This is a genomic window from Streptomyces sp. NPDC017890, from assembly GCF_044328675.1.
GTDB lineage: Bacteria > Actinomycetota > Actinomycetes > Streptomycetales > Streptomycetaceae > Streptomyces.
Window position 1 is genome coordinate 55019 of record NZ_JBIRHU010000020.1, and the last position, 56016, is coordinate 111034.

At 73.0% G+C, this 56016-nt stretch carries 52 protein-coding genes and 1 pseudogene (2 of these 53 only partly in view); 19 read left to right on the forward strand and 34 right to left on the reverse strand.

Annotation, left to right across the window (positions count from 1 at the left end; all coding sequences use genetic code 11):
- Both ACH4F2_RS25480 and argH read right to left on the reverse strand, forming a co-directional pair.
- Positions 1 to 55, reverse strand: partial view of an aldo/keto reductase gene (locus tag ACH4F2_RS25480; RefSeq protein ID WP_398135058.1) — the start only. 917 nt of this gene lie to the left of the window's left edge; 55 of the gene's 972 nt are visible here — the first part of the coding sequence; it begins with the start codon at positions 53 to 55; its stop codon lies off the left edge, out of view.
- Between the two features lie 98 nt (positions 56 to 153).
- Positions 154 to 1581 (reverse strand): argininosuccinate lyase, encoded by a 1428-nt coding sequence (argH, locus tag ACH4F2_RS25485; RefSeq protein WP_398135059.1) that lies wholly within the window; start codon positions 1579 to 1581, stop codon positions 154 to 156.
- Between the two features lie 286 nt (positions 1582 to 1867).
- Between argH and ACH4F2_RS25490 the strand changes: the two genes are divergently transcribed.
- The 5 genes and pseudogenes from ACH4F2_RS25490 to ACH4F2_RS25510 all read left to right on the forward strand — a co-directional run bounded on the left by ACH4F2_RS25490 (position 1868) and on the right by ACH4F2_RS25510 (position 5920).
- Positions 1868 to 2455, forward strand: coding sequence for a pyridoxamine 5'-phosphate oxidase family protein (locus tag ACH4F2_RS25490; RefSeq protein WP_398135060.1), 588 nt, complete (start codon positions 1868 to 1870; stop codon positions 2453 to 2455).
- 3 nt (positions 2456 to 2458) lie between these two features.
- Positions 2459 to 3181, forward strand: a complete 723-nt coding sequence (locus tag ACH4F2_RS25495) for a L,D-transpeptidase (protein WP_398135061.1) — start codon at positions 2459 to 2461, stop codon at positions 3179 to 3181.
- 89 nt (positions 3182 to 3270) lie between these two features.
- Positions 3271 to 4653 carry a ferric reductase-like transmembrane domain-containing protein gene (locus ACH4F2_RS25500; RefSeq protein ID WP_398135062.1) on the forward strand — a complete coding sequence of 461 codons (1383 nt, stop codon included), beginning with the start codon at positions 3271 to 3273 and terminating at the stop codon, positions 4651 to 4653.
- A 27-nt stretch (positions 4654 to 4680) separates the two neighbouring features.
- Positions 4681 to 5118 (forward strand): annotated as a pseudogene (locus ACH4F2_RS25505) (FMN-binding protein); the annotation flags it as partial.
- A 64-nt stretch (positions 5119 to 5182) separates the two neighbouring features.
- Positions 5183 to 5920, forward strand: a complete 738-nt coding sequence (locus ACH4F2_RS25510; protein WP_398135063.1) for an FAD:protein FMN transferase — start codon at positions 5183 to 5185, stop codon at positions 5918 to 5920.
- Positions 5921 to 6211: 291 nt separating this feature from the next.
- Here ACH4F2_RS25510 and ACH4F2_RS25515 read toward each other — a convergent pair whose 3' ends face one another.
- From ACH4F2_RS25515 to ACH4F2_RS25550, 8 genes are read right to left on the reverse strand one after another with little or no spacing between them, the layout of a single operon-like run.
- Positions 6212 to 6751 (reverse strand): arginine repressor, encoded by a 540-nt coding sequence (locus ACH4F2_RS25515; RefSeq protein ID WP_053128183.1) that lies wholly within the window; start codon positions 6749 to 6751, stop codon positions 6212 to 6214.
- Positions 6752 to 6758: 7 nt separating this feature from the next.
- On the reverse strand, positions 6759 to 7964 hold the full coding sequence (locus tag ACH4F2_RS25520) for an acetylornithine transaminase (RefSeq protein ID WP_398135064.1): 1206 nt from the start codon (positions 7962 to 7964) through the stop codon (positions 6759 to 6761).
- A 17-nt stretch (positions 7965 to 7981) separates the two neighbouring features.
- Complete coding sequence (gene argB / locus ACH4F2_RS25525) at positions 7982 to 8890, reverse strand: acetylglutamate kinase (protein ID WP_398135065.1); 909 nt, start codon at positions 8888 to 8890, stop codon at positions 7982 to 7984.
- A complete protein-coding gene (argJ, locus tag ACH4F2_RS25530; protein WP_398135066.1) occupies positions 8887 to 10038 on the reverse strand; it encodes a bifunctional glutamate N-acetyltransferase/amino-acid acetyltransferase ArgJ in 1152 nt (383 codons plus the stop codon). The genes argB and argJ overlap by 4 nt, the downstream gene beginning before the upstream one ends.
- Positions 10035 to 11063, reverse strand: a complete 1029-nt coding sequence (gene argC / locus ACH4F2_RS25535; protein WP_398135067.1) for an N-acetyl-gamma-glutamyl-phosphate reductase — start codon at positions 11061 to 11063, stop codon at positions 10035 to 10037. The genes argJ and argC overlap by 4 nt, the downstream gene beginning before the upstream one ends.
- A 47-nt stretch (positions 11064 to 11110) precedes the next feature.
- Positions 11111 to 11494, reverse strand: coding sequence for a GtrA family protein (locus ACH4F2_RS25540; RefSeq protein ID WP_398135068.1), 384 nt, complete (start codon positions 11492 to 11494; stop codon positions 11111 to 11113).
- 11 nt (positions 11495 to 11505) lie between these two features.
- Positions 11506 to 12456 (reverse strand): glycosyltransferase family 2 protein, encoded by a 951-nt coding sequence (locus ACH4F2_RS25545; RefSeq protein WP_398135069.1) that lies wholly within the window; start codon positions 12454 to 12456, stop codon positions 11506 to 11508.
- 22 nt (positions 12457 to 12478) lie between these two features.
- A complete protein-coding gene (locus tag ACH4F2_RS25550) occupies positions 12479 to 15499 on the reverse strand; it encodes a YfhO family protein (protein ID WP_398135070.1) in 3021 nt (1006 codons plus the stop codon).
- A gap of 406 nt (positions 15500 to 15905) precedes the next feature.
- Between ACH4F2_RS25550 and ACH4F2_RS25555 the strand changes: the two genes are divergently transcribed.
- On the forward strand, positions 15906 to 16052 hold the full coding sequence (locus ACH4F2_RS25555) for a hypothetical protein (RefSeq protein ID WP_398135071.1): 147 nt from the start codon (positions 15906 to 15908) through the stop codon (positions 16050 to 16052).
- Between the two features lie 87 nt (positions 16053 to 16139).
- On the opposite strand, the gene ACH4F2_RS25560 is transcribed toward ACH4F2_RS25555, so the two are convergent.
- A complete protein-coding gene (locus ACH4F2_RS25560; protein WP_398135072.1) occupies positions 16140 to 18614 on the reverse strand; it encodes an alpha-L-arabinofuranosidase C-terminal domain-containing protein in 2475 nt (824 codons plus the stop codon).
- Between the two features lie 139 nt (positions 18615 to 18753).
- On the opposite strand from ACH4F2_RS25560, the gene ACH4F2_RS25565 reads away from it, so the two are divergent.
- The gene (locus ACH4F2_RS25565) at positions 18754 to 19236 is read left to right on the forward strand and encodes a DUF6314 family protein (protein ID WP_398135073.1); all 483 of its coding nucleotides are present in this window, start codon (positions 18754 to 18756) and stop codon (positions 19234 to 19236) included.
- Between the two features lie 182 nt (positions 19237 to 19418).
- Here the strand turns inward: ACH4F2_RS25565 and ACH4F2_RS25570 are convergent, their stop codons facing one another.
- Positions 19419 to 19859, reverse strand: coding sequence for a GNAT family N-acetyltransferase (locus ACH4F2_RS25570; RefSeq protein ID WP_398135074.1), 441 nt, complete (start codon positions 19857 to 19859; stop codon positions 19419 to 19421).
- A 40-nt stretch (positions 19860 to 19899) separates the two neighbouring features.
- Entirely contained in the window at positions 19900 to 21357 is a 1458-nt protein-coding gene (locus ACH4F2_RS25575; RefSeq protein ID WP_398135075.1) for a PLP-dependent aminotransferase family protein, read from the reverse strand.
- Between ACH4F2_RS25575 and ACH4F2_RS25580 the strand changes: the two genes are divergently transcribed.
- Positions 21356 to 22282 (forward strand): DMT family transporter, encoded by a 927-nt coding sequence (locus tag ACH4F2_RS25580; protein WP_398135076.1) that lies wholly within the window; start codon positions 21356 to 21358, stop codon positions 22280 to 22282. The genes ACH4F2_RS25575 and ACH4F2_RS25580 overlap by 2 nt on opposite strands.
- A gap of 49 nt (positions 22283 to 22331) precedes the next feature.
- Complete coding sequence (locus ACH4F2_RS25585; protein WP_398135077.1) at positions 22332 to 22526, forward strand: DUF1918 domain-containing protein; 195 nt, start codon at positions 22332 to 22334, stop codon at positions 22524 to 22526.
- 12 nt (positions 22527 to 22538) lie between these two features.
- On the opposite strand, the gene ACH4F2_RS25590 is transcribed toward ACH4F2_RS25585, so the two are convergent.
- Positions 22539 to 23816 carry a glycoside hydrolase family 10 protein gene (locus tag ACH4F2_RS25590; protein WP_398135078.1) on the reverse strand — a complete coding sequence of 426 codons (1278 nt, stop codon included), beginning with the start codon at positions 23814 to 23816 and terminating at the stop codon, positions 22539 to 22541.
- Between the two features lie 176 nt (positions 23817 to 23992).
- Here ACH4F2_RS25590 and ACH4F2_RS25595 point away from each other — a divergent pair, with 176 nt between their 5' ends.
- The gene (locus ACH4F2_RS25595; protein ID WP_398135079.1) at positions 23993 to 24865 is read left to right on the forward strand and encodes a 3-hydroxybutyryl-CoA dehydrogenase; all 873 of its coding nucleotides are present in this window, start codon (positions 23993 to 23995) and stop codon (positions 24863 to 24865) included.
- 182 nt (positions 24866 to 25047) lie between these two features.
- Entirely contained in the window at positions 25048 to 25305 is a 258-nt protein-coding gene (locus tag ACH4F2_RS25600) for a hypothetical protein (protein WP_398135080.1), read from the forward strand.
- Here the strand turns inward: ACH4F2_RS25600 and ACH4F2_RS25605 are convergent.
- The 9 genes from ACH4F2_RS25605 to infC all read right to left on the reverse strand — a co-directional run bounded on the left by ACH4F2_RS25605 (position 25302) and on the right by infC (position 35261).
- On the reverse strand, positions 25302 to 25862 hold the full coding sequence (locus ACH4F2_RS25605; RefSeq protein ID WP_398135081.1) for an NUDIX hydrolase: 561 nt from the start codon (positions 25860 to 25862) through the stop codon (positions 25302 to 25304). The two genes, ACH4F2_RS25600 and ACH4F2_RS25605, sit on opposite strands and share 4 nt — an antisense overlap.
- A gap of 118 nt (positions 25863 to 25980) precedes the next feature.
- A complete protein-coding gene (locus ACH4F2_RS25610; protein WP_398135082.1) occupies positions 25981 to 27321 on the reverse strand; it encodes a transcriptional regulator in 1341 nt (446 codons plus the stop codon).
- A gap of 445 nt (positions 27322 to 27766) precedes the next feature.
- Positions 27767 to 30280, reverse strand: coding sequence for a phenylalanine--tRNA ligase subunit beta (gene pheT, locus ACH4F2_RS25615; protein WP_398135083.1), 2514 nt, complete (start codon positions 30278 to 30280; stop codon positions 27767 to 27769).
- Positions 30280 to 31401 (reverse strand): phenylalanine--tRNA ligase subunit alpha, encoded by a 1122-nt coding sequence (gene pheS / locus ACH4F2_RS25620; RefSeq protein WP_398135084.1) that lies wholly within the window; start codon positions 31399 to 31401, stop codon positions 30280 to 30282. The genes pheT and pheS overlap by 1 nt, the downstream gene beginning before the upstream one ends.
- 177 nt (positions 31402 to 31578) lie before the next feature.
- A complete protein-coding gene (locus ACH4F2_RS25625) occupies positions 31579 to 32718 on the reverse strand; it encodes an ATP-binding protein (protein WP_398135085.1) in 1140 nt (379 codons plus the stop codon).
- A 50-nt stretch (positions 32719 to 32768) separates the two neighbouring features.
- Positions 32769 to 33617 carry a TrmH family RNA methyltransferase gene (locus ACH4F2_RS25630; protein WP_398135086.1) on the reverse strand — a complete coding sequence of 283 codons (849 nt, stop codon included), beginning with the start codon at positions 33615 to 33617 and terminating at the stop codon, positions 32769 to 32771.
- Positions 33618 to 33824: 207 nt separating this feature from the next.
- Positions 33825 to 34208 (reverse strand): 50S ribosomal protein L20, encoded by a 384-nt coding sequence (gene rplT / locus ACH4F2_RS25635; protein WP_003977226.1) that lies wholly within the window; start codon positions 34206 to 34208, stop codon positions 33825 to 33827.
- Between the two features lie 97 nt (positions 34209 to 34305).
- Complete coding sequence (gene rpmI / locus ACH4F2_RS25640; protein WP_003977225.1) at positions 34306 to 34500, reverse strand: 50S ribosomal protein L35; 195 nt, start codon at positions 34498 to 34500, stop codon at positions 34306 to 34308.
- Positions 34501 to 34607: 107 nt separating this feature from the next.
- Complete coding sequence (gene infC / locus ACH4F2_RS25645; protein ID WP_398135161.1) at positions 34608 to 35261, reverse strand: translation initiation factor IF-3; 654 nt, start codon at positions 35259 to 35261, stop codon at positions 34608 to 34610.
- A gap of 399 nt (positions 35262 to 35660) precedes the next feature.
- Between infC and ACH4F2_RS25650 the strand changes: the two genes are divergently transcribed.
- On the forward strand, positions 35661 to 36017 hold the full coding sequence (locus ACH4F2_RS25650; protein ID WP_398135087.1) for a DUF1844 domain-containing protein: 357 nt from the start codon (positions 35661 to 35663) through the stop codon (positions 36015 to 36017).
- Positions 36018 to 36026: 9 nt separating this feature from the next.
- Here ACH4F2_RS25650 and ACH4F2_RS25655 read toward each other — a convergent pair whose 3' ends face one another.
- Entirely contained in the window at positions 36027 to 36758 is a 732-nt protein-coding gene (locus ACH4F2_RS25655) for an SseB family protein (RefSeq protein WP_398135088.1), read from the reverse strand.
- A gap of 307 nt (positions 36759 to 37065) precedes the next feature.
- Between ACH4F2_RS25655 and ACH4F2_RS25660 the strand changes: the two genes are divergently transcribed.
- Positions 37066 to 37881: a hypothetical protein gene (locus tag ACH4F2_RS25660; protein WP_398135089.1), complete on the forward strand. Its 816-nt coding sequence runs from the start codon at positions 37066 to 37068 to the stop codon at positions 37879 to 37881.
- On the opposite strand, the gene mycP is transcribed toward ACH4F2_RS25660, so the two are convergent.
- Together mycP and ACH4F2_RS25670 are read right to left on the reverse strand one after the other, a co-directional pair.
- Positions 37866 to 39047, reverse strand: a complete 1182-nt coding sequence (mycP, locus tag ACH4F2_RS25665; RefSeq protein WP_398135090.1) for a type VII secretion-associated serine protease mycosin — start codon at positions 39045 to 39047, stop codon at positions 37866 to 37868. The two genes, ACH4F2_RS25660 and mycP, sit on opposite strands and share 16 nt — an antisense overlap.
- Positions 39044 to 40861, reverse strand: a complete 1818-nt coding sequence (locus ACH4F2_RS25670; RefSeq protein WP_398135091.1) for a hypothetical protein — start codon at positions 40859 to 40861, stop codon at positions 39044 to 39046. Before ACH4F2_RS25670 ends, mycP begins: the two co-directional genes overlap by 4 nt.
- Positions 40862 to 41144: 283 nt before the next feature.
- Here ACH4F2_RS25670 and ACH4F2_RS25675 point away from each other — a divergent pair, with 283 nt between their 5' ends.
- Entirely contained in the window at positions 41145 to 42347 is a 1203-nt protein-coding gene (locus ACH4F2_RS25675; protein WP_398135092.1) for an amino acid deaminase/aldolase, read from the forward strand.
- Between the two features lie 10 nt (positions 42348 to 42357).
- Here the strand turns inward: ACH4F2_RS25675 and ACH4F2_RS25680 are convergent, their stop codons facing one another.
- From ACH4F2_RS25680 to ACH4F2_RS25695, 4 genes are read right to left on the reverse strand one after another with little or no spacing between them, the layout of a single operon-like run.
- Positions 42358 to 43371, reverse strand: a complete 1014-nt coding sequence (locus ACH4F2_RS25680; protein WP_398135162.1) for a DUF2510 domain-containing protein — start codon at positions 43369 to 43371, stop codon at positions 42358 to 42360.
- A 37-nt stretch (positions 43372 to 43408) separates the two neighbouring features.
- Entirely contained in the window at positions 43409 to 44191 is a 783-nt protein-coding gene (locus ACH4F2_RS25685) for a 3-oxoacyl-ACP reductase (protein ID WP_398135093.1), read from the reverse strand.
- Between the two features lie 6 nt (positions 44192 to 44197).
- Positions 44198 to 45598: an aldehyde dehydrogenase family protein gene (locus ACH4F2_RS25690; RefSeq protein WP_398135094.1), complete on the reverse strand. Its 1401-nt coding sequence runs from the start codon at positions 45596 to 45598 to the stop codon at positions 44198 to 44200.
- 8 nt (positions 45599 to 45606) lie between these two features.
- The gene (locus ACH4F2_RS25695) at positions 45607 to 46971 is read right to left on the reverse strand and encodes a glutamine synthetase family protein (RefSeq protein WP_398135095.1); all 1365 of its coding nucleotides are present in this window, start codon (positions 46969 to 46971) and stop codon (positions 45607 to 45609) included.
- Positions 46972 to 47044: 73 nt separating this feature from the next.
- Between ACH4F2_RS25695 and ACH4F2_RS25700 the strand changes: the two genes are divergently transcribed.
- Positions 47045 to 47779 carry a FadR/GntR family transcriptional regulator gene (locus tag ACH4F2_RS25700; protein ID WP_398135096.1) on the forward strand — a complete coding sequence of 245 codons (735 nt, stop codon included), beginning with the start codon at positions 47045 to 47047 and terminating at the stop codon, positions 47777 to 47779.
- An 82-nt stretch (positions 47780 to 47861) separates the two neighbouring features.
- Positions 47862 to 48578, forward strand: a complete 717-nt coding sequence (locus ACH4F2_RS25705) for a gamma-glutamyl-gamma-aminobutyrate hydrolase family protein (protein ID WP_398135097.1) — start codon at positions 47862 to 47864, stop codon at positions 48576 to 48578.
- A 63-nt stretch (positions 48579 to 48641) separates the two neighbouring features.
- Here ACH4F2_RS25705 and ACH4F2_RS25710 read toward each other — a convergent pair whose 3' ends face one another.
- A complete protein-coding gene (locus ACH4F2_RS25710) occupies positions 48642 to 49496 on the reverse strand; it encodes a LysR family transcriptional regulator (RefSeq protein ID WP_398135163.1) in 855 nt (284 codons plus the stop codon).
- Between the two features lie 184 nt (positions 49497 to 49680).
- Here ACH4F2_RS25710 and ACH4F2_RS25715 point away from each other — a divergent pair, with 184 nt between their 5' ends.
- On the forward strand, positions 49681 to 50838 hold the full coding sequence (locus tag ACH4F2_RS25715) for a TDT family transporter (RefSeq protein ID WP_398135098.1): 1158 nt from the start codon (positions 49681 to 49683) through the stop codon (positions 50836 to 50838).
- Here ACH4F2_RS25715 and ACH4F2_RS25720 read toward each other — a convergent pair.
- Complete coding sequence (locus ACH4F2_RS25720) at positions 50765 to 51487, reverse strand: helical backbone metal receptor (RefSeq protein WP_398135099.1); 723 nt, start codon at positions 51485 to 51487, stop codon at positions 50765 to 50767. The genes ACH4F2_RS25715 and ACH4F2_RS25720 overlap by 74 nt on opposite strands.
- 42 nt (positions 51488 to 51529) lie before the next feature.
- Positions 51530 to 52099 (reverse strand): helix-turn-helix domain-containing protein, encoded by a 570-nt coding sequence (locus ACH4F2_RS25725; RefSeq protein ID WP_398135100.1) that lies wholly within the window; start codon positions 52097 to 52099, stop codon positions 51530 to 51532.
- Positions 52100 to 52661: 562 nt separating this feature from the next.
- Here ACH4F2_RS25725 and ACH4F2_RS25730 point away from each other — a divergent pair.
- Entirely contained in the window at positions 52662 to 53372 is a 711-nt protein-coding gene (locus tag ACH4F2_RS25730) for an antibiotic biosynthesis monooxygenase (protein WP_398135101.1), read from the forward strand.
- A 22-nt stretch (positions 53373 to 53394) separates the two neighbouring features.
- Here the strand turns inward: ACH4F2_RS25730 and ACH4F2_RS25735 are convergent, their stop codons facing one another.
- Positions 53395 to 55224 (reverse strand): endonuclease/exonuclease/phosphatase family protein, encoded by a 1830-nt coding sequence (locus ACH4F2_RS25735; RefSeq protein ID WP_398135102.1) that lies wholly within the window; start codon positions 55222 to 55224, stop codon positions 53395 to 53397.
- Positions 55225 to 55561: 337 nt separating this feature from the next.
- On the opposite strand from ACH4F2_RS25735, the gene ACH4F2_RS25740 reads away from it, so the two are divergent.
- On the forward strand, positions 55562 to 56016 hold the 5' portion of the coding sequence (locus ACH4F2_RS25740) for a hypothetical protein (protein WP_398135103.1). It continues 973 nt past the right edge of the window; 455 of the gene's 1428 nt are visible here — the first part of the coding sequence; it begins with the start codon at positions 55562 to 55564; its stop codon lies beyond the right edge, outside the window.

The window sequence follows — 56016 nt, forward strand, 5'->3', positions numbered from 1 at the left end:
CCAGACCGATGTGGCAGGTGGGGGTGGTCGCCGCGGCCAGGCGGGCGAAGGGCATCGCGGGCTCCGTTCGGTCGGGTGCTGAAGCCGGGGTCCGTCCGTCGGACAGTCCCTGGCGACCAACGTAACCGCGATGCCCCGCCGGCACACCGGCTGCTACCTCTTGGCGCCCGCCCACGCGTGCTGGCCGGCCACGTCGGCCTTCACCTCGGCGAGCTGGAGGGCGACCGCGCTGGGCGCCGTGCCGCCCCGGCCGCTGCGGGAGGCCAGGGCGCCGGGGACGTCGAGGACGGTGCGCACCTCGGGGGTGAGGTGGGCGGAGATCTTCGCGAACTGCTCGTCGGTGAGCTCGTCGAGCTCCTTGCCCTCGCCCTCGGCCACCTTCACGCACTCGCCGGCCACCTCGTGCGCGACACGGAACGGCACGCCCTGCCTGACGAGCCACTCGGCGATGTCGGTGGCGAGGGAGAACCCGGCCGGGGCCAGTTCCTCCATGCGCTCGCGGTGCACGGTGAGGGTGGCCATCATGCCGGTGAAGGCCGGGAGCAGGACCTCCAGCTGGTCGATGGAGTCGAAGACCGGCTCCTTGTCCTCCTGGAGGTCTCGGTTGTAGGCGAGCGGAAGGGCCTTGAGGGTGGCCATCAGGCCGGTGAGGTTGCCGATCAGGCGGCCGGACTTGCCGCGCGCCAGCTCGGCGATGTCGGGGTTCTTCTTCTGCGGCATGATCGACGAGCCGGTGGAGAAGGCGTCGTGCAGGGTCACGAAGGAGAACTCCTTCGTGTTCCAGATGATGATCTCCTCGGCGATCCGGGAGACGTTCACGCCGATCATCGCGGTGATGAAGGCGAACTCGGCGACGAAGTCGCGGGAGGCCGTCCCGTCGATGGAGTTGCCGGCGCTGCCGCGCTCGAAGCCGAGGTCGCGGGCGACCGCCTCCGGGTCCAGGCCGAGGGAGGAACCGGCCAGGGCACCCGAGCCGTACGGCGACACGGCAGTGCGCTGGTCCCACTGGCGCAGCCGCTCCGCGTCCCGGGACAGCGCCTGGACGTGGGCGAGGACGTGGTGGGCGAAGAGCACCGGCTGGGCGTGCTGGAGGTGGGTGCGGCCGGGCATCGCCACGTCCGGGTGGGCCTCGGCGAGTCCGATGAGCGCGTCCTGGAGGTCGGCGATCAGGCCGCCGACGGTACGGGCGTGGTCGCGCAGGTACATGCGGAAGAGGGTCGCCACCTGGTCGTTGCGGGAGCGCCCGGCGCGCAGTTTGCCGCCGAGGTCGGGTCCGAGCCGCTCCAGCAGGCCGCGTTCGAGGGCGGTGTGGACGTCCTCGTCGGCGATGGTGCCGGTGAAGGAGCCGTCGGCGACATCGGACTCCAGCCGGTCGAGGCCGGCGATCATCCGGGTCAGCTCGTCCTCGGTGAGCAGCCCGGCCGTGTGCAGCACGCGCGCGTGGGCACGCGACCCGGCGATGTCGTAGGGCGCGAGCCGCCAGTCGAAGTGGACGGACGCGGACAGCTTCGCCAGGGCCTCGGCGGGTCCGTCGGCGAAACGGCCGCCCCAGAGCCGGACGTCACCGCTGTTGCTGCTCACTTGGGTCGCTCCTCAGGGCCGTTGATGTGCCACCGCCTCCGCACGGTATCCTCCGGAGACACGCATGAGTATGCAGAGCTCTGCATGATTGGTCAATTCGACGGGTCGTGAACGCGTGGGCCCCCTTCCCCCGTATCCCCGACCGGGCACAGGCACCGTGGCCGCCCCGTGGGACGCCGGCCGGGACGGCCACGGCCTCGCCCGCGGGAGCGCGGCGGCGTCCGGATGGCGGGACCGCCGGCGATTCGTCGGACAAGCGCTCGACCTGCACCCATAATCGTTAGACATGGGAAAGACTTTCGAACGCATAGACGGCAGACTCCGCGCCTTCATCGAGGCACAGCCCCTCTTCTTCACCGCCACCGCGCCCTTGTCCGGCGACGGCACGGTCAACCTGTCCCCGAAGGGTCTCACCGGCAGCTTCGCCGTGCTCGACGAACTCACCGTGGCCTACCTCGACTTCGCCGGCTCCACCGCCGAGACCGTCGCCCACCTGCGCGAGAACGGGCGGATCACGCTGATGTGGTGCGCCTTCCAGGGGCCGCCGAACATCGTCCGGGTGCACGGCCGCGGCGAACCCGTCTTCCGCGACGACCCCCGCTTCCCGGAGCTGCTCACCCACTTCCCGGACATCGACACCACCCAGCACGGGCTGCGCGCGATCATCGTCGTGACCGCCGAACTGATCCGCGACTCCTGCGGCTACGCCGTCCCCTTCATGGCGTACGAGTCCGACCGGGACCTGCACGGCAAGCGTTTCGCGCGCGAGGACGACGCCTCGCTCAGCGCGTACTTCACCAAGAAGGAGCACATCGCCACCAGCCTGGACGGCCTCCCCGGGCTGCCGCTGCCGCTGCCTCCGTCTAGCGTCTGAGCCATGCGCCCCGGTGTCGTCGCCGTCCTCCTGTCCGCTTCCCTCCTCGCGCTCGGTGCCGCACCCGCGGCCGGACCGGGCCCCCGGCCGCTGCCGGCCCGGATGGCGGACACCGGCGGCGGCACCCAGTTGATCACCGCGGTCGCGCCGAGCACCGGCTCGGCCGAGGGCCGGGTCACCTGGTGGGAGCGCGGGGGCGGCGGCAGGGGCGACGGCCGATGGGTGAGGGCCGGCTCCGCTCCCGCCCGCTTCGGAGCCGGCGGGCTGGCCGACGGGGCGACGCGCGAACAGGGCACGAACACCACACCGACCGGGCTGTACGACCTGCCGTACGCCTTCGGCATCGAGGCGGCGCCGCGCGGGACGTCGTACCGGTACCGCCCGGTGCGCCAGGACTCCTGGTGGTGCCAGGACAACGCCTCCCGCTCCTACAACCGCTGGACGGAGCCCCGCCCCGCCGACTGCCGCGCCGCCGAGGCCGAGCACCTGATCACCTACCCGGCGCAGTACGCGCACGCCCTGGTCGTCGGCTTCAACTACCACCGTCCGGTGCGCGGACGCGGCGCGGGCATCTTCCTGCACGTCAACGGGCGCGGAGCGACGGCAGGTTGCGTGTCGGTACCGGCCCAGGCGATGCGCCGCATCCTGCGCTGGGCCGACCCGGCGGCCCGGCCGCACATCGCGATCGGCACAGTCGGCGGGGCGACGGCGATCACGCGCTACTGAGCGGCGGCAGGAGTACCGGAGAGCGGCTGAACGCCGGGGTGGTGCGGCGCGTATCTGTGGGTCAAGGGCCAAGTCCCCACGGAGGAACCGTGACCACCACGCTCGCCGGCGGCCGTGCCGCCCGCCGTCAGACGATGCGGCGCATCCGTCCGCGCCGCTCCCCCGCCGTCCCCCTGCTGCTCGCCGTGTGGGCGGGCGCGGCGGGCGTGTTGTGGCTGTGGTGGCGCAACACGCCCGCCATCCCCGACGACACCGGCATGATCCTGAACGCGGGCCGGATCACCGGCCTCCTCTCCGGTTACCTGATGGCGCTGGTGGTGCTCCAGATGGCGCGGGTGCCGGCGCTGGAGCGGCGGGTGGGCTCCGACCGGGTCGCCCGCTGGCACGCCATGACCGGCCGCTACACCCTCTGCCTGGTCCTCGCGCACGTCTTCCTGATCATGTGGGGGTACGCCGCCCGGGCCGGCAAGGGCCTCGGCGACATCGTGCAGCAGACGGTCGGCTCCGTGAACCAGTTGCCGGACATGGGCAAGGCCGCCATCGGCACCGGGCTGCTGGTCCTCATCGGCCTGCTGTCCGCCGGCCCGGTCCGCCGCCGCATCCCGTACGACGCCTGGTACCACGTGCACCTGCTCACCTACGTGGCGGTGTTCCTGACCTTCTGGCACCAGCTGACCACCGGCAACGACTTCGCCGTCGAGCCGGTCGCGAAGACCGCCTGGTACGCGCTGTACGGGGCGGTGACCGCGCTCGTGCTCTGGTACCGCGTCCTGACCCCCCTCCGTCTCAACCTGCGGCACCGGATGCGGGTCGAGGCGGTGATCGAGGAGACGCCCGGGATCGTGTCGGTGCTGATCGGCGGGCGCAGGCTGCACCGGATGGGCGCGGAGGCCGGGCAGTTCTTCCGGTGGCGGTTCCTGGCACCCGGCATGCGGTTCAGTTCGCACCCGTACTCGCTGTCGGCGGCCCCGCGCCCGGACATGCTGCGGATCACCGTCAAGGCGATCGGCGACCACAGCGCCCGGCTGCGCGAGCTGGAGCCCGGCACCCGGGTGTGGGCGGAGGGTCCGTACGGCGCCCTGACCGCGCAGCGCCGCAGCCGCGGCAAGGTGCTGCTGGTGGCGGGCGGGGTGGGGATCACGCCGATGCGGGCGCTGTTCGAGACGCTGCCCGGGGCGTCCGGCGACATCACCCTGCTCTACCGGGCCGACAGCACGCGGGACCTGGCGCTGTGGGACGAGCTCGCCGGGATCGCGGAAGAGCGCGGGGCGCGGCTGATGTACGCGGTGAACAGCCCGGACGGGGAGCGTCCCGACATCTCGGCCCAGACCCTGAGCCGCAGGATCCCGGACGTGGACGGCCACGACGTCTTCCTGTGCGGGCCGCCCGGTTTCGCCCAGTCGGTGTACGAGGCACTGCGCGGTGCGGGAGTCCCCGCCCGCCGTATCCATCACGAGTCGTTCGAGATGTGAGCGACGGACATCGGGAGTCCAGGACAGATGAGGAAAAGCCACCCCGTTCGGCGTGCCGTGCTCGCCGGTGCCGCGACCGTGTCCGGGATCGTGCTGCTGCTGTCACTGAAGCCGGCGTCCGACCCGGGCTCCGCATCGGCGGCGGGCGGCGCGGCCCCGCCCGTGGCCGCGCGGTCGCCGCAGGGCGGCCGGGGCGCGGGCGCCGGCACGGTGACGGGTGACGCGGCCGGTACCCGGTACGGGCCCGTGCAGGTCCGGCTCACGGTGAACGGCGGGAAGATCACGGGCGCCGAGGCCGTGCAGGCGCCGAAGGGCGGGCGCAGCGACCGGATCACCGCCGACGCCGTACCCCGGCTCAACCAGGCCGCCGTCGCCGCCGGCAACGCCGACATCGACGCCGTCTCCGGCGCCACCTACACCAGCGCCGGATACAAGCAGTCGTTGCAGTCCGCGCTGGACCGGGCCGGCGGCTGACACCGTGGCCGAATCGGCGCAGGCTCCCGCCGCGGTGCGTCACGTGGAGGAGTCGATGGGGACCGTCTTCTCCTTCGACGTCCGCGGCGGGGAACCCACGTCCGTACGAACGGCACTGGACGAGGCGGTCGCGGGGCTGCGCCGGGGCGACGAAATGTTCAGCACCTACCGGGAGGACAGCGAGGTCTCCCGACTGGCGCGCGGTGAACTCACCGTCGACGCGTGCCCGCCCGAGGTCGCCGAGGTGCTGGAGCTGGCGGCCGAGGCGGAGCGGATGAGCGACGGCTGGTTCAGCACGTCGTACCGGGGCCGTCTCGACCCGACCGGGATCGTCAAGGGCTGGGCCGTGGAGCGCGCCGCCCGGCGGGTCGCGGCAGCCGGTGCGCGTGGCGTCAGCCTCAACGGGGGCGGGGACGTGCAGGTGCTCGGGATGCCGGGGGCGGGGCGGCCGTGGCGGGTGGGCGTGTCGGATCCGCTGCGTCCGGGCGGGCTGGCGGCCGTGGTCTGCGCTGCGGGGGCGGCCGAGTTGGCGGTGGCGACGTCCGGCAGCGCGGAGCGGGGTGCGCACATCGTCGATCCGCGCACGGGGCGCACCGCGGTGACCGACCTGGTGGCGGTGACGGTGGTGGCGTCCCGGCTGACGTGGGCGGACTGCTGGGCGACGGCGGCGTTCGCGATGGGGGCGCGGGAGGGGTTGCGGTGGCTGGAGGCGCTGGACGGGGTGGAGGCGCTGCTGATCACGGCGGGGGACGAGGTGCGGTGCACGGGGGGTCTGGCGGGGTGGCTGGGGTGAGCGGCGCGGCGGCTGAGGTATCGGCGTGTCACTCACCCGCGTGTGCGGGGTGCCTCCCCCACTCCCGGCTTCTCCCCCACTCCCGGCTTCGCTCGAGCAGGGGGATCCCATGAGCGGGGGCCCATGAGCGGGGCGCCCCCCACCGCCCGCCCGTGCCTCCCTGGGGCACCTCCCAGGCCGTTCAGGCACTGGGGGGAGGCACGACTGCCCGCAGCTGCCGGGGGGCGCGGGGAACCGCGCGACCAGCCACCGATCAACCGCACCCGACCGACGGCTCAAGCCGCGCAGCGCTCAGTGCCCGTTCTGGGCCAACCGCAGCAGGTGGTCCGCCAGCGCCTGCCCGCCCGTGGGCTCCCTGCTGATCAGCATCAGGGTGTCGTCACCGGCGATCGTGCCCAGGATGTCGTGCAGTTCCGCCTGGTCGATCGCCGAGGCGAGGAACTGCGCCGCCCCCGGAGGGGTCCGCAGGACCACGAGGTTCGCCGACGCCTCCGCGGAGATCAGCAGCTCCGCGGAGAGCCGCCGCATCCGCTCCTCCTTCGCCGACTCCCCGAGCGGGGCCCGCGGGGTGCGGAAGCCGCCCTCGCTGGGCACCGCGTAGATGAGGTCGCCGTCGGTGTTGCGGATCTTCACCGCGTTCAGCTCGTCCAGATCCCGCGAGAGGGTCGCCTGCGTGACGGTCAGCCCGTCGTCGGCGAGCAGCTTCGCCAGCTGGCTCTGCGAGCGCACCGCCTGCCGGTTGAGGATGTCCACGATCCGCCGGTGGCGTGCGGTGCGGGTCTGCGGTACGGCAGCCCCACCGGTCTGCTCGTGCTCCTGCGCCTGGCTCATCGTCGTCTCATTCTCCGGATCGTCCGTCCCCGTGGGCCTCGTGGGCCTGGTCAAGGATGCCGGGCAGCGCCCCGAGGAACGCGTCCACCACGTCGTCACCGAGGTTCAGCGCGGGCATCAGCCGTACGACATCGGGTGCGGGCGCGTTCACCAGGATTCCGGCGTCCTGAGCCGCCTGCTGCACCTTGGGCGCGAGCGGCTCGGTGAGCACGATACCCAGGAGGAGACCCGCGCCCCGGACGTGGCCGACCAGGGGGTGGCCGAGGGCTTCGACCGCGCCGCGGATCTTCTCGCTCTGCCGCTTGACGTTGTCCAGCAGCCCCTCGCCCGCGATGGTGTCGAGGACGGCGAGTCCGGCGGCGCAGGCGACCGGGTTGCCGCCGAAGGTCGTGCCGTGCTGGCCCGGCTGGAGGAGTTCGGCGGCGCGTCCGAAGGCGACCGTGGCGCCGAGCGGCAGTCCGCCGCCGAGGCCCTTGGCGAGGGTGACGACGTCCGGCAGGACGCCCTCGTGGGCCTGGTACTCGAACCAGTGCCCGGTCCGGCCGATCCCGGTCTGCACCTCGTCCAGCACGAGCAGCGCCCCGGTCGCGGCGGTGATGGCCCGGGCGGCCTTCAGATACCCGGGCGGCGGGACGACGACGCCGTTCTCGCCCTGGATCGGTTCGATGACGACGAGGGCGGTGTCCTCGGTGACCGCGGCGGCCAGTGCCTGCGGGTCGCCGTACGGTACGTGGGTGACGTCGCCGGGCAGCGGCAGGAACGGTTCCCGCTTGCCGGGCTGGCCGGTCAGCGCCAGGGCGCCCATGGTGCGGCCGTGGAAGCCGCCGTGGGTGGCGACCATGTGCGGCCGCCCGGTCAGCCGGCCGATCTTGAAGGCGCCCTCGTTGGCCTCGGCGCCGGAGTTGCAGAAGTAGACCTTGCCGTCGCGGCCGAAGTGCTGGAGGAGCCGTTCGGCGAGGGCGACGGGCGGCTCGGCGACGAAGAGGTTGGAGACGTGGCCGAGGGCGGCGATCTGCCGGCTGACCGCCTCGACCACGGCCGGGTGGGCGTGGCCCAGCGCGTTCACCGCGATGCCGCCGACGAAGTCGAGGTACTCGTTGCCGTCGGCGTCCCAGAGCCGGGCGCCGGCACCGCGTACCAGGGGCAGCCGCGGGGTGCCGTAGTTGTTCATGAGCGCGCCCTGCCACCGCTCGGTCAGCTCTTCGTTGCTCACGGCTTCCCCTGTGTTGCTCACGGCTCCCCCTGTTCGTCCGGCACGACCATCGTGCCGATGCCCTCGTCGGTGAAGATCTCCAGCAGGATCGAGTGCTGGACCCGGCCGTCGATGACGCGGGCGGTGGTGACGCCGCCCCGCACCGCGTGCAGGCAGCCCTCCATCTTCGGCACCATGCCGCTGGACAGCTCGGGCAGCAGTTTCTCCAGCTGGGAGGCGGTGAGGCGGCTGATCACCTCGTCCGAGTCCGGCCAGTCCTCGTAGAGGCCCTCGACGTCGGTGAGGACCATGAGAGTCTCGGCGCCGAGTGCCGCAGCGAGTGCCGCAGCCGCCGTATCAGCATTGACGTTGTAGACATGTCCGTCGTCCTGGGAACGGGCGATCGACGAGACGACCGGGATGCGGCCGTCGGCGAGCAGCGCCTCGATGGCGCCGGTGTCGATCTCGGTGATCTCACCCACCCGCCCGATGTCGACGAACTCGCCGTCGATCTCGGGCTGGTGCCGGGTGGCGGTGATGGTGTGCGCGTCCTCGCCGGTGAGGCCGACCGCGAACGGGCCGTGCTGGTTGAGCAGCCCGACCAGTTCGCGCTGCACCTGCCCGGCCAGCACCATCCGTACGACGTCCATGGCGTCCTCGGTGGTGACGCGCAGGCCGGCCTTGAACTCGCTGACGATGCCGTGCTTGTCGAGGGCGGCGCTGATCTGCGGGCCGCCGCCGTGCACGACGACGGGCTTGAGGCCGGCGTGGCGCAGGAAGACGACGTCCTGGGCGAAGGCGGCCTTGAGGTCCTCGTCGATCATGGCGTTGCCGCCGAACTTGATGACGACCGTCTTGCCGTGGTGCCGGGTCAGCCAGGGCAGCGCCTCGATGAGGATCTGGGCCTTGGGGAGCGCGGTGTGCTTCCGCGTGGGCTGGCTGCTCATGACGAGTACGCGCTGTTCTCGTGGACGTAGTCGGCGGTGAGGTCGTTGGTCCAGATGGTGGCGGTGGCGTCACCGGCGGCGAGGTCGGCGACGATGTGCACCTCCCGGTAGCGCATGTCGACCAGGTCGCGGTCCTCGCCGACGCCGCCGTTCTTGCAGACCCAGACGCCGTTGATGGCGACGTTCAGGCGGTCGGGCTCGAAGGCGGCGGACGTGGTGCCGATCGCGGAGAGGACGCGGCCCCAGTTGGGGTCCTCGCCGTGGATGGCGCACTTGAGGAGGTTGTTGCGGGCGATGGTGCGGCCCACCTGGACGGCCTCGTCCTCGGTCGCGGCGTTCACGACCTCGACCCTGATGTCCTTGCTGGCGCCCTCGGCGTCCCGGATGAGCTGCTGTCCGAGGTCGTCGCAGACGGTGCGGACGGCCTCGGCGAAGTCGTCGTGGGCCGGGGTGACGCCGGAGGCGCCCGAGGCGAGCAGCAGCACCGTGTCGTTGGTGGACATGCAGCCGTCGGAGTCGACCCGGTCGAAGGTGACCCGGGTGGCGGCGCGCAGGGCGCCGTCGAGTGCGTCGGCCTCCAGGTCGGCGTCGGTGGTGAGGACCACGAGCATGGTGGCGAGGCCGGGAGCCAGCATGCCGGCCCCCTTGGCCATGCCGCCGACGGTCCAGCCGTCCTTCGTCACCACGGACGTCTTGTGCACGGTGTCGGTGGTCTTGATGGCGATGGCGGCCTTCTCGCCGCCGTGCTCGGAGAGCTGACCGGCGGCGGTCTCCACGCCCGGGAGCAGCTTGTCCATGGGAAGGAGTACGCCGATGAGCCCGGTCGAGCACACGGCGACCTCTCCGGCACCCGTCCCGAGCACCTCGGCGACCTTCTCGGCGGTGGCGTGGGTGTCCTGGAAGCCCTTGGGGCCGGTGCAGGCGTTGGCGCCGCCGGAGTTGAGGACCACGGCGGACAGCTGCCCGCTCTTCAGCACCTGCTCGGACCACAGGACCGGGGCCGCCTTGACGCGGTTGGAGGTGAAGACGCCCGCGGCGGCGCGGCGGGGTCCGGTGTTGACCACGAGGGCCAGGTCGGGGTTGCCGCTCTCCTTGATTCCGGCGGCGATACCGGCGGCCGTGAATCCCTTTGCTGCCGTCACACTCACGGCGCGACTCCGATCGTCGTCAGTCCGGTGGTCTCGTCGAGACCCAGGGCGAGGTTCATGCTCTGGACGGCACCGCCCGCGGTGCCCTTGGCCAGGTTGTCGATGGCGCTGATGGCGATGATGCGGCCCGCGGCGGCGTCGTGGGCGACCTGCACCTGCACGGCGTTGGAGCCGTAGACGGACGCGGTCGCCGGCCACTGGCCCTCCGGCAGCAGGTGCACGAAGGGTTCGTCGGCGAACGCCTTCTCGTAGGCGGCGCGGACGGATTCGGCGCTCACCCCCGGGCGGGCCTTGGCGGTGCACGTGGCGAGGATGCCGCGAGGCATCGGCGCGAGGGTCGGTGTGAAGGAGACGGAGACGGGCTCGCCGGCGACCGCGCCGAGGTTCTGGATCATCTCGGGGGTGTGCCGGTGGGCGCCGCCGACGCCGTAGGGCGACATGGAGCCCATGACCTCGCTGCCCAGCAGGTGCGGCTTGGCGGCCTTGCCCGCGCCGGAGGTGCCGGAGGCGGCGACGATCACGGCCTCGGGCTCGGCGAGCGAGGCGGCGTAGGCCGGGAAGAGCGCCAGCGACACGGCGGTCGGGTAGCAACCGGGCACCGCGATGCGCTTGGACCCCTCCAGCGCGGTGCGGCAGCCCGGCAGTTCGGGCAGGCCGTAGGGCCAGGTACCGGCGTGCGGGGAGCCGTAGAACTTCTCCCAGTCCGCGGCGTCCTTCAGCCGGAAGTCGGCGCCCATGTCCACGACCAGCACGTCCGGCCCGAGCTGCTCGGCGACGGCGGCGGACTGACCGTGCGGCAGCGCGAGGAAGACGACATCGTGTCCGGCGAGCACCTCGGGCGTCGTCGCCTCCAGGACGCGGCCGGCCAGCGGCAGCAGGTGCGGCTGAAGCGCGCCGAGCCGCTGACCGGCGTTGGAGTTGCCGGTCAGGGCGCCGATCTCGATCTCGGGGTGTGCGAGGAGCAGACGCAGCAGCTCTCCGCCCGCGTACCCACTCGCTCCGGCCACCGCCGCACGTACAGCCATGGAAAACCCTCCTCCTGGATGGCATGACTATACGTACGGGCGCACGTTTATGCAATCCGGGGCGGGTCCGCCTTCGGCAGCATGATCCAGCGGGAGATGACGAAGGTCACGGGGATCGCCGCCGCGGACGCGAGCAGCGGGGCGAACCGGCTCCCCGCGTGCAGCACGTCGACGATCACGTACACACCCGCCGTGGTGATCAGGAAATTGGCGGCGTTCGTCAGCGGGAACAGCAGGAATTTCCGCCAGGTCGGCCGGGTCCGGTAGGTGAAACGCGCATTCAGGAAGAAGGAGCCGATCATGCTGAGGAAGAAGGCGAGCACATGCGCGAGGAGATACGGCATACGCATGAGGAACAACAGGTAAAGAACGTAGTACGTCGCCGTGTTGAGGACGCCGACCACGGCGAAGGTGACGATCTGTCTCGTCATCGGGTTACGCATCAGGGAATGAGATCTTTCTTCCGCTCGACGTTGCTCTCCTTCACCAGGAAGTGCGGGCGCCCCTTCACCTCGTAGTAGATCCGGCCCGTGTACTCCCCGATGACGCCGATCATGACCATCTGCACGCCCGCGAGCGCGGTGACGGCCGTGATGATGGTGACATAACCGGGGGTCTGCACGCCGTTGACGAGGGCGGCGCCCACGATCCACGCCGTGTACACCCCGGCGCACAGCAGCAGCCACATACCCAGGTGGAGGGCGGCGCGCAGCGGCCTGTTGTTGAACGAGAGCAGTCCGTCGAGGCCGTAGTTGAGCAGGGACTTCAGGGTCCAGGAACTGCTGCCGTGCTCGCGCACCGCGTTCTCGTACTCGAAGGTGGTGGTGGGGAAGCCCACCCACGCGAACAGGCCCTTGGAGAAGCGGTTGTACTCGGTCAGCGCCAGTACCGCGTCGACCACGCGCCGCGACAGCAGCCGGAAGTCGCCCACGCCGTCCTTGAGTTCCACGTCGACGAGCCGGTTGACGAGCCGGTAGTACAGGCGGGCGGTGAGGGTGCGGGTGAACCGGTCGCCGCTCCTGCTGCGCCGCGCCAGCACCTGGTCGTGGCCCTGGCCGCTCAGCTCGACCATGCGCCGGATCAGCTCCGGCGGGTGCTGGAGATCGGCGTCCATGACGACCACGGAGTCCCCCGTGGCGTGGCGCAGGCCGGCCAGCAGAGCTGCCTCCTTGCCGAAGTTGCGGCTGAAGGAAACGTACCGCACGCGCGCGTCGGCGGCGGCCAGTTGCTGGAGCAGCGTCAGCGTGCGGTCGCGGCTGCCGTCGTCGACGTACACGAACTCCATGTCGTGGCCGAGCGGCAGGAGTTCTTCGGCGACCTTCTGGACCGCCTCGTGGAAGCGTTCGATGACGTCTTCCTCGTTGTAGCAGGGCGCGACGATCGATATGAGCATGGGATCTCCCCCGGGGACGCGGTCAGAGAGCGCTGGTCGTGCGCTCGCGCGGGCGTGTGGGCGTGCGGTGCGGGGCCGGGCGTGCGGCGGTCCGCCGTCGGCGGCGGACGGCGCCGAGGGTGCCCAGCAGGACCAGGACCAGGAGCGAGGCACCGCCGACGGCGGTGCCCAGGCGCAGGCCCGGTGGACGGAAGGAGCAGGTGAGGCTGGTCGACGACCCGTCCAGGGGCACGGCGATCAGGCCGTAGTACTGCTCGGCGGGGACGGCGGAGGCGTTGCCCGCGGCACACCGCCATCCGGCGATCCTGGGCGCGGCGACGACGGCGGTGCCGGTGCTGCCGGCCGGGAGCCGGGCGTGCAGCGTGCCGTCGGAGACGGTGACCTCGCTCGCGGCGGTGGCCTTGAGGTCCTCGACGGCGGTGTGCAGACGGGCGGTGTCCAGGCAGCCGACCGCGCCGTCGGGGACGGTGCCGGCCCTGGTGGGGGCCAGCTCGATCCGCAGCTGCCCGTCGGACGGGACCCGGCCGAGCCGCTGCATGGCGGCGATCTTGGCCGCGTCGGACGTGAACCGCCCGGTCGGGCCGTAGGCGGTGCCCGCTCCCGTCCCGCCTGCCGGGGCGGCGAGCCGGGCGGTGCCGGAGAAGTGCGGCGCCCACAGGTAGACCTCGCTGCCGGCCGGGCACCGGGCGGTGATCGACGGCTTCGGCGCGGGGCCCGTCCCGGCGGTACGGCGGGCGGCGTCGATGCGCAGCCCGGGGCGGGCCGGGTCGGCGCTGCGCTCCGGCTGCTGCCCGGCGGGGGTGCGCACGGTGAGGCGCGGCACGGTGTAGACGCGGGCGCCGAGCACCGTCTCCTGGTTGCGGTACGGCGACGGCCCGAGGGCGGCGACACCCGCGCGCCCGGGCCCGGCTGAGCCGGACGGCCGGACGGTCACCAGCGCGGGCACGTCCTGGCGGGACACGGTCAGCGGGCTGCGGTCGCGCGGGTTCCAGGACTGGTGCTGGTCCGGCGGGGAGTGCACGCGGGCGCCCACGGAGAAGATCACGTCCGTGACGGCGTTGTCCAGGCTCTGCACGTTCCGGCCGCGGGAGGTATAGCCGCCGCCCAGGGCGGTGAGCATGCGGCTGAGGACGTCGGCGGTGAGGCTGCTGTAGTACTGGGCCCCCTGGCCGCCCACCATCATCGGGTCGTTGCCCACGGTCTGTTCCCGGCCCGGATCGGTGCGGTGGCGGGGCCAGTCCTCGGTCCGCGCGATCGCGTCCGCCTGCCGCTCCTGCCGCCCTCCCCAGGGCGCGTAGTCGTCCAGGTGGTCCAGCCGCAGCCGGGTCGCCACGGCGGAGGTGGCGGTGGCCTCCCCCAGCTGGGCCCCGATGAGCAGCACCACGGCGAGACCGACGAGGACGGGCCGCGGCGTCCGGCCGTCCGGCCGCACACCACCGGCGCCCGGCCACCGCGTGCCGGTGGGCGGACGCGTGCCGATGGCGGTCGGCTGCGCGTCCCCGGCGGCCGGCTGTCCGCCGTCGGCGGTCGGCTGCGCGTCCCCGGTGGCCGGCTGTCCGCCGTCGGCGGTCGGCGGTTCGCCGGCACCCGCCGCGCCGTTGCCGACCGCACGGGCGCCGCGAGGTCCGGCGCCCTCCCCGCGCGCGCCCTCGCCCTCGCCCTCGCCCGCGTCCGCCGTCCGCTCCGCGCGGCCGAGCAGCAGCAGTCCGCCGAGGGCGCCCGCCGCGGCCAGGAGCAGCACCGGCCAGAGGAAGGAACGCACCAGGCCGCTGCCGCTCGCGACGGCGGCGATCAGGGCGAGCAGCACACCCGCCGCGCCCAGCGCGCGCGGCCTCGGCACGCCGTACGAAAGAGCGTGCCAGGCCGCGATCACCAGCAGGGCGCAGAGCACGAAGCCCTGGCGGTAGGGGCTGCCGTTCGGGGTGGCGAAGGCGTGCCAGGCCAGGTGGGTCGGCGTCCACTGCAGGGACAGCGTCACGGCGGCCAGCAGCAGGGGCCATCCGGCGCGCACCCGCATCGGGGCCGCCCGGTGGAAGGGCAGCGCGAGGGCGAGGAGTAACGCCGTGGTGCCCACGAAGAGAGCCGGGCTGCCGAAGCCGTACGTCGTGGGCAGCATGCGGGCGAGGACGTCCTCGGTGGGCACCGGCGAGAACTGCGTGACCCGGCCCGGGTAGGCGTGCTTGGTGCCGAGGTAGATCACCGCCACCAGCGGCGCGGACAGGCCCACGCCGAGGGCGACGGTGGCCGCGGCCCGGCCCGCGGCGGCCAGTGCGCGTCCGCGCGGCAGCCCGCTGAGCCACAGCCGCAGCAGCAGCAACAGACCGGCGCCGAGGGTGGCCATGTAGGCGGTGTAGAAGTTGGCGATCCAGGCGAGCGCCACGATCACCACGCCGAGCAGCGGGCGCCTCCCGGTCAGCGCCCACTCGCCGACCAGGCAGAGCAGGGGCAGCGCGACCAGGCCGTCCAGCCACATCGGGTTGTACGAGGCGTCCGCCAGGGACCACCCGCACAGGGCGTAGGCGGCGCCCAGCAGTCCCGCCGCCCACCAGCGGCCCGGGCGCAGGCGGAGCAGCAGCCAGGCCATGGCGGCGCCGGCGGACATGGTCTTCAGTACGGTGACGGCGTAGACGGCGAGGTCGATCTCGTCCCGCGGGAAGAACGCGACCAGCAGGGCGAAGGGGCTGCTGAGGTACGTGCCGAGGTCGGGCAGGAAGCTGGATCCGTACCCTGACTGCCAGTTGACCAGCAGACCGCCGTCGGCGCGTCCGTGCAGCAGGTCCCACAGGTGGGCGTGGAAGGGCACGTACTGGTTGCCCAGGTCGTTGACGCCGCGGGTGCGGGGCCCGAAGGGGTAGCTGCCGGCGACGGCGTCGGCGGCGCAGAAGGCGGTGGCGGTGAGCAGCGCGGCCAGCAGGGCGGCGGACTGTGCCGGCCGCCGCCACCAGGGTATGGAGGGCGGGCCGCCGTCCGGGGCGCCGCCGCTTCCGTCCGATCTTCGCCGCACGGCTCCCAGAACGGCCCTCGCCAGGCTTGAACGGTCCATTTTCGACAGGCTCCCAGGGAAATTCGGGACGGGACGGCGTCTCGTGGGGGGGGGAGGGGAGGTCACTCCCCACGCGTTGCTGATTCGCCGACCTGGGCGCCGGACTTCCCGATGGTTGTGTTGTCGCCCGGAAGGGGTGCTGCGAATTCGAATGCGCAGCAGTATTCTCCGGCACCCTGTTTCCGCCAGGGAAACTCGAACCGACCCGTAAATGATCCAGGGGTTAATTGAATTGCCGTCAGGTTTCGAAGTGGTGGCCCGTGGCTCGGGGCGGCTCGCGGGGCGTCGCCGTGAACTTTCCGTCCCCGGCGCCCGACTTGGGGCGCTCGCCGCAGGTCACGGTCTTTCCACGGCCGGCGGACGGCCTCTTCCCCGCATCGGGGCGACTGCTCTGACGGTCGTTCAGGTGACTGAGTCCCCCTGCCTCACGCAGGGCATCCTGTGCCACCGCGAGTGGGCCGGCCTGATCGAACAGGTCGGCCGCGGCACCGCCGACCAGCGGCTCCGCATGCGGCGCTTCGCGCGACTGCGGGCCGGGGGGGGTGAGCGCTGAGAGCTGAAGGCTGAAGGCTGAAGGCTGAAGGCTGAAGGCCGGAGCGTGGGCTGCTGCCGCTCGGACAGCAGCCCACGGACCGGTGGCCTACCTCTGCCTGATCCTGAGGAAGGTGACGGAGTTCGCCGGGAAGGTGTACGTGAACTTCCCCGCCACTCCCGAGAAGGTCGACGTGACCGGGGTGACCGGCGTGTCCGTCTCGGTGTTGACCGCGTCCGGGTCGGCGGCCAGCGTGGTGACGCGGGCCTTGGAGGCGACCTTGGCGCCGCCGAGGTCGACGGCCGTACGGGCCGCCGTGTCCTGGGCGTTGACGACCTTGACGATCAGCTCGCCGGTGCGCGCGTCCTCGGTGACGATCTGGCGGAACGGCTCGGCCGGCTTGTCGTCGGTGAAGCTGCCCCACTCCTCGCCGTCGAGGTAGAGGGTCACCTGGCGGCCCCGCACCTTGATGTCGATGTCGTAGGCGCGGTCCGTCTCGATCGAGCCGGCCTTCGACAGGAGCGTCGACTTGCCGCCGTCCGAGGCCTGTTCGACGGCGGACTGGGTGTTGTTCCAGCCGCCCAGGTTCCACCAGTAGTAGTTGCCGGTGTCCTTGACGCCGAAGGCGACGAGGAAGCCCTCCTTGCCGGACTTCTTCGTGGCCTTCACATGCAGGTCGTAGTCCTTCCAGGCCGGGTCTCCCGCCGTGACCAGGGTGTTCTCGGCGGCGGCGTCGGTCTGGACGTACTGGCCGTCCTGGACGGTCCAGTTGCCGGCGCCCGAGTGGGTCCACTGGGACGCGTCACCGGAGAAGTCGTCGGCCAGGAGGGTCTTCCCGTCGGCCGACGTCACCTTCACGTCGTCGTACGCCGCGCCGGTCGCCCAGGTCGACAGGCCGACGGCGCCGGTGATGGGGCCGCTGACGGCGGGCGTACCGGTCGCCGTGGAGGGGACGACGCGGTCACCGGTGTTGTTCATGAAGAGCTTCTGAACCTCGTAGTTGGCCGAGTTCCAGGACGCGCGGTTGTTGAACCAGATCATGTCCGGGCTCCACTGCACGTAGTCCTCGTTGGCGAGCAGCGGGGCGTACGAGGCGAGCTTGACGATGTCCGCGTTGCGTTCCAGGCCGGTCATGAACGCGGCCTCGGACAGCGCGTTCTTCCAGGCGTTGCCCTGGGAGGCGTACTCGCCGAGGAAGACCTTCGGGCCGTTCCGGTCGTACGAGTCGTAGCGGTCGTTGTTCTGCAGGAACCACTGCGGGCTGTTGTAGTAGTGCTCGTCGACCATCGCGACGCCGGCCTCGCGGTTCAGCTGCCAGGCGGTGTCGAAGGTGGCGCCGGAGTCGTCCGGACCGGAGTTGGAGACCACGGTGATGTCCGGATACTCCGCCTCGATCGCGGCGCGGAACTCCTTGAAGCGGTCCATGAACTCCCGGGGGAGGTTCTCCTCGTTGCCGACGCCGATGTGGGTGAGGCCGAAGGGCTTGGGGTGGCCCATCTCGGCTCGCTTGGCGCCCCACTCGCTGGTGCGGGGGCCGTTGGCGAACTCGATGAGATCCAGGGTGTCCTGGATGTGCCGCTTCAGCAGGGCGTCGTCGGTGGTGGCCTTGTTCTGGCCGCAGCCGGTGACCAGGGCGGGGACGACGGGCAGGGGCATGGCGCCGATGTCCTCCGCGAAGCGGAAGTACTCGTAGTAGCCGAGGCCGTAGCTCTGGTTGTATCCCCAGAAGTTCGCGTTGGTGGCGCGCTCCTCGACCGGACCGATGGTGTCCTTCCACTGGTAGCTGCGTTCACGCTGCCAGCCGCTCGCCTCGCTGTAGTCCTCCATGGAGCCGGTGTTGACCAGGCACCCGCCGGGGAAGCGCAGGAAGCCCGGGTCGAGGGCCTCGATCTTCTCGGCGAGGTCCTTGCGCAGGCCGTTGGACTGGTGCTTGTAGGTGTCGCGCGGGAACAGCGACACCATGTCGAGGGCGGCGGGAGCGGTGGTGGCGACGGCCAGCCGGCCGCGGTTGCTGGTGCGGGTCGCCGTGAAGGCGGCGGTGTACTTGCGCCACTCCCCCTTCGCGGCGATTTGGCGGACCTGCGCGAGCGTGCCCGCGGCGTCCCGGAGGGCGACGGTGAGGGTCGTGCCGCTCCCGGCCCGGGCCCACACCGAGAAGTCGTACCGCTTGCCCTTCTCCACCCGGATGCCGGTGTTGTAGCCGACGTTGGCGACGGAGGAACCGGCGCCCAGGGAGAGGTAGTTGCGGTTGCGCTCGTTGAGGCGGCCGTCGTCGTTCACCACCTCGGCGGTGCCTTCGGCCGCCCAGGAGGTGAGCGGGGTGTACGAGGCGTTGTCGGCAGTCGAGTACTCGAAGGACCGGTTCTGCACGAGTTCGGCGTACAGACCGCCGTCGGCCGCCCGGTTGATGTCCTCGTAGAAGACGCCGTACATCGTGTCGTCGATCGCGGCGCCCTCGGCGGCCGGGTCGACGGTGATCGCGTAGTCGGCGACGGCCTCCGCGTGCGCCGGCGACGGCAGCAGGGCCGAAGCCGTCAGCAGGGCGGTGACGCTGAGACCGAGTCTCCAGCGGGTGCGTGACATGGATACTCCGCGGCTCTCACTAGGTTGTTCGAGATATCGGACATTGGTCAGCACTTCGAACGGCAAGATAGGGAGGGGGTGGAGGCGCGTCAATGGGTCGCGCAGCAACCAGGGGGACGGAGGCGGAAAGCGGGTGGAAATGGGCGGGTTGTGGCCGGTGCCCGACGTGCTGGCGTTCCTCGCGGGCCGGTGGCGCACCGAGCGGTCGGTGCGGGACCTGGCGAGCGGCGCGGAGGGCCGCTTCGAGGGGACCACGGTGTTCGACGCGTCGGCCGACGGCGGGCTGCTGAGCCGGGAGTCCGGAGCCTTCACCTGGCAGGGCGTGACCCGCCCCGCCGAGCGGACCCTGCGCTACGAACCCGGGGCCGCGCCGGGCACCGCCGACGTGCGCTTCACGGACGGCCGCCCCTTCCACAGCCTGGATCTGGCCTCCGGACACCATGTGGCCGACCACCCGTGCGCCGCGGACCTCTACCGCGGCGAGTTCACCGTCCGGGGCGAGGACCACTGGCGGACGGTGTGGCGCGTGGGCGGCCCGGCCAAGGACCTGCTGCTCACGACGGACTACCGCCGCGAGACACCGCCCTCCCGGACCTCCGGCCGGGCCTCCCCCGGGCTCTAGACGGGCGCCCCCGGGCCTCTGGGCGGGCGCCCCCCGACCCGCTCAGGCAGGCGACCCCGAGCCGCTGGGGCGGGTGACACCGAGCCGCTGGGGCGGGTGACACCGATCCCCTCAGGCGGGCGACCCCGGCCCCGCCCAGGTCAAGGGGGGTTACCTCCGGGTCGCCCAGGGTGCTGCACGACTCACCGGCCGAAGGCGAGCACCATCCACTGGTCCGGCTGGTCCAGCGCCGTGAAGCCGAGCTTCTCGTAGACGCCGTGCGCGTCGTGCGTGGCGAGCAGGAGGCGCCGCAGCCCGTCCGGCCGCAGGTGCTCGCGCACCGCCGCGACCAGCGCCGTACCGAGCCCCTTGCCGCGCACCGCGGGGTCGACGTACACGTCGCACAGCCACGCGAAGGTGGCCCGGTCGGTGACCACCCGGGCGTACGCCACCTGCTCCCCGGACACCTCGTCGTAGATCCCGAAGTTGAGCGAGCTCTCCACCGCCCGGTCATGCTTGTCCCGGGGCCGTCCGAGCGCCCAGTACGCGTCGGTGGACAGCCAGTGGTGCACGCGTCCGGCGTCGATCCGGTCCGGGTCGGTGGAGAGTTCGTAGCCCTCGGGCAGGCTCGGTGCGTCGGTCATGCCGAGATGCTCGCAGGGCTCGGGGGAGCGCGTCGACCCGTTATCGCGGCCGGTCCGCCCCTTCGCCCGCCACTTCCGTGAAGGCCGTACGCAGGCGTCGTACCCCTTCCGCGATCTCCCCCGTACCCGCGACCGCGGCGAAGCTCAGCCGGAGGTGGGCGGCCGGGGGTTCGGCGCTGAAGTACGGGCGGCCGGGGGTGAGGGCGACGCCCGCGCGCAGGGCCGCCGAGGTGAGCCCCGACTCGTCCGTCCCCTCGGGCAGGCGCGGCCACAGGTGGTAGCCGCCGGAGGGGATGTGGGGCAGGGACACCTCGGGCAGGTGCAGGCGCAGCGCGGACGTCATCGCGTCCCGACGGGCCTTCAACTCCGCCGAGATGAAGCGCAGATGGCGTGGCCAGGCGGGGGAGCCGACGAGTTCCAGCGCCGCCTCCTGGAGGGGCCGGGGCACGAAGAAGGTGTCGACGACCTGAATGGCCCGCAGCCGCTCCAGCACCGGCCCGCGCGCGGCCAGGGCGCTCACCCGGAAGCTGGGCGAGGTCGCCTTGGTCAGCGAGCAGACGTGGACGACGACGCCGTCCGGGTCGTCGGCGGCGAGCGGGGCCGGCAGCGGGCCCGCGTCCTCGTGCACCAGCCGCCGCACGAAGTCGTCCTCGACGACGAAGGCGCCGGCCTCGCGGGCGATGCGCAGCACCTCGCCGCGCCGCTCGGGGGCGAGCACGGCACCGGTCGGGTTCTGGAACAGCGGCTGGCAGACGAAGACGCGGGCGCCGGTCGCCCGGAACGCGTCGGCGAGCAGGGCCGGCCGCACGCCGTCCGCGTCCACGGGGACGGGCACCGGGCGCAGGCCGGCCGCACGCGCGATGGCCAGCATGCCCGGGTACGTCGGGGACTCGACGAGGACGGGGGTGCCGGGCGGGGCGAGGGCGCGCAGGGCGGTGGTCAGCGCGGACTGGCCGCCCGCGGTGATCAGCACCTCCGCCGCCGTGATGGCGCCGCCGATGCTCCGCGCGAACCACTCCCGCAGCTCCGCCAGCCCCTCCATCGGAGGCCGGCCCCACGCACCGGGCCGCCGCCCGGCGCGGGACAGAGCCGCCGCCATCGCCCGCTCCGGCTGCAGCGTCGGGTGCAGATAGCCGCCGTTGAACTCCACGACGCCGGGCGGCGGGGCGGCCAGCGAGACCAGGACTCCGGAGGCGTCCACAGAGCGCGGTACGAGGTCGGTGGCGACGTCGGCGCTGAGCGCGACCTCCTGCCAGGAGGTGTCCCCGCAGGGCGCGGCCGGCTCACGCCGCTGGGCGCGGAAGGCCCCGGCGCCGGGCCGGGTGACCACCAGCCCCTCGGCGGCCAGCTGCGCCAGGGCGCGGGACACGGTCACCGGACTCACCCGGAACCGGTCGACGAGGGCCCGGCTGGACGGGAGCTTTCCGCCGGGTGAGTAGCGGTCGAGCTCCCGCCGCAACTGATTCGCCAGTTCAGCGACACTGCTACGCTCATGCATGAGAGCACAGAGTAGCGCTACCAGCGCGACGGCGATAGCAGTCGGCGGTCCGGGCACCTCCTTGGGCACCAGCTCGTCCGGCACCCTCCAGGCCGCCCTCGGTGTGGTCGCCTTCTCCCTCACCTTCCCCGCGACCGCCTGGGGTCTGGAGGGCTTCGGCCCCTGGTCCCTGATCGCCGTGCGCAGCATCCTCGCCGCGGTGATAGCGGGTGGCTGTCTGCTGGCGCTGCGGGTCCCGCTGCCCGAGCGGCGGCACTGGTTCGGGCTCGCGGTGGTGGGCGGTGGCGTCGTCCTCGGCTTCCCGCTGCTGACCACGCTCGCCCTGCAGACCTCGACCACCGCGCACGCCGCCGTCGTCGTCGGTCTGCTCCCGCTGACCACCGCGCTGCTGTCGGCGCTGCGCCTCGGCAGCCGCCCTTCGCGCACCTTCTGGATCGCGGCCCTGGCGGGTGCGGCGGCCGTGCTGGCCTTCACGGTGCAGCAGAGCGGCGGCGCCCTGACCACCGCCGACGCCTATCTCTTCGCGGCGCTGCTGGTGTGCGCGGCCGGCTACACCGAGGGCGGCCGGCTGGCCCGGGTGATGCCGGGCTGGCAGGTCATCGGCTGGGCGCTGGTGCTGTGCCTGCCGCTGACCGTGCCGATGGCCGCCGTGGCCCTGTCCTTCGAGCCGGTGCACCTGACGGCGCACAGCGTGACCGGGCTGCTGTGGGTGGCGGCGGGCTCGCAGTTCCTCGGCCTGGTCGTCTGGTACCGGGGCATGGCGGCCATCGGCATTCCGAAGGCCAGCCAGTTGCAGCTGGCCCAGCCGCTGCTCACACTGGTGTGGTCGGTACTTCTCCTGGGCGAGCACCTGACGGTGGCCGCTCCGCTGACGGCCGCGGCGGTACTGGTGTGCATCGCGGTCACCCAGCGGGCCCGGGGCTAGGGCCTGCCCGGCAGGTCCTGGGCGGCACACAGGTGAGGAGGCCTCACAGATGCACGCAACCAAGGGCGACCAGCTGGTCCAGCACGGCCGGGTGGTCGGTGAACACGACAAGGTGGCGGAGATCGTCGAAGTGATGGGCGAGAAGGGCGCTCCCCCGTACCGGGTCCGGTTCGAGGACGGGCACGAGGCGGTGTGCTCGCCCGGTCCCGATTCCGAGATCCGGCACAGGGAGATCCAGCTGTAGCCGACGCCCGTCCTAGCGGGAGGTGCCGGCCGGCTGCGCGTAGTGGTCGGCACTCACCCGCGCCATGGCGCCGATCCGGTCGGCGGCGACGTCCTTCGCGGCGAAGAAGACGTGCCCGCGCACCTCGGGGTGCTGCTCCGCCAGCGTGAGGTGCCGGGAGAGTTCGGCCGGGTCCTGCCAGGCGGTGGGCTGTGCCGGGTCACCGGCCTTGTACAGCGCCTCCCCCACGTACAGCTGCGTCCGGCTGCCCCTGGCCACCTCCGCCCACCAGGGGAGCAGCTTCGCGTAGTCGGCGGCGGCGAGACCGATGTTCCAGTAGAGCTGCGGCACGATGTAGTCGATCCAGCCCTCGCGCACCCACTTGCGGGTGTCCGCGTGCAGGTCGTCGTACGTCTGCACACCGGCCCGGGTGTCCGAGCCCGCCGCGTCGGTGGCGGCGTTGCGCCACACCCCGAACGGGCTGACCCCGAAGCGGGCGGCCGGCCGGACCTCTTTGACGCGGGCCGCCGTCTCGCGCACCAGCAGGTCGATGTTGTCCCGTCGCCAGGCGGCCCTGGTGGCGAAGCCGCTGCCGTGGGTGCGGTAGGTGGCGCCGTCGTCGAAGCTCTCGCCCGCCACCGGGTAGGGGTAGAAGTAGTCGTCGAAATGGACGCCGTCCACGGCGTACTTCTCCACCGCGTCCATCATCGCGTCCTGGACGAAGGCCCGGACCTCGGGAAGCCCCGGGTCGTAGTACAGCTTCCCGCCGTACGGCACCACCCACTCGGGGTGCCTGCGCGCGGGGTGCGAGGGCACGAGGTGGCCCGGGTCGTCGTGCGTGGCGACGCGGTACGGGTTGAACCAGGCGTGCAGCTTCAGGCCACGGGCGTGGGCCTCCTCCACGGCCGTGCCCAGCGGGTCCCATCCCGGGTCGCGGCCCTGGCTGCCGGACAGGTACTGGGACCACGGCTCGTACGCCGACGGCCACAGCGCGTCCGCCGTGGGCCGCACCTGGAAGATCACCGTGTTGAGACGGTGCCGGACCGCCGTGTCGAGGTGCTCGACGAGTTCCGCGCGCTGCTCCGCCGCGCGCAGCCCCGGGCGCGTGGGCCAGTCGCGGTTGGCCACCGTGGCCAGCCACATCCCCCGCATCCCGGTGACGGCACTGCGGGCGGGCGGCTTCCCGGCGGGGCCCGGAGCCGTCGGCGGGGTCCGCGTGCCGGACGGGACCGGCGCCGCCGACGCCCCGGGGGCCATGGTGAACGCCGACAACGCCGCCACCGTGAAGGCACGACGCGAGACACGGCCCATGGGAGGACCTCCTGAACGCTGCGGATCCGCGCGGTCACGGATCGTGGACTGGCTCTCAGCATGCCCGACCCGGAGGACGGATCCGTGGCCATTCGGAGGTAACGTGCACGATCGGAGCAGACGCCGGGGACCCCGGCGGACCTGCCTGGAGTCGTGGAGTCAGCGAAAGGGACGATGTGACCGGCATCTCGGGAGATATCGCACGCGTCGGCGTGGTGGGCTGCGGTCAGATGGGGGCGGGCATCGCCGAGGTGTGCGCCCGCTCCGGTCTGGACGTGATGGTCGCCGAGACCACCGGCGAGGCGCTGGAGATCGGCCGGACCCGGCTGTACAACTCGCTCAGCAAGGCCGCCGAACGCGGGAAGATCACCGAGGAGGAGCGGGACGCGACGCAGGCGCGGCTGAGCTTCACCACCGACCTCGGCGAGTTCGCCGACCGTGACCTGGTGATCGAGGCCGTCGTCGAGAACGAGCAGGTCAAGACGGAGATCTTCCAGGTACTCGACCAGGTCGTGACCCGGCCGGACGCCATCCTGGCCTCCAACACCTCGTCGATCCCGCTGGTGAAGCTGGCGGTCGCCACCTCGCGGCCCGACCACGTCATCGGCATCCACTTCTTCAACCCGGCCCCGGTGCAGCAGCTCGTCGAGCTGATCCCGGCGCTCACCACCTCCGAGGGCACGCTCAGCCGGGCGCAGCTCTTCACCGAGAAGGTGCTGGGCAAGCACTCCATCCGCGCCCAGGACCGCTCGGGCTTCGTGGTCAACGCGCTGCTGATCCCCTACCTGCTCTCGGCGATCCGGATGTTCGAGTCGGGCATCGCCAGCCGCGAGGACATCGACAACGGCATGGAGATGGGCTGCGCCCACCCCATGGGTCCGCTGAAGCTGTCGGACCTGATCGGCCTGGACACGGTCGCGTCGGTCGCGTTCTCCATGTACGAGGAGTACAAGGAGCCGCTGTACGCCGCTCCCCCGCTGCTCCAGCGGATGGTCGACGCGGGCCGGCTCGGCCGCAAGAGCGGATCGGGCTTCTACACCTACGGCTGATCACGCAGAGCGACGCGTCGCGGGCCCGGTACCTGGCAGGTGCCGGGCCCGCGGCATTCACACGGCGTGTGCGTCCCGGGCTCGCATATGCCGTTCGCACACTCTCCCCCTGTGTCCACCAGGCGAGTTGACTCACCATGCACATGCAAGGGATGTGAGACGACTACGGAAAGGAGCGGTTCGTGACCGCCGATCCCGAGCATTCCGTCGCACAGGGAGAACTCGCAGAGTTACGACGCCGGCTGGATGTGGCCTACGCCCGCGTCGAGGGCGGACTGGCCCTGCTCTCCCACCGCACCGAGGAGGCCGCCAAGGAGCTGGAGGATCTCAACGCACGGCTGACCGCCCTGGAGCACGCCCGCTGGCCGCTTCCCTCGGTCGCGGTCGTCACGTCCGTGGGCGCCCTGGGCGCCACGGTCTGGCAGGCCCTCGGACGCTAGGCGCCGCCCCGGCCGGGCGGGGTGTCCTGCCCGAGCCCGAGGTGGTGCAGCAGGAGTAAGGCGGCCGCCATGTTGGCGGCCGGGACCTCCCCGCGAGCGACCATGTCGGGAACGAGCTTGAGAGGGACCCATTCCCGGCGGTCCGACTCGAAGTCGTCCACGGGGTGTCCGACGTACGTGCCTTCGTCGGCCCAGTAGATGTGGTGCCGGGCGTCGGTGAGCCCGTTGGACGGTTCCACGCTCATGAGGTGGCGCAGTGGTCCCGGCCGCCAGCCGGTCTCCTCCTCCAGTTCCCTGGCCGCGGCCACCATGACGTCCTCGCCGTCCTCGACGACACCGGCCGCGAGTTCCCAGCCCCAGCTGTCGGTGATGAAACGGTGCCGCCACAGCAGGAGGACCTCGCCCGCCTGGTTGACGACCGTGGCCGCGGCGACGGGGCGCATCCGTATGAGGAAGTGGTCGAGGTGCCGGCCGTCCGGTAGCCCGACGTCGGCGAGATTGACGCTGAACCAGCGATTTGAGTACACGGTTTGTTCGTTCTGTTTCGTCCACTGCACTGTTCTGCCACCTTTCCTTGGGTAGGTGGCAATATCGCAGCAGCAGCGGCCCGGCAGCAGGCGCACGACGGCCGCTCGGGGGCGCAGCGGTGGGCGCGGTGTGCCCGGGGCCGGAGCGTCAGAGCGGTACGCGCAGGGCACCGTCGATGAGTTCGGCGGCCTCGGCCGTGCCCGCGCAGCCGCTGCGCACCAGGTGCTCGCGCACCGCGCGGAGTCTGTCGCGCAGGCGCCGGGACTCCATGCCCCGGGCCTGTTCGGCCATCTCCACCGCGGTGGCCGCCGCCTTGTCGGCGTTGCCCCGGCGCAGTTCGATCGTGCTGAGTATGGCGAGCCGGTGCACACGGCCCCGGTCGTGCGCGGGGTTGTCGACGGCCGCCGCGGCGTGCTCCCCCGCCGCCGCGAGTTCACCGAGGCTGAGCAGGGCCTCGGCGACCTGGACGTTGACCAGGCCGGGCTGGACATAGCCGGTCTCGTCGGGTTCGTGTCCGCGCCGGATGCGTTCGGCGGCCTGCTCGGCCCGCCGGATGCAGGACAGGGCACTCGTGCCGTCGCCGAGGTGGGCGTACGCCTTCGCCTGCATCGCGTACAGGTCGGAGGCGAGCGCCGGAGTGATGTGCCGGCCGGCGGCGCGCAGGGCGGCCTCGGCGAAGGCCACGGCCTGCCGGTTCTCCCGCATGAACAGCGCCTGGTTGACCAGCAGCGCGATGACGTAGGCACCGAGCCCCCGGTCCCCGCTGGCCTTCGCGAGCCGCAGGGCCTGGTGGAAGTAGCGCTGCGCGAGGCCGTGCGCGTCGGAGTCGTACGCGCAGATACCGGCGACGGCGACCAGGCCGCCGGTGGCCCGGTGGAGCTGGCGGCCGATGGCGTCCGTGTAGCTGCCGCGCAGCAGCGGGGCGGCCTCGGAGTTGAGGAAACCGACGATACGGGCACGGGTCGCCATGCCGCCGGCCTTGCGGTACATCTGCTCGTAGTGGGCGCGGGCGCAGCGCAGCATCTCCAGGTCGCCCGCGGTGACCCGGTGCCGGCCCCCGCGGGAGACGTCCACGTCCTCCGGCGGGTTCTCCCACTCCCACACCGGCATCACGGCGGGCGTGCCGGTGAGCGCGGGGGCGCCGAGGATGTGCGGGCGCTCCTGCTGGTCGGAGCGCCACAGGGCGGTCGCGCGCTCCACGAAGCCGGACAGCGAACCGGTGTGCGCGGCGGCCGGTTCGCCGGGCACGCCGAGGCCGATGTCGTCGAGGGTGACGGGGCGGTGCAGCCGGGACGCGAGGACCTCGCAGATCAGGTCGGGTACCTGGCCGCGCGGCCGCTGCCCCTTCAACCACCGCGCGACGGCGGTGTGTTCGTACTTCAGCGCGAGCCCGCGCGCCCGCCCGGCCTGGTTGACGTGCGCCGCCAGTCCGGCGTGCGAGATCCCGGCCTCGTCCAGGATCGCGTCGAGCAGGGTGTTGGGCTGCATGGGTGCCCCCCGGTGACTCGGTGCCGACAGCGTAGTGCTTCGGTCCTCACACGGGGTGTGAACGGAGTACGCGCATCCGTACGGTGTGCGCGCTGTCGCGGAGAGTTCCCGGGCCGGTTGACTGAAGGGCCTCGAAAGAGGCCGGCCGGGCCGCCGGCTCCCCCTCGTACAGTGCGGCGGCCCGTTCCACGCCGTCCGCCCGGCTGCCTGCCCGACACTCCGTGGCGGGGCGGACGGCTCCGCCGGTTGTGCGGGGCGACTGAACGCCGTTCTGGGTGCGGGCGCGTTCCCGGCCGCGGGTGCGTCATGGTTGCCGGCGCGGTTCCCCCGCGCCCCTTGTCGGCGTCAGGGTGACGTCCCTCCAGGGGCGCGGGGAACCGCGCGACCGGCCATCGGCTGCCCGCAGTCGCCGGCCGGCACCGACCCCACGCCCCTGGGCGAACCGCTAACTGCGCAGCACCGCTCCGACCCGCTCGCCCGCGAGGGCGACCGCCGCGTCCCGCGCAGCCGACGCTTCGTCGACCGTCAGCGTCCGGTCCCCCGCGCGAAAGCGCAGCGCGTACGCGAGGGACTTGCGCCCCTCGCCGAGCTGCTCGGCGTTGTCGTAGACGTCGAACAGCCGGATGGACTCCAGCAGTTCACCGGCGCCCTCGCGCAGCGCGGCCTCGACCTCCGTCGCCGGGACGAACGCGTCGACCACCAGGGCGACGTCCTGCGTGGCGACCGGGAACGTGGAGATGCCCGGTGCCTGCGGGGTGTCGTCGCCGGCCCCCGCCACCGCGTCGAGGTCCAGCTCCATCGCGCAGGTGCGTGCGGGCAGGCCCAGCGCCTTCAGGACGCGCGGGTGCAGCTCACCGGCGTGACCGACGACCCGGTCCTCGCCGTCCACGGTGAGGAACAGCTCGGCGCAGCGGCCCGGGTGCCAGGGACCGTACTGGCCCTTGCGGACGCCCAGTTCGGCGCCGGCCTCACGGGCGACGGTCCGGGCGGCTTCGACCGCGTCGGCCCAGTCGGCCGGGCGGCCCCTGCCCCACCAGCCGGCCTGCTCGCGGGCGCCGGCCAGGGCGACGGCGACGTGCCGCGGCTGGTCGGGCAGCGCGGCGTCCAGCGCGGCGAGGTCGTCCTCGCCGGGGCGCCGGTCGACGGGCAGCCCGGCGGCGATGCGCTGCTCGTCGCGCGGGTGGAAGACCAGGCCCGTCTCGAAGAGGGCCAGGTCGTGCGAGCCACGGCCGTCGTTGCGGCGCAGCGCGCCGAGCAGGCCCGGCAGCAGCGAGGTCCGCAGCGCGGGCTCCTCGTCGCTGAGCGGGTTGACCAGCTTGACGACACGACGGGCCGGGTCGTCGGCGTCCAGCCCGAGCTGGTCGAAGACCTGCTCGCTGACGAACGGGTAGTTCGGCGCCTCGACGTAGCCGGCGCCGGCCAGCGCCCGGCCGACGCGGCGGTGCAGCCGCTGCCGGGAGGTCAGGCCGCGGCCCGCCGGGGGCCGGGGCAGCGTGGAGGGCAGGTTCTCGTAGCCCTCCAGGCGGATGACCTCTTCGGCCAGGTCGTTGGGGTCGGTGAGGTCGGGCCGCCAGGACGGGGCGGTGACGATCAGCTCGTCCTGTCCGTACACATCGCAGCCGACCTCCTGAAGACGGCGTACGACGGTCTCGCGGCCGTAGGTCACGCCCGCGACCTTGTCCGGGTGGTCGGCGGGCATGCTGATGGTGTGCGGCGCCGACGGGGCGCTGATCTCGGTGACGCCGGCCTCGGCGGTGCCGCCCGCGAGCAGCACGAGCAGGTCGACGGTCCGCTGGGCGGCGGCGGCCGCGGCCTGCGGGTCGACGCCGCGCTCGAAGCGGCGCGAGGCCTCGGAGGACAGCTTGTGGCGGCGGGCGGTGCGCGCGATGGCCACCTGGTTGAAGTGGGCGGCCTCGATCACCACGTCGGTCGTCGGGTTCCCGGCGTCGTCGTGGTCGGCGATCTCGGTGTCGGCGCCGCCCATGACGCCGGCGAGCCCGATCGGGCCGCGGTCGTCGGTGATGACGAGGTCCTCGGCGTGCAGCTTCCGCTCGGTGCCGTCGAGGGTGACGATCTTCTCGCCCTCCTCGGCCCGGCGCACGCCGATGGTGCCCTGGACCAGGGAGCGGTCGTAGGCGTGCAGCGGCTGGCCGAGCTCCATCATCACGTAGTTGGTGACGTCGACGGCGAGCGAGATCGGGCGCATGCCGACCTTCTGGAGGCGCCGCTGGAGCCAGATCGGGGAGCGGGCCTCGGAGCTGAGGCCGGTCACCGTGCGGGCGGTGAAGCGGTCGCAGCCGGTCGGATCGGCGATCTTCACCGGGTAGCCGAAGGCGTTCGGCCCGGGTACGTCGAGCAGGGCCGGGTCGCGCAGCGGCAGGCCGTAGGCGATGGCGGCCTCGCGGGCGACGCCGCGGATGGACAGGCAGTCGCCGCGGTTGGCGGTGACGGCGATGTCCAGGACCTCGTCGACCAGCTCCAGCAGCTCGATGGCGTCCTTGCCGACCTCGGTCTCCGGCGGCAGCACGATGATGCCGTGGCTGCCGTCGTCGCCCATGCCCAGCTCGTCGCCGGAGCAGATCATGCCGTGGGACGTCTTGCCGTAGGTCTTGCGCGCGGAGATCGAGAAGCCGCCCGGCAGGGTGGCGCCGGGGAGGACCACGACGACCTTGTCGCCGACGGCGAAGTTCCGGGCGCCGCAGACGATCTCCTGCGGCTCACCTGTGCCGTTGGCCTGGCCGACGTCGACGGTGCAGAAGCGGATCGGCTTCTTGAAGCCCTCCAGCTCCTCGATGGTCAGCACCTGGCCGACGACGAGGGGGCCCTTGAGGTCGGCACCGAGGTGTTCGACGGTCTCGACCTCGAGCCCGGCCGAAATGAGCTTGGCCTGGACGTCGCGGCCGGTCTGCGTGGCCGGCAGGTCGACGTACTCCCGCAGCCAAGAAAGCGGGACCCGCATCAGATCTCCATCCCGAACGGCCGGGTGAAGCGCGCGTCACCCTCGACCATGTCTCGCATGTCCTCGACGTTGTGGCGGAACATCAGCATCCGCTCGATGCCGAACCCGAAGGCGAAGCCGCTGTACTTCTCCGGGTCGACGCCGCAGGCGGTGAGCACCCGCGGGTTGACCATGCCGCAGCCGCCGAGCTCGATCCAGCCTTCGCTGGAGCAGGTGCGGCAGGGCCGGTCGGGGTTGCCGACGGACTCGCCCTTGCAGACGTAGCAGAGCATGTCCATCTCGGCGGACGGCTCGGTGAAGGGGAAGAAGTTCGGCCTCAGCCGGGTCTTCATCTCCGCGCCGAACAGCGACTGGACCATGTGGTCCAGGGTGCCCTTGAGGTCCGCCATGGTCAGGCCCTCGTCGATGGCGAGCAGCTCGACCTGGTGGAAGACGGGGGTGTGCGTGGCGTCCAGCTCGTCGGTGCGGTACACGCGGCCGGGGCAGATCACGTAGACCGGCGGCTCGCGGTCGAGCGCGGAGCGGATCTGCACGGGCGAGGTGTGGGTGCGCAGCACGACGCCGGACCCGGTGCCGCCCTTCGGGCCCTGCACGAAGAACGTGTCGGCCTCGCCGCGGGCCGGGTGGTCCGGGCCGATGTTCAGGGCGTCGAAGTTGAACCACTCGGCCTCGGCCTCGGGGCCCTCGGCGACCTCGTAGCCCATGGCCACGAAGACGTCCTCGATGCGCTCGGAGAGCGTGGTGAGCGGGTGGCGGGCGCCGGCCGGTACGCGGTCGTAGGGCAGTGTGACGTCCACGGCCTCCTCGACCAGGACGCGGGCGTCCCGCTCGGCCTCCAGCTCCTCCTGGCGGGCGGCGAGCGCCTTGTTCACGGCGCCGCGGGCCATGCCGACGCGCTTGCCGGCCTCGGCCTTGGCCTGCGGCGGCAGGGCGCCGATCTCGCGGTTGGCCAGCGCCAGCGGCGAGGTGCCGCCGGTGTGGGCGACCTTGGCCTCCTGGAGCGCGTCGAGGGAGCCCGCGGCGGCGAAGGCGGCGAGCGCCTCGTCCCGCATGCGCTCGATCTCTTCCGGTTTCAACGCCTCGACCTCGACAGGGTCGTACGACTTATTCGGTGCCGACATCTCTTCCCGTGCTTCCGATTGGCTGGCTGATGGTCCCCGTCACCGGCTCGTGGACGAAGCGTCTCGCTCCGGGCGTCTCCGCTTGGGGCGTCTCCGTCTGCGGGACACAAAGGTGCCAAAGGCCGAGTCTAACGGGGTGGAGGAAGGCGAATGCGCCCGTGGGGGTCCCGGGTCGCCTCAGGTGAGGTACGCGGGAGCCGCCACGGGCAACGTAAATCGGAACTCGGCGCCGCCGCCCGGAGCGCGGCCGACCGTGATGGTGCCGCCGTGGGCCTCGACGATGCCCTTGACGATGTACAGCCCGAGGCCGGTGCCGCCGCGCTTGCTGCCCCGCCAGAAGCGGGTGAAGACGCGGTTCATGGACTCCTCCGGGATGCCGGCCCCTTCGTCGCTCACCGTGACCGACGTGCCGGTGTCCTCCCCTTCGCGGGGTGACGCCGTGGGCGTGATGTCAATGGTGACGGTTCCCTCGCCGTGCCGCACCGCGTTTTCCAGCAGGTTGCTCAGCACCTGGTCGACCTTGTCCGGGTCGGCCCACAGGTCGGGCAGCGGCTGTGCGAGGCGGAGCAGGAAGCGGTCGGCCTCCTGGCCGGCGGCGACGTACGCCTGGATGTGCCGGCCGACGGCGGCGCCGATGTCGACGGGCTGGCGGCGGACCTCCAGCCGGCCCGAGTCGATGCGGGAGATGTCCAGCAGTTCGGCGATGAGGCGGGTGACCCGGTCGGCGTCGGCGTCGACGGTCTCCAGCATCAGCCGCTTCTGGTCGTCGGTGAAGCGCTCCCACTTGGCCAGCAGCGTGGCCGTGAAGCCCTTGACGGAGGTGAGCGGGGAGCGCAGTTCGTGGGCGACGGTGGCGATCAGCTCGGCGTGGCTGCGCTCGGTGCGGCGACGCGCCTCGGTGTCGCGGAGGGTGACGACGACGCGGTGGACGGGGCCGAGGCGCTCGGTGCGGACGTAGCGGGCGGAGACGAGCACTTCGCGGCCGCCGGGGAGCAGGAGGTTGCGCTCGGGCTGGCCGACGCGGATGGCGAGCCCGCCGTAGGGGTCGGTCAGCTGCCACCAGCGCCGGCCCTCGAGGTCCTCCAGGGGGAGCGCCTTCTCCAGCCGCTGTCCGAGGGCTTCGGCGGCCGGGGTGGCGGTGATGCGGGCGGCGGCCGCGTTGCAGCAGACGACCCGCCCGTGCTCGTCGGCGACGACCAGGCCGTCGGGCAGCTGGTCCGGGTCGATGCCGAGGCCGGCGAGATCGCCGGGTGTTCGGGGCGCGGGCGGACGCGGCGCCTCCCGTTCTCCCGGTGCGCTGCTCGTGCCGACGCTCATCCCCGTACCCCACCTCTCAACCGCGCAGGGGCCTTGAGCTGGTCACCCTACTAGCTCTCGGTGACGGAGCGGCACCCTCCGGCGGCGCGCTGTGCACGCGCCGACGCGTAGAGGCATACGGCGGCGGCGGTGGCGAGGTTCAGACTCTCGGCCTTGCCGTGGATCGGAACGCGCAGGACGGCGTCGGCGAGGGCGCGGGTCTCCTCCGGCAGCCCCCAGGCCTCGTTGCCGAACACCCAGGCGGTCGGGCCGCCCATGGTGCCCTCGTCCAGCTCGGCGTCGAGGTCGTGCTCGCCCGCGCCGTCTGCGGCGAGGACGCGGACCCCGGCGTCCCGGAGGCCGGCGACGGCCTGCTCGACGGGTACGCCGACGGCGACGGGCAGGTGGAACAGGGAACCGACGGAGGCGCGTACGGCCTTGGGGTTGTACAGGTCGACGGAGGCGTCGGTGAGTACGACGGCCTCGGCGCCCGCGGCGTCGGCGCAGCGCAGCACGGTGCCGGCGTTGCCGGGGTCGCGGACGTGGGCGAGGACGGCGACCAGCTTGGGACGGGCGGCGAGGATCTCGTCGAAGGGCGTGTCGAGGAACCGGCACACCCCGACCAGGCCCTGCGGGGTGACGGTGGTGGAGATGTCCTCGATCACCTGCTCGGCGGCGAGGTGGACGCGGGCACCCGCGTCACGGGCCGTGCCGACGATGTCGGCGTAGCGCTCGGCGGCCTCGACGGTGGCGAACAGCTCCACCAGTGTCTCCCCGTGCTCCGCGGCCTCCCGCACGGCCTGCGGCCCCTCGGCCAGGAACAGCCGCTCCTTCCCCCGGAAGTTCCGCTTGTCCAGCCGCCGGGCGGCGAGGACACGGGGAGAACGGGGGGAGATCAGCTCGGGACTGGCGGGACGCATGCTCTCTTCTTCACCTTCACAGATATCGACGCGGGCTGTGCGGCGCCCCGTCGGGGGCGCGGGACGTGTCAATACGCGCTCCGCCGCGTGGGCGCGACCGGCCACAGCGGACCCGCACCCGAGAAGGACAGTGACGGACGGCAACGACAGGACCCGCAGGCTTCACACCTGCGGGTCCAGTCACGTCGACTCAAAGCCAGCGCAGCGTCACGCGGCCTTCGGCGCGTTGACGTCGCTCGGCAGCGCCTTCTGGGCGACCTCGACGAGCGCGGCGAACGCGTTCGGGTCGTTGACGGCCAGCTCGGCGAGGATCTTGCGGTCGACCTCGACGTTGGCGGCCTTCAGGCCCTGGATGAAGCGGTTGTACGTGATGCCGTTGGCGCGGGCAGCGGCGTTGATGCGCTGGATCCACAGCTGGCGGAAGTCACCCTTGCGCTTCTTGCGGTCGTTGTAGTTGTAGACCAGCGAGTGGGTGACCTGCTCCTTGGCCTTGCGGTACAGGCGCGAACGCTGACCGCGGTAGCCGGAGGCCTGCTCGAGGATCGCCCGGCGCTTCTTGTGGGCGTTGACTGCCCGCTTGACGCGTGCCACTTTTTAACTCCTTGTAGCGGGGCCGCGGTGGTCCTCACGCGGCCCGGTATCGATTGGGTCCCGGTCCTGCCGTACGGCGCTCAGTGGCGCCCGTACGTCACTTGCCGAGAAGCTTCTTGATCTTCGCGGCGTCGCCCGGGGCCATCTCGGCGTTGCCGGTGAGGCGACGCGTCACACGGGACGACTTGTGCTCGAGCAGGTGGCGCTTGCCGGCGCGCTCACGGAGCACCTTGCCGGAGCCGGTGATCTTGAAGCGCTTGCTGGCACCGCTGTGCGACTTGTTCTTCGGCATAGCGCCGTTCTCTCCTCGTCGGTGGCGCTCCGATGCCCGGTCGCGAAACCGGGCACGGTGGAGCGTCGCTTGTATCGGTTACGTCCTGGGGACGGTGTCCCCCGGAGTCACGCCTCGGCGGGAGCCTCGGCCGGGGCCTCGGCGTCCACGTCGTCGGCCTCCGCGGCGTTCTGCGACTTGCCGGGGTTGGCCTTCGCGTCGGCCTTGCGGGCTTCCTGCGCCTGGCGAGCCTCGGCCATCGCCTCGGTCTTCTTCTTGTGCGGACCGAGGACCATGATCATGTTTCGGCCGTCCTGCTTCGGGTTCGACTCGACGAACCCGAGGTCGGCCACGTCCTCCGCGAGACGCTGCAGCAGTCGGTAGCCGAGCTCCGGCCGGGACTGCTCGCGACCACGGAACATGATCGTGATCTTGACCTTGTCGCCCTGCTTGAGGAACCGGACGACGTGACCCTTCTTGGTGTCATAGTCGTGCGGGTCGATCTTCGGCCGGAGCTTCATCTCCTTGATGACCGTGTGCGCCTGGTTCTTGCGCGCCTCACGGGCCTTCATGGCCGACTCGTACTTGAACTTCCCGTAGTCCATGAGCTTGCACACGGGCGGACGGGCGTTCGCCGCGACCTCGACGAGATCGAGGTCGTACTCCTGCGCAAGCTCCAGGGCCTTGGCAAGCGGGACAATCCCGACCTGCTCGCCGCTGGGACCGACAAGTCGCACCTCGGGAACGCGAATCCGGTCGTTGATGCGGGGCTCGGCGCTGATGGATCCTCCTCGGTAGCACCACGCGACGGTCTGGCGGACAGCCGCGTAACGTCTGTGTTCGATAGACCTAACCGCGCCGGCGCAACAAAAATGCCCCGGACGATCACAGGCGGGGCTCCTCGAACTACTACCGGAGCACCGCCGCGATGGCCGCGGGGCGCGATTTCGGGCCGGTCGCCGTCGCTGGGACGGGACCGCCTGACCGGTGACCCGCCGTCCGTGGGACGGCCAGGTGGGAGTTCGAAGCCTCCACTTGTGGGCCGGGCCCGCTGCCGTGGGGGCGTGCGTGTCCGACCGGTCGTTACACAAGGTTAGCAGCTCCGGAACGTGTGCGCTAACCGGTGCCTCCCGGCCCTCCTGCTGTCAAGAGGGCCGGTGCGGGGCCCTATCGTGTGCGGCATGAGTGAGACCCCTCCTGAGACGCCCGACTTCGATGCCATGACCCGCGACATCGCCGAGGTTCCCGCGGTCGAGGTGATCGTGACGGTCGCCGTCAACCTGATGAGCGCCGCCGCCGTGAAGCTGGGCCTGAGCGAGGAGGGCGAGGCGCACAAGGACCTGGACGAGGCCCGCAAGCTGGTGCACGCGCTGGCCGGCCTGCTCGACGCGACCGCGACCGAGATCAGCTCCTTCCACGCGGCTCCGCTGCGCGACGGTCTGAAATCGCTCCAGCTGGCCTTCCGTGAGGCGTCGCTCGTGCCGGACGAGCCGGGCCAGGGTCCGGGCGAGAAGTACACCGGCCCGGTCTACGGCTGAGCCGCTCCCCTACCCCCGCACGTACAAGGGCTCGCCCGGCGGCGTCGCCCCGGCCGGCAGCAGTGCCAGGTCGAGGCCGCGCTCCAGGCGGGCCCTCAGTGTTTCGTCGGCGGCCAGGCGTTCGGCGACGGCGCGGGCGGTGCGCGCCTGGTCCACCGCGGGGTCCAGGAGCAGCGCCAGGGTGCCGTCGGCCCGTCCCGGCCCGAGGTGCGCCCGCAGCACGGCGGGCTCGGCGGCCACGGCGGCGCGTACGGCCCCGGTGACCGCCGGGTCGGCGAGCGGGTCGGTCGTCGTACGGCCCTCGGCCAGCGCCAGCAGTACCGCTCCGGTCAGCTCGAACGGCACCGGTCCGGCCAGGTCCAGTACGACCGTGTCCGCCTTCTCGTGCGCGGCGGCCTGCAACGCCTGGTGCACGGGTACGGCGACGGGGCGGGCACCGGCGTCCCAGCGGGCGAGCGAGTCGGTGGACGTGAAGGCGGGCAGGGCGGTGCGGTCGCCGGCCTTGAGGGTCGGCACCGCCATGTCGCTGGTCTTCTCGCGGCGCAGCCCGTTCTCGTCCTCCTCGGCCTCACCCAGCACGGCCACGACCGGCACCAGCAGGCGGGCACCCCGCAGCGCCTCCAGCACGGGTGCCAGCGCGGTGCGGTCCTCGGCCCACGCGGCGAGCGCCGCGCTCAGCCGGGGGTCGGCGGAGCCGTCGTCGTCGGAGTAGCCGGAGTCGGGAATGTTCTTGTTCGCCACGGTCCCCGAGCCTATCGGGGGGTGGAGGGCGGTCCTCACCGACCTCTCATGGATCTCTGAGGGGCGTTCGAGGTCCGTCCCACGGACCTCACAGCCACCGCCTGGAACCTCTCGGGCATGGAGTCCTCCAGAACTCGCCGTGCCCGGCGTACCCGGCGGCGCGTGCCGGTCGGTGCCGCCCTGATCGCGTTCGCCGTCGTGGGCGCTACCGCGGCCGGGGGCCGTGTACCGGCAGGGCCACGCGCGCCCGGGTGCGGGCGGCGCCGTATCGTCGTCGGCCTCGGCATCCGTGGGCGGGGAGGCATCGGTGGACTGGGTCGGGCCGGTCGTGGACCGTGACGCGCCGCTGGCCGCGGCCATGGCGTCGGTGACCGTGGCGGACGGCGCCGAGGTGTCGGTGGCGGTGCTCGACGCCGACTCCGGCGAGAGTGCCTCGTACGGCGCGGGTGTCTTCGACACGGCGAGCGTCGTCAAGGTCGACATCCTGACGGCGCTCCTGCTCCGGGCACAGGACACGGAGCGTGCGCTGACGGCGGGTGAGAAGGCGTACGCCGTCGCCATGATCGAGAACAGTGACAACGACTCGGCGTCGGCGCTGTGGCGGGCGATCGGGGCGGCGGACGGGCTCGACGCCGCGAACGAGCGCTTCGGGCTCACGCGGACCGCGGGCGGCGAGGGCCCGCTGTGGGGGCTGACGCAGACCACGGCCGCCGACCGGCTCGCCCTGCTGCGGCAGGTGTTCGTGGCGGACGGCTCGAAGCTGAGCGAGGCCTCCCGTGCGTATGTGCGGAGGCTGATGGGGCGGATCGCCGACGGCCAGCGGTGGGGTGTGTCGGCGGCGGCCGACGGTTCCGGCGGTTCGGCGTGGGCGCTGAAGAACGGCTGGCTGCGGCGCAGCACCACCGGGCTGTGGGTGGTCAACAGCATCGGGCGGGTCACGTCGGGCGGCCATGACCGCCTGGTGGCGGTGGTCTCGCGGGGCCACGCGACCCGTGCCGAGGGAATCTCGCTGACCGAGGCGGCGGCGCGGGCCGCGGTGTCCGTCTTCGCTGCCGACGAGGGTGATGCGGCCGGCCGGGGCGATGCGGTCGGGGAGGCCGCCCCGGGTCAGAAGTCGTCGTAGCGTTCGCGGCGGCCCCGCCACAGGACGACGGCCGCGACCACCAGGACGCCGCCGGCGCCGCCGGCCAGCGGCGCCGCCCAGGCCGACGTGTCGTCGTCGGAGGCGGGGGCGTCCGGACCGGAACCGAAGTACTCGTCGCCGTACGCCGCCGCCTTCAGGCCCTCCGGTGCCAGGCGGCCGGCCGCCTCGATGGCGGCGGCGGGGTCGACGAAGCCGTAACCGCGGGAGTCGTCGCGGCCCGCGGCGGGGGCGTTGCGGGCCGTGTCCTCCAGGAGGCTCTTGACCTGGGCCGGGGTGAGGTCCGGGTGGGCCGACTTCACCAGTGCGGCGGCGCCGGAGACGAAGGCGGCGGCGGCGCTGGTGCCCCAGCCCTCGTAGTACCTGTGGTCCGGGTCGGCGATGATCACGTCGACACCCGGAGCGCTGACCGTGGCGTACCAGCGGCGGGTGGAGAACGAGCCACGGGTGCCGTAGCGGTCGACGGCGGTCGCGGCGATCACGCCCGGGTAGGCGGCCGGGTAGGAGATGCGGTCGCCGCTCTCGCCGCCGTTGCCGGCCGAGGCGACGACGACCACGCCCTTCTTCAGGGCGTACTGGATGGCCTCGTCCTCGGCGGGTTCGGGGTGGGCGGAGGCGGAGTCGTCGCCGAGAGAGAGGTTGATGATGTCGGCACCGTGGTCGGCGGCCCAGCGGATGCCCTCGGCGAGGGCGTTGCCGCGGGTCTTGCGGGCCTTGGCGCGGGAGTCGTCGCCGTCCTCGAGGATCACGCGCACCGGCAGGATCTTCGCCTCCGGGGCGATGCCCATGACGCCGTCGGCGTTGCCGGCGCCGTGGCCGTGACCGGCGATGATCCCGGCCATGGCGGTGCCGTGCCGGGCCCATTCGCGGTCGCCCTCGCCCGCGCCGAACCCGACCAGGTCCTTGCCGGTGAGGACGTTGCCGGCCAGGTCGGGATGGTCGGCCTCGACGCCGGTGTCCAGGACGGCGACGGTGACGCCGGCGCCCTGGGTGGTGCGCCACGCCTCCTGGGTGCGCATGGCGTCCAGGCCCCACTGCTGGGGGCGGATGCCGTCGGCGTGCGCGGCGGGTGCCGGGACGAGGACGAGGGCGGCGGCGAGCAGGAGACCCAGGGCGCCGCCCGACCGGCGGGTGTCGAAGGCGTTCACGACGGGTGCTCCGTGGCCGGGCCGACGTTCTTGCGCAGGGCGCGTTCGACGCGGTCGGCGAGGCCCTGCGCCTCGTGGCCGAGGCCGGCCTCGGCGGGGGCCGAGGTGGCGCCGGACTCCATGGCCTCCTCGGCGGGCTCCGGCTCGTCGACGGTGCGGTTGTCGGCCCAGCCTGAGACGGCGTAGACGACGACGGGGGCGTCGGTGAGGACGGAGACGGTCCACGAGGCGCGCTGCTGGGCGCGGAAGCCGGCGGCGACGGTGTCCTTCGCGGCGTACGGCAGCGGCATGAGGTCGGCGCGGCGGCCCAGGCCCTCCTTCTCGAACCGGCCCGCCAGCGAGGTCATGGCGGCGGCGTCGGCCTTGGCGAAGAGCAGGCCGACGGTGGTGACGTGGCTCTGGGTGGCGTCGGTGTAGGTGGCGCGCAACAGGCGCCGGCAACCGACCGGGTCGAGGACCTTGGCCAGCAGCGGGTCGAAGGCGCCCGCGCAGTCGCTGTCCGGGGCGACGGCGACACGCGTCCAGGTGCGGTCGGCGCCGCCGGGACCGGCGCCCTGTCCCTGCACGGTGGGCGGGAACAGCCGGTCGACCGGGACGCTGTGCCACAGTTCCCCGGCCTCGGTGAACGCGGTGCGCGCGCCGCCGTCCCCGGAGTCCCCGGCGAGCCAGCTGCCGGTGACGGCACCGGTGAGGAGCCCCGTCCCGAGCACGAGGCAGACGGCCGCGGCGACGGCCTGGGGCCGCAGCCGCCCGCCCAGCGGTCGCGGCCGGGCGAGCCCGTCGTACCCCTCGGGCTCCGCGAACGACACCCTCGGCCGCCCGCCGCCGGGCGCCGGCGGGGCGCTCCAGGACAGGGCGGGGTCGGGGGCACCCACAGAGCCTTCCGCCGGCTGGGCCGCCGGTCGTGACATCCGCACCCGCTCCCGCTCCCACTTCGGCTCCGGGTCCGTCTCCGTCTCCTGCTTCAGCTCCGGGTCCGTATCCGGCCTCTGCTCCGGCTCAGGCCCCGGCTCCGGCGGGATCGGCCGGAGGCGTCTGGTCGTCTCGGACGGGGTCTGCGCGGGGACGCCGGGATGGCGCGCGGGGGGCCCCGCCGGACGCTGCGGCGGCACCGCTCCCGGCGCGGCGTCTGAGGGCGGGGACCCCGCAAGGGCGCCCGTACGACGTGCCGGGGTCACGGCGGCGTGGTCCGCCCGCGGTGTGCCGCTGCCGCCCGGGGCCGCGTGGCCGACGGTCGGCGGGGCGTCGGGGAAGCGGGCGGAGGCGCACGGTGGCGGGGGCGCCGGGTCGGTGCCGTGGGAGCGGGCGACCCGGAAACGCGGGTAGGGCGGCGGGGCACTCCCGGTGCCCCCGCCCTCCGAAGACGCCCGGTCGTCCGACGTGTCCGTGAGCCGCCGCACGCCGTGTCCGTGCGCCGGTCCCTCGCCCGTCGCCGGACGGCGGCCCGCAACGGTGTCGGCGTCCTCGGCGGAGGCGGCCCCGGTGTTCGGCCGCGGGACCCTTGCGGGCCGTCCGGTGGTGTGAGCCGACGTGCCCGGAGGGCGTTGGTCCGCTTCAGTCGTGTCGGCACCGGGCGCCCCCGGTGCCTGCGCGGGGCGTGGCGGGACGGCCGGGTGGGGCGGCGCGGCGGGACGCGGCGGCGCGTCCGGGCGGGCCGGCGTACGGGGGTGCGCGTCGGCGGCGGGCAGCGCGTCGGCGGCGGGACGCGGCGGCGCGTCCGGGCGAGGCGGCGGGTCGGTGTCCGGGAGGGTGTCGGAGCGGGGCGCGGTCGAGGGGCGCGAGGGGAGGGAGGCACGGCGTGCTTCGGTACTCATGCACCCCCCGTTTCCTCGGGCCCGGGCCGTTCTCCGACGCGGGCCGGTGATGTGGTCTCCTGCCCCGGCCCGGCGCGGACCGATCCGTCCCGGGCACGCATACCCGCACGGGCCGACCGCCATCCCGGGCGCACCCGAGGACCTGCCGCCAAGGCCGTTCGGCCGTGCGTGCGCGTCACTCTACGGCGTGGCCCCGTCCGGCGGGGAACCAGTCCGCGCGCCCGTGGCATTGGCCCGGAACGTCCCCCTACCCTGCGGTAATCCTGTCTGGCAGGCTGCGACCATGACTGCGCGCGCCGCCGACCGGGCCCGTTACGACCGGGCCACCGCTCATGTGGACGCCCCCGTCGCGATCGTGGACCTGGAGGCCTTCGACGCCAACGCGGACGACCTGGTCCGCCGGGCCGGCGGGAAGCCGATCCGGGTCGCCAGCAAGTCCGTGCGCTGCCGGGCGCTGCTCGAACGCACCCTGGCCAGGGACGGTTTCGCGGGCCTCATGTCGTTCACGCTGGCCGAGTCCCTGTGGCTGGCTCGCTCCGGTTTCGAGGACGTCCTTCTCGCCTATCCGTCGGCGGACCGCGCCCGGTACGCCGAGCTGGCCGCCGACCCGGGGCTCGCCGCCGCGGTCACCGTGCTGATCGACGACCCGGCGCAGTTGGACCTCATCGACGCCGCGCGCGACGGCGGCCGGGAAGTCCTGCGGGTCTGCCTGGAGTTGGACACCTCGCTGAGACTGCTCGGGGGGCGGGTGCGGGTCGGGGCCCGGCGCTCCCCACTGCACTCCCCCGCCCAGGTCGCCGACCTGGCCCGCGCGGTGGTCCGCCGGCCGGGTTTCGAGGTCGTCGGCATCATGGCGTACGAGGGCCATGTCGCCGGGGTCGGGGACGCGGTGGCCGGGCGGCCGCTGCGTTCGCGGGCGGTGCGGCTGATGCAGGCCGCCGCCCGCAGGGAGCTGGCCGAGCGGCGTGCCGCGGTGGTGCGGGCGGTCCGGGCCGTGGTGCCCGGCCTGGAGTTCGTCAACGGCGGTGGCACGGGCAGCGTGCAGCACACCGCCGCGGAGGACGCGGTCACGGAGATCGCTGCCGGGTCCGGGCTTTACGTGCCGCGGCTGTTCGACAACTACACGTCGTTCCGGGGCCGGCCGGCCGCGCTGTTCGCCCAGCCCGTCGTACGGCGGCCGGGGGTCGGGGCCGTGACCGTCCTCGGCGGCGGCTATCCGGCCTCCGGCGCGCCCGGCGCCGACCGGCTGCCGGTGCCGTACCTCCCCGAGGGGTTGCGCTACGACGCCCAGGAGGGCGCCGGCGAGGTGCAGACACCGCTGCTCGGGTCGCCCGCCGACGACCTCCTCATCGGCGACAAGGTGTGGTTCCGGCACGCCAAGGCCGGTGAGCTGTGCGAGCGGTTCGACGCGCTGCACCTGGTGGAGGGGGACGCGGTGACGGCGACGGTGCCGACGTACCGGGGCGAGGGACACACCTTCCTGTAGAGCGGCCCGATCAGTCCGACGGGCCGAGGCCGCTGCCCACCCCGCCGCCGGTGGCCGCGTCGCCGACGGGCCGGATGCCTTCGGTGATCCGGTCCATGTCGTCGAGCGGCGGCCCCTCCTCCCCGGCGTCGAAGACGTAGCGGACGAGGATCGGGGACTCGGTGCCGACGGTGGAGGGGAACACCAGCGACTGCACGTACCCGCCGGGCCCCTCGGCCGTCGTCACCCGCCAGCGCACGTAGTAGCCGGCGCGTCCGGCGACCGCGACCGGCCCGGACGCCACTTCCTCGTGGGACTCGATGCCGCCGAAGGGCTTGTTGCCGATCCGGTCGCGGTCGTACGCGTCGTCGGCCGCGTCCTCGACGTCCTGCTGGGCGAGGGCCTTCGGGGAGGACTCGGCGTTCGCCGTGACCGTGCGGGAGATGACGAGACCGTGCCGGCACACGCCGCCGTCGGCGGGGCAGTCGTAGGTGCCGTCCGTGGTCATCATGACGTCGTCCTGGGCGACGTGCTTCGGCCGGACCCAGCCGTCCGGCAGCGGGAAGGTGATGCCGTTGAGCGGGTCCTCGACCACGGCCGGGTCGTCGACGGCGGGTGCGGTGGGCGTCGGCGTCGTACCCGCCGGTGCCGGGTCGGTGGAAGCTGCCGTGGCCGGCGGAGCCGGCGTCCCGGGGCCGCCACCGTCGTCCTCGCCGAGGAGGAGAACGCCGGTGACGACCGCCGCGACCAGCACGGCCGCGGTGGTGACGAGGGCGACGGCCCTCCCGCGCCCGGTGCCGCCGCCCGGCTGCCGCGGCGCCGCACCGCCCGTGAACAACGGCACGGTCGACGACCGGCCGGGCTCCATCTGCTGCACCGGCCGCTGCCGCACCGGCTGCGGTACGGGATGCTGCTGCGGGGGCGGGGGCGTCCCGTACCCGGCGGTCCCGGGTGTACGCCGGTACTCCGTCCAGGCCGTGCCGTCCCACCAGCGTTCCTGGTGCGGGGCCGACGGATCGGGGTACCAGCCGGGCGGCGGCGTCATGCTCATTGCGGCACTGTAGGACGCCGCTCGCGGCTGTCTACAGCGGTGTGACGTATGCCCCGGAAATGCCGCCGTCCACCAGGAAGTCGGTGGCGTTCACGAAGGAGGAGTCGTCGCTGGCCAGGAAGGCGACGGCGGCGGCGATCTCCTCGGCCTCGGCGAACCGTCCGACCGGAATGTGGACGAGCCGGCGCGCGGCCCGCTCCGGGTCCTTGGCGAACAGCTCCTGGAGGAGCGGGGTGTTGACGGGGCCGGGGCAGAGGGCGTTGACGCGGATGCCCTCTCGCGCGAACTGCACGCCCAGTTCACGCGACATGGCGAGGACGCCGCCCTTCGACGCGGTGTACGAGATCTGCGAGGTGGCCGCGCCCATCCGGGCCACGAAGGACGCGGTGTTGATGATGGACCCCCGGCCCTGGCGCCGCATGTAGGGGATGGCGGCCCTGCAGCACAGGTAGACGGAGGTGAGGTTGACCTCCTGGACGCGCTTCCACGCCTCCAGGCCGGTCTCCAGGATCGAGTCGTCGTCGGGCGGCGAGATACCGGCGTTGTTGAAGGCGACGTCGACGCTGCCGTAGGTGTCGTACGCCGCCTCGAACAGCGCCTCGACCTGCTCGGGGTCGGTGACGTCGACCTTGACGAAGGTGCCGCCGGTCTCCTCGGCCGCCGCCTTGCCCCGGGTCTCGTCCACGTCGCCGCAGACGACGTTCGCGCCCTCGGAGGCGAGCCGGCGGGAGGCGGCGAGACCGATGCCGCTGCCCGCTCCGGTGACGACGGCGGTACGGCCGGCCAGACGGCGGCAGATGATGTCCTCGGTCATGAGTGGCTAGGCCTCCGTGCTCGACGAGACGTTGCTGATGAAGACGTTCTTGGTCTCGGTGAAGGCGGTCAGCGCGTCCGGGCCGAGTTCGCGGCCGAGGCCGGACTGTTTGAACCCGCCGAACGGCGTCCAGTAGCGGACGCTGGAGTGGGAGTTGACGGACAGGTTCCCGGCGCGGACCGCGTTCGACACGCGCAGGGCGCGGCCGACGTCCCGGGTCCACACCGAACCGGACAGGCCGTAGTCGGTGGCGTTGGCCAGGTGGATCGCGTCGGCCTCGTCCTCGAAGGGCAGGACGACGGCGACGGGCCCGAAGACCTCCTCGACGGCCACGCGCGCGTGCGCGTCGACGCCGGTGAGGACGGTGGGCGGGTACCAGAAGCCGGGGCCGCCCTCGGGGGCCTTGCCGCGGATGCCGTCGGCGTCGGCGGGGACGTAGGAGCGGACGCGGTCCAGCTGGGCCCGGGAGATCAGCGGGCCCATGTCGGTGCGCTCGTCGGCCGGGTCGCCGACGAGGACGGACTCGATCGCGGGGGCGAGGAGGCCGAGGAAGCGGTCGTACACCGTGCGCTGGACGAGGATGCGGGTACGGGCGCAGCAGTCCTGCCCGGAGTTGTCGAGGAAGGACATGGGCGCGGCGGCCGCGGCGGCCTCCACGTCCGCGTCGGCGAAGACGATGTTGGGGCTCTTGCCGCCGAGTTCGAGGGTGACGGGCTTGAGGAGGGCGGCGCCCTTGGCCGCCACCTGCCGGCCCACGGCCGTCGACCCGGTGAAGACGATCTTCGCCACGTCCGGATGCCCGACGAGCGCGTCACCCGTGACCGGCCCGCGACCGGGCAGCACCTGGAACAGGCCCTCGGGGAGCCCGGCCGCCAGGGCGAGTTCGGCCAGGCGCAGTGCGGTCAGCGGGGTCGTCTCGGCGGGCTTGAGGAGGACCGCGTTGCCCGCCGCCAGCGCCGGTGCCGTACCCCAGGCGGCGATCGGCATGGGGAAGTTCCAGGGCGCGATGACGCCGACGACACCGAGCGGTTCGAGGATCGTCAGGTCCAGGCCGCCGGCGACGGGGATCTGCCGTCCGGTGAGCCGCTCCACACCCCCGGCGGCGTAGTCGAGCAGGTCGCGGACGTTGCCGGCCTCCCAGCGGGCGTTGCCGATGGTGTGCCCGGCCTCGCGGACCTCGAGCCCGGCCAGCTCCTCCAGGTGCTCGTCGACGGCGGTGGCGAAGCGGCGCAGCAGCCGGGCCCGGTCGCCGGGGGCGAGCGCGGCCCAGGTGGTCTGGGCCCGCGCGGCCCGTACGACGGCGGCGTCGACGTCGGCCGCGGAGGCGGCGGGGACGGTGGCGACGAGTTCCTCGGTGGCGGGGTTCAGTACCCGCAGTTCACCGGGCGAATGCGTTGACCGGGACAACTGGTGCCTCACATGCGTTCGAAGGAGCGGCGCAGCTCCCAGTCCGTGACGGCGGCGTCGTAGGCGTCGAGTTCGACGCGTGCCATGTTGCGGTAGTGGGCGACGACCTCGTCCCCGAAGGCGGCCTTGGCGAGGGTGCTGTTCTCCCAGAGCTCGGCGGCCTCGCGCAGCGTGGTGGGGACGTGTTCGTATCCGGCGGTGTAGGCGTTGCCGGCGCAGGGTTCCGGCAGCTCCAGCCGCTGCTCGACGCCGTACAGACCGGCCGCGACCATGCCCGCCACCGCGAGGTACGGGTTGACGTCGCCGCCGGGGAGCCGGTTCTCGAAGCGGAGCGAGCGGCCGTGGCCGACGACGCGCAGGGCGCAGGTGCGGTTGTCGTGGCCCCAGGCGACGGCGGTCGGGGCGAAGGAGCCGGGCTGGAAGCGTTTGTACGAGTTGATGTGCGGGGCGTAGAGGAGGGAGAACTCGCGCAGCGCCACCAGCTGTCCGGCGAGGAAGTACCGCATGACCTCGGACATGCCGCCCTGGTGGCCGTCGGCCATGACGCTGTTGCCGCCGGCGTCCGCGAGGGAGAGGTGGACGTGGCAGGAGTTGCCCTCGCGCTCGTTGTACTTGGCCATGAAGGTGAGGGACATGCCCTCCTGGGCGGCGATCTCCTTCGCGCCGGTCTTGTAGACCGCGTGCTGGTCGCAGGTGACCAGGGCCTCGTCGTAGCGGAAGGCGATCTCGTGCTGGCCGGGGTTGCACTCGCCCTTGGCGGACTCGACGGTGAGGCCGGCTCCGGCCATCTCGTTGCGGATGCGGCGCAGCAGGGGCTCGACGCGGCCGGTGCCGAGGACCGAGTAGTCGATGTTGTACTGGTTGGCCGGGGTCAGGCCGCGGTAGTCCGCGTTCCAGGCCTGTTCGTAGGTGTCCCGGAAGACGATGAACTCCAGCTCCGTGCCCACCTGCGCGGTGAGTCCGCGGCCGGCGAGGCGCTCCAGCTGGCGCCGGAGGATCTGGCGGGGTGCGGCGAGCACCGGGGAGCCGTCCTCCCAGGCGAGGTCGGCGACGAGCAGGGCGGTGCCCTCGTTCCACGGCAGGCGGCGCAGGGTGTCCGGGTCGGCGTGCATGGCGAAGTCGCCGTAGCCGCGGTCCCAGGAGGACATCGCGTATCCGTCGACGGTGTTCATGTCGGCGTCGACGGCGAGGAGGTAGTTGCAGCCCTCGGTGCCGTGCCTCAGGACCTCGTCGAGGAAGAAGCGTGCGGCGAACCGCTTGCCCTGGAGGCGTCCCTGCATGTCGGGGAAGGCCAGGACGACGGTGTCGATCTCACCGCCCGCGACGAGGGCGTGCAGTTCCTCGACCCCGAGCGGGGGTGTGCGGTCTGGCACGGGGAGAGCCTCCTTCTGCCGGGAGCCATAAGGTATGACCGAGAACCATTGCTTGGGAAGGGGGCGCGGCCGCATGCCGGAGGAAACCGGCGGGAGCGTGACGGACCGGCTCGTACCGGTGCTGCGGACGGTGCGGGCCGGCAACGGCTTCGAGGAGGCGCTGGAGCAGATCCTCCAGGTCGTCAGGCTGGGGCTGGTGTCCGGGGGCGAGCGGTTGCCGGCCGAGCGGGAGCTCGCGGAGCGGCTGGGGGTCAGCCGGGTGACGCTGCGGGAGGTGCTGAGGGTCCTCCAGGACCAGGGGCTCGTGGAGGCCCGGCGCGGCCGGTACGGCGGAACGTTCGTGCTGCCCCGAGCGGACGCGGGCGGCCAGGACGAGCTGCGGCGCCGGGTCGCCGGGGTCGACATCGAGGACGTACTGCGCTTCCGGGAGGTGCTGGAGGCGGGCGCGGCCGGGCTGTGCGCGGCGCACGGACTGTCGGACGCGCAGGCGGCGCGGTTGCGGGAGGCGCTGGCCGGCACGCGGGAGGCGCCGCTGGCCGAGTACCGGCGGCTGGACACGATGCTGCACCTCACCCTCGCGGAGCTGTGCGGCTCACCGGCCCTGGCGGCGCAGTACGCGGCCGTCCGGGCCACCCTCAACGACCTGCTGGACTGCATTCCGCTGCTGGTGCGCAACCTGGAGCACTCCCAGCGGCAGCACACCGCGCTCGTGGCGGCCGTGCTCGACGGGGACGCGGAGGGGGCGCGGGAGACCGCGCGGGAGCACTGCGCGGGAACGGCGGCGCTGCTGCGCGGGTTTCTGACGTGAGCGCGGACGGCGTCTTGCCGTAGGACCGTGGTGCGGCAAAGGTATGAGGTCGGTCCATTGGAGGAAGGCCGCGGGAGGTCGGATGGCGGGCAGGCCGCTGATCGGCGTCAGTACGTACCTGGAGTCCGGGGCGCGCTGGGGCGTGTGGGAACTGGAGGCGGCGCTGTTGCCGGCCGGGTATCCGCGGCTCGTGCAACGGGCGGGCGGACTGGCCGCGATGCTTCCGCCGGACGCGCCGGAGCACGCCGCCGCCACCGTCGCCCGCCTCGACGCACTGGTGATCGCGGGCGGCCCCGACGTGGAGCCGGCCCGCTACGGCGCGGAACCCGGCCCGCGCACCGGCCCGCCCGCCCGGGCCCGGGACACCTGGGAGCTGGCGCTCATCGAGGCGGCCCTGGCCGCGCGCGTGCCGCTGCTGGGCATCTGCCGGGGCATGCAGTTGCTCAACGTCGCCCTGGGCGGCACCCTCGTCCAGCACATCGAGGGCCACGCCGAGGTGGTGGGTGTCTTCGGCGGCCACCCGGTCGAGCCGGTGCCGGGGACGCTGTACGCCGGTGTCGTACCCGAGGAGGTGTTCGTGCCGGCCTACCACCACCAGGCGGTGGACCGGCTCGGCACGGGTCTCGTCGCGTCGGCCCACGCGGCGGACGGCACCGTGGAAGCCCTGGAACTGCCCTCCGCCCCGGGCTGGGTCCTCGGCGTGCAGTGGCACCCGGAGATGGGCGAGGACGTACGGGTGATGCGGGCACTGGTCCGTGCGGCGGGGGCGCATGCCCACTCGGGGCCCCTCGAGCAGTGACGCGCCCCGGACCCCGCCGGCGGGCCTACCCCCGCGTCAGGGCCCCGGACCCCGCCGGCGGGCCTACCCCCGCGTCAGTGACAGCAGCTGCCGGGCCGGGCCCGTCGGGCGGTGTCCCGTGGGCCATACCGCGCGCAGGTCGCGGGCCAGGGCGACGTCCGCCACGGGCACGCTCACCAGGCGGCGGGTGGTGAGCTCCTCGCCGACGGCGAGTTCGCTGAGGACGGAGGGGCCTGCGCCGCTCACGGCCGCCGCCTTCACCGCGGTGGTGGACGACAGCTCGATCAGGGGGCGGGCCAGGCCGCCGAGGGCCGCGTCCAGGACCTGCCGGGTGCCCGAGCCCTTCTCCCGCAGGATCAGCGGGGTCGCCGCCAGCTCCGCCGCCGCGAGCGGGCGTCGGCGGCGGGCCCACGGGTGGCCCGGCGCGGTCACGACGATCAGCCGGTCATGGGCGATGACGGCCGAGTCGAGGCCCGCCGGGACGCTCACCCCCTCCACGAAGCCCAGATCGGCCTCGCCGGACAGCAGGCGCTCCGCGACCGCCGCCGAGTTCCCGGCGAGCAGCGACACCGCCGTGTCCGGCAGCTGGGTGCGCAGCGCGACCAGCCAGCCCGGCAGCAGGTACTCGGCGATCGTCATGCTCGCCGCCACCCGCAGCCGCGAGTCCCGCCGGTCCCGCAGTGCCTGCGCGCCCGCGTCGAACGACTCGGCCGCCTCCACGATCCGGCGCGCCCAGTCCGTGACCAGCGCGCCGGCGTCGGTGAGCCGGGAACCGCGCGGCGAACGGTCCACCAGGGCCACCCCCAGCTGGCGTTCCATCGAGCGGATGCGGCTGCTGGCCGCCGGCTGGGTGATGCCCAGCTCGCGTGCCGCCCCGCCGAGGCTGCCCAGCCGTGCCACGGCCAGCAGCAGCTCCATCGCCCCGAGGTCCGGCACCCGGTGCGCCAGCGAGCCCGCCGCGTGCCGCCCCGGTGCGCCCTGTCCGCCCTCCGCACTGCCCGTACCGCCCGTACCACCCCTGCCACTGCCCATAACTCCAGCTTATGCCCTCATAGGGATATGCTCCCTGGTCAGGGGCTTCGGCCACCGGGACCGTGGGCTCATGGTCACCGCAGCCCAGCCCCTGTCCCCTCCCGCCGCCCCGGCCCGGCGCGTTCCGCTCGTCCGTCATCTCGGGCCCAACTGGTACGCCTGCGTCATGGGCACCGCCGTCGTCGGCACCTCGGGCGCCGCGCTCCCCTGGCAGGTGCCCGGGCTGCGTGCCGTCTGCACCGCGCTCTGGGCACTGTCCGTCGTCCTGCTGGCGGCCCTGTTGGTGGCCCGGTCCCTGCACTGGCTCCACCACCGCGACCAGGCCCGCGCCCACCTGCTCGACCCGGCGGCGGCCCCGTTCTACGGCTGCCTGTCGATGGCCCTGCTGGCCGTCGGGGGCGGCGCCGTGACCGTCGGGCGGGACTGGACCGGCACCTTCGCCGCGGTCGCCCTGGACACCGTGCTGTTCACCGCCGGTACGGTCATCGGGCTCGCGGCGGCGGTCTCCGTGCCGTACCTGATGGCCGTACGGCACCGGATCGAGCCGGGGCAGGCCAGCCCGGTGTGGCTGCTGCCGCTCGTCGCGCCGATGGTGTCCGCGGCCGTCGGGCCGCTGCTGGTCCCGCACCTCCCGCCGGGACAGCCCCGGGAAACGCTGCTGCTCGCCTGTGTCGCGATGTTCGGGATGAGCCTGCTCGCGACCCTGGTGACGCTGCCGGTGATATTCGGCCGGCTGCTCACCGGTGGCCCGCTGCCGCTCGCGCTCACCCCGTCGCTGTTCCTGGTGCTGGGCCCGCTGGGGCAGTCCACGACCGCCGTGGGGATGTTCGCGGACGTGGCCCCCGGGGTCGTGCCCGGCCCGTACGCCGAGGGTTTCGCGGTCTTCGCCGTCCTGTACGGCGTGCCCGTCATGGGCTTCGCGCTGATGTGGCTGTGTCTCGCCACCGCGCACGTCGTGCGGGCGCGGCGGGAGGGCATGGGCTTCTCGATGACGTGGTGGTCGTTCACCTTCCCGGTGGGCACCTGTGTCACCGGCGCCGAGGCGCTGGCCCGGCACACGGGGCTCGTCGTCTACGACGGGCTCAGCGTCGTCCTGTACGCCGTCCTCGTCGCCGCCTGGGCCGTCGCCGCCGCGCACACCGCGCGCGGCCTGGTCAGCGGCGCGCTGCTCGCAGGGCCGCGCCCAGCGCCCGGGGCGCCTCGGCCAGCGACGGCCCGTACCACGTGAGGTACCGCCCGTCGACGAGCGCGCAGGGCAGGCCCGGGAAGGCCTCCGGGCCGTCGTCGGCGGTGAAGCGGTACGGCTCGTCCGGCAGGACCACGACGTCCGGACGCGCCGCCCGCAGTTCCTCGACCGGGACCCTCGGGTAGCGCTCGGCGTGCGTGGCGTGCAGGTGGTCGACACCGAGGCGGGCCAGTACGTCACCCGCGAAGGTGTCGCGGCCCAGCACCGTCCAGGGCCTGCGCCAGATCGGGACGACGGCCGTGGCACGCCGCTCCGGGGGCGACGGCACGGCCGGCCAGGCCGCCTCCGCCTCGTCCAGCCACCGGGGCCGGGAGGGCGCGCCGCAGGCGGTCAGCACCCGCTCCAACTCGGTGAGGGCCTGCGGCACGGTGCGGATCTCGGTCACGAGCACCTCGACGCCCGCGGCGCGCAGGGCGTCCAGGTCGGGGGCGCGGTTCTCCTCCTCGTTGGCGACCACCAGGTCGGGGGCGAGGGAGGTGATCCGCTCGGTCTGCGGGTTCTTCGTGCCGCCGATGCGTACGACGTCGAGGCCGGCCGGGTGCGTGCACCAGTCGGTGGCGCCGGCCAGGGCTCCCGGGAGCGTACGGGCCACGGCCTCGGTCAGCGACGGTACGAGGGAGACGACCCTCACCACAGGCCCTCCCGGGCCCTCATCGGACTGCCTCCCGGGCCCTCACCGGCGCGGCCCGTCCCGAACCGCCTCGATGTGCTCGGCGACGGCGACCACGATCAGCCGGGTGTCGGGCACCGTGGCCCGCCACCGGTGCCGCACCCCGCCCGTGAGGTACAGCGTGTCGCCGCGCCCCAGCCGGTAGGCACGGCCCTCGGCCTCGATCTCCACGGCACCCTCGGTCACGAACATCAACTGGTCGTTGCGGTACTGCAGTTCGCGGCCCGCGTCGTGGTCGCCGGTGAATTCGCAGGCGTGCATCTGGTGGTGTCCGCGCACCAGGGAGCGCACCTTGGGCGCCAGCTCCGGGTCGGGGTCCTCTGCCCGGACCACGTCCACACTGCACGCGGGGTCGGCGGCGGCGAGCAGTTCCACGGCGGTGGTGCGCAGGGCGTCGGCCACCTTCTCCAGGGAGCTCCGGCTGGGCCGCGCCCGGTCGTTCTCGATCTGGCTCAGGAAGGGCACGGACAGGCCACTGCGCTCGGCCACGACGGCAAGGGTGAGCTCCAGGGCCCGGCGCCGCCGTCGTACGGCCGCGCCCACCCGAAGGTGCTGATCTTTGTGGTCGCCCATCGCTCCGGCTCCCTCCTTCGCCCGTCGTACCGCCCCGGCGCCCAGGTCCGGCCGCCGTACTCCCGATGAGTTCTCGGACGAGACCTCTGATGGGTTCTCTGCACCCTACGCACGTTCGGCAAACCGTTTCACGCGGCCGTCACATCGACGTCACTGTGCGGTGGCCCCGAGCTCACACTTCTCGCCATTCCGGAACCGCCGGTCCGCGTGCCGGGCGCCCTACCGGTTCAAGGCGCGGACGGCCCTCCATGTTCCCGCATGCCACTCGCGCCGCGGTGGGACGAGGCTCGGGCAGGGAGTTGGCGCTCCGTGGTTGTCCGAATCCCTACCGTGTCCCGGCCGTGGACGACCGAGGGGTGGGGGGGGGGGGGGGGGGGGGGGGGGGGGGGGGGGCGGGGGCGCCCCCCCCCCCCCCCCCCCCCCCCCCGTGCCGGTACCGGAGTGTCTCCCGGTGCCTTCCGGCGGGCACTTGACCTCAACCTTGGTCGAGGTCACAGGGTGGTGCGTGCACCCGGAGCGCACCCGGCGTGCACCCGACGACCACCGATCGATGGAGGCCGGCATGACCCGCCGTACCGACGCACACCCCGAACTCGTCCGCCCCGATGTGCAGGCCCCCTTCTTCAGCACCTGGCGGGTGGGTACCCCCGAGCGGCAGCGGCGGACCGTCGACGCCATCGCCCGCACCTGGGAGCGCCGCCCCTGGCCCGCCGACGGCCTGCTCGGCTACCACGTCTACACCGGCCACGACGGCAGCACCCTGCTGCACCACTCGCAGTGGGCGAGCGAGCAGGCGTACGAGGCCTTCGTGAAGACGCACCGGCAGGAGCGCGTCGACGAGATCGACACCGCCGTACCGGGCATCGAGCGGCTGGGACTCGGCCGGTACCGGCGCTACCGCAGCGCCACCCGCGAGAACAGCGGGACGGCGCGCGTGCCGGGGTGCATCGTGATCGTCGACGTCGAGTTCGAGGGACCCGACCCCGAGCGGCAGCGCGCCTGGGTGGACGCCGTCCTCGAGGCCCTGGAGAGCGAGCCGGAGCAGCACCCCGGCGGCATCTGCGCCCACTTCCACCTCAGCACCGACGGCACCCGCGTCCTCAACTACGCCGAGTGGGAGAGCGCCCAGGCCCACATCGACGCCCTGGCCGCACCGGGAGACGGCGTCGGTTCGGGATCGGACCTGTGGAAGCGGGTGCAGAACTGGCCGGGCATGACCAGCGGCGGCGGGGTCAGCCGCTACGACCACGCCCTCGGCCTCGTGCCCCGCTGAACCCGCCCCCGCACGGCACCCGTCAGGGACGGAACCGCAGCACCTGCGGGTCGTGGTCGCTGATCTGGTCGTGGAACTCGGCGTTGACGTGCACGCTGTCGTACGACAGGCGCCCGCCCCACCGGATCGACGGGCTGACCAGGATCTGGTCGAGGACCTGGCTGTTGCCCTGGTAGACGTACGAGTAACGCTCGCTCCGCGGCAGCGACTTGACCGCCGACCACAGGGCGCCGTCGCCTTCCAGGATGCGGGTGGTCTTCGAGAACTCGAAGTCGTTGATGTCACCGAGGGCGATGACGTCGGCGTTCTTCTGGGCGGCGAGAACCTCCTTGACGAAGGTGTTCACCGACTGCGCCTGGAGGTGGCGCTGCGTCTCCGAACCGCGCGACGGCGGCTGGTACTGCGCCGTCAGACCCTGGTCGCCCCCCTTGGAGCTGAAGTGGTTGGCGATGACCAGGACCGTCCGACCGCGGAAGACGAACTCGCCGGCCAGCGGCTTGCGGCTGTCCTCCCAGGCGGGGTCCGCCGGGTCCACGCGGCCGGGGGAGTGCGTGAGCGCCGCCTTGCCGCGCACCTTCGTCACCCCGGTCGCGGTGGTCGCGTCGCCGGACCCGCGGTCGGTGAAGGAGACCCGCTCCGGGTTGAACAGGAACGCCTGGCGGATGTTGCCGCCGGGCTGGCCGCCGTCCTCGCCGTCGACCGGGTCGATGCCGCGCCAGTCGTAGCGCGGGCCGCCGGCCGCGACGATCGCGTCGATCAGCTTGCCGACCGTCGCGTCGGCGGCCACCGTGCCGTCGTCCGTGGCGCCGTTGTCGTCCTGGATCTCCTCCAGGGACACGATGTCGGGCGACGCGAGATTGTGCACGATCGCCTCGGCGTGCGCGGCGAAGGTGCCGTCGGACGGGTCGAGGTTCTCGACGTTGTACGTCGCCACCGCCAGCTCGCGGCTGCTGTGCCGGCGCGTCGTCTCGCGCTCCAGGCCCCCGCTCTCCAGGGTGCCGATCTCGCTCGCCACCAGCGTGTAGCCGCCGTACTGGTTGTAGTCCAGGGGGCCCGCGGTGGTCCCGGCGAGGGTGTCGCCCACGTGGGCGTCGGGGAAGTCGGCCGGCTTGCCCAGGGACTGGATCTGCAGCCGGCCGGTGTTCTGGGAGTCGTAGGAGCCGTACACCGTGCCGCCGCGGCGGTTGGCGTTCTCCCAGGGCTTCACCGTGACCCACAGCTCGGTGTACGGGTCGGAGGCGCCGACGACGCGGGCGTCGGCGACCCGTACGTTCATGCCCTCCAGGGACTCGTAGTGGTCCAGGGCGTACTTCGAGGGCCGCAGCGTCAGGCCGTTGACCGAGCCGTTCGCGGCCTCGTCGCCCTCGGGGGCGTACGCGCGCGGCACCGACCGGGCGGAGACGGTCGTCGCGGCCGGGACCTCGTTGCCGCTGGAGACGACCGTGAAGGCCGGGCGGGTGATCTCGGTCAGCGACTGGTTCCCGGAGGAGGTGCCGCCCGGGACGTACTCCGAGACCGTGCCGGAGACGGTGACCGCGTCACCCACGGCGACGCCCTTCGGGGTGGAGCCGGTGAAGACGAAGACCCCCTCGCTGGTGGCCGGATCGGCGTCCGGCCGCGGATCCTGGATCCAGAAGCCTCTGGAGGAGCCGTAGCCGCGGATACCGGTGACGATTCCGGCCACGTCGGTGACCTGCTTGCCGGCGTACGGCGACAGCCGGGTGCTGCCCTGGATGTCGTGGACGCGCACCGAGTCGGCGTGCGCGGGCGAGGTGAGGACGACCGTGGACGCCGCCGAGCAGACTGCGGCGACGGTGAGCGCGGCGAGGCGCGTGGAGGACTTGCTGGCCAACGTGATCCCTCCGGGGACGTGACAGAGCGCCGGGACGAGAGTGGAGCGGACGGAGCGAAAAGGGGCGCTGCGAAACGAGGACGCGACGCGAGGGGCCGCAGGGAACACGTGGACTCACGTGGACTCATGTGGACCTGGGTGAACACTTGTCCCCCCGCTTCTACGCGCGTCAATCTCCTGCCTGGCCAGTCCGGTTGTCAAGGTTTCGGCCATGTACTCCACCCGTCGGGGAGATGAACCGGGCGGCATGGGTGGAAACCCGTCTAGGCTGAGCTGTTGAGCCGTACGGCGTCCGGATGGCCGTACGGTGGTCAAGGCGCGCGAGGAGAAACAGCCGATGTCAGACAGCTCCACCCTGCCGCCCGCACGGCTGCGTCCCGAAGCGGAGCTGGCCCGCGACGCGCTGTCCGCGCCGGTGTTCGCCCGGGCCGTCCGGCTCGCCCGCTGGGCCGGCCCGGACACCCGTGTCGACGCCGGGGGCGGGCTCGTCGAGGAGCAGTTGCCGGCGGCGGCCGAGGAGCTCGGGCTGAGCGGGGACGACGCCGCCGCGTACGCGAGCGAGGCGTGGCGGATCGCCGTGGACACCGGGCTCGTCGAGATCACCGACGAGGAGACGGGCACCGTCGCGACGGGCGAGGACCTCGCCCTGCTCACCGGCGGTTCCCCGCAGGACGTGCTCGGACTGTGGCTGACCGCCCTGGAGGCGGTGCTCGCCGACGCGAGCGTGCCCGACCTCGACGACCTGGTCGACGCGATGGCCGAGGGCGGCGAGGTCGACCTGTCGTCCCTCGA

Bases quoted from the DNA above. Each gene is read 5' to 3' on its own strand.
- rpmI (WP_003977225.1), bottom strand. From the start codon at position 34,500: ATGCCGAAGAACAAGTCGCACAGCGGTGCCAGCAAGCGCTTCAAGATC.
- ACH4F2_RS25630 (WP_398135086.1), bottom strand. From the start codon at position 33,617: ATGCGTCCCGCCAGTCCCGAGCTGATCTCCCCCCGTTCTCCCCGTGTC.
- ACH4F2_RS25550 (WP_398135070.1), bottom strand. From the start codon at position 15,499: ATGGACCGTTCAAGCCTGGCGAGGGCCGTTCTGGGAGCCGTGCGGCGA.
- ACH4F2_RS25650 (WP_398135087.1), top strand. From the start codon at position 35,661: ATGAGTGAGACCCCTCCTGAGACGCCCGACTTCGATGCCATGACCCGC.
- ACH4F2_RS25545 (WP_398135069.1), bottom strand. From the start codon at position 12,456: ATGCTCATATCGATCGTCGCGCCCTGCTACAACGAGGAAGACGTCATC.
- ACH4F2_RS25700 (WP_398135096.1), top strand. From the start codon at position 47,045: ATGCCGGAGGAAACCGGCGGGAGCGTGACGGACCGGCTCGTACCGGTG.
- ACH4F2_RS25610 (WP_398135082.1), bottom strand. From the start codon at position 27,321: ATGCAGCCCAACACCCTGCTCGACGCGATCCTGGACGAGGCCGGGATC.
- ACH4F2_RS25540 (WP_398135068.1), bottom strand. From the start codon at position 11,494: ATGACGAGACAGATCGTCACCTTCGCCGTGGTCGGCGTCCTCAACACG.
- ACH4F2_RS25585 (WP_398135077.1), top strand. From the start codon at position 22,332: ATGCACGCAACCAAGGGCGACCAGCTGGTCCAGCACGGCCGGGTGGTC.
- ACH4F2_RS25490 (WP_398135060.1), top strand. From the start codon at position 1,868: ATGGGAAAGACTTTCGAACGCATAGACGGCAGACTCCGCGCCTTCATC.
- ACH4F2_RS25675 (WP_398135092.1), top strand. From the start codon at position 41,145: ATGACTGCGCGCGCCGCCGACCGGGCCCGTTACGACCGGGCCACCGCT.
- pheS (WP_398135084.1), bottom strand. From the start codon at position 31,401: ATGTCGGCACCGAATAAGTCGTACGACCCTGTCGAGGTCGAGGCGTTG.
- ACH4F2_RS25710 (WP_398135163.1), bottom strand. From the start codon at position 49,496: ATGGAGCTGCTGCTGGCCGTGGCACGGCTGGGCAGCCTCGGCGGGGCG.
- ACH4F2_RS25510 (WP_398135063.1), top strand. From the start codon at position 5,183: ATGGGGACCGTCTTCTCCTTCGACGTCCGCGGCGGGGAACCCACGTCC.
- ACH4F2_RS25560 (WP_398135072.1), bottom strand. From the start codon at position 18,614: ATGTCACGCACCCGCTGGAGACTCGGTCTCAGCGTCACCGCCCTGCTG.
- argB (WP_398135065.1), bottom strand. From the start codon at position 8,890: ATGAGCAGCCAGCCCACGCGGAAGCACACCGCGCTCCCCAAGGCCCAG.
- ACH4F2_RS25495 (WP_398135061.1), top strand. From the start codon at position 2,459: ATGCGCCCCGGTGTCGTCGCCGTCCTCCTGTCCGCTTCCCTCCTCGCG.
- argC (WP_398135067.1), bottom strand. From the start codon at position 11,063: ATGGCTGTACGTGCGGCGGTGGCCGGAGCGAGTGGGTACGCGGGCGGA.
- ACH4F2_RS25730 (WP_398135101.1), top strand. From the start codon at position 52,662: ATGACCCGCCGTACCGACGCACACCCCGAACTCGTCCGCCCCGATGTG.
- ACH4F2_RS25590 (WP_398135078.1), bottom strand. From the start codon at position 23,816: ATGGGCCGTGTCTCGCGTCGTGCCTTCACGGTGGCGGCGTTGTCGGCG.
- ACH4F2_RS25670 (WP_398135091.1), bottom strand. From the start codon at position 40,861: ATGAGTACCGAAGCACGCCGTGCCTCCCTCCCCTCGCGCCCCTCGACC.
- ACH4F2_RS25565 (WP_398135073.1), top strand. From the start codon at position 18,754: ATGGGCGGGTTGTGGCCGGTGCCCGACGTGCTGGCGTTCCTCGCGGGC.
- ACH4F2_RS25570 (WP_398135074.1), bottom strand. From the start codon at position 19,859: ATGACCGACGCACCGAGCCTGCCCGAGGGCTACGAACTCTCCACCGAC.
- ACH4F2_RS25715 (WP_398135098.1), top strand. From the start codon at position 49,681: ATGGTCACCGCAGCCCAGCCCCTGTCCCCTCCCGCCGCCCCGGCCCGG.
- ACH4F2_RS25625 (WP_398135085.1), bottom strand. From the start codon at position 32,718: ATGAGCGTCGGCACGAGCAGCGCACCGGGAGAACGGGAGGCGCCGCGT.
- ACH4F2_RS25575 (WP_398135075.1), bottom strand. From the start codon at position 21,357: ATGCATGAGCGTAGCAGTGTCGCTGAACTGGCGAATCAGTTGCGGCGG.
- ACH4F2_RS25580 (WP_398135076.1), top strand. From the start codon at position 21,356: ATGAGAGCACAGAGTAGCGCTACCAGCGCGACGGCGATAGCAGTCGGC.
- ACH4F2_RS25685 (WP_398135093.1), bottom strand. From the start codon at position 44,191: ATGACCGAGGACATCATCTGCCGCCGTCTGGCCGGCCGTACCGCCGTC.
- ACH4F2_RS25515 (WP_053128183.1), bottom strand. From the start codon at position 6,751: ATGAGCCAGGCGCAGGAGCACGAGCAGACCGGTGGGGCTGCCGTACCG.
- ACH4F2_RS25680 (WP_398135162.1), bottom strand. From the start codon at position 43,371: ATGACGCCGCCGCCCGGCTGGTACCCCGATCCGTCGGCCCCGCACCAG.
- pheT (WP_398135083.1), bottom strand. From the start codon at position 30,280: ATGCGGGTCCCGCTTTCTTGGCTGCGGGAGTACGTCGACCTGCCGGCC.
- ACH4F2_RS25725 (WP_398135100.1), bottom strand. From the start codon at position 52,099: ATGGGCGACCACAAAGATCAGCACCTTCGGGTGGGCGCGGCCGTACGA.
- ACH4F2_RS25705 (WP_398135097.1), top strand. From the start codon at position 47,862: ATGGCGGGCAGGCCGCTGATCGGCGTCAGTACGTACCTGGAGTCCGGG.